50 protein-coding genes (1 of these 50 running past the window's edge) are annotated in these 57,671 nt (G+C 43.7%); 33 read left to right on the forward strand and 17 right to left on the reverse strand.

The annotated features are described in order from the left end of the window. Window positions 1–349 precede the first annotated feature (349 nt). From IE164_RS16255 to IE164_RS16285, 7 genes are all read left to right on the forward strand, one after another. Window positions 350–1,573 (forward strand): hypothetical protein, encoded by a 1,224-nt coding sequence (locus tag IE164_RS16255; protein ID WP_189631307.1) that lies wholly within the window; start codon window positions 350–352, stop codon window positions 1,571–1,573. 214 nt (window positions 1,574–1,787) lie between these two features. After that, on the forward strand, window positions 1,788–2,513 hold the full coding sequence (locus IE164_RS16260; RefSeq protein WP_189631308.1) for a hypothetical protein: 726 nt from the start codon (window positions 1,788–1,790) through the stop codon (window positions 2,511–2,513). A 1-nt stretch (window position 2,514) separates the two neighbouring features. Continuing rightward, complete coding sequence (locus tag IE164_RS16265; protein ID WP_189631309.1) at window positions 2,515–3,165, forward strand: hypothetical protein; 651 nt, start codon at window positions 2,515–2,517, stop codon at window positions 3,163–3,165. 12 nt (window positions 3,166–3,177) lie between these two features. Then, window positions 3,178–3,573, forward strand: a complete 396-nt coding sequence (locus IE164_RS16270) for a hypothetical protein (protein ID WP_189631310.1) — start codon at window positions 3,178–3,180, stop codon at window positions 3,571–3,573. A 126-nt stretch (window positions 3,574–3,699) separates the two neighbouring features. Continuing rightward, a complete protein-coding gene (locus IE164_RS16275; RefSeq protein ID WP_189631311.1) occupies window positions 3,700–4,176 on the forward strand; it encodes a glucosaminidase domain-containing protein in 477 nt (158 codons plus the stop codon). Next, complete coding sequence (locus IE164_RS16280) at window positions 4,115–4,603, forward strand: hypothetical protein (RefSeq protein ID WP_189631312.1); 489 nt, start codon at window positions 4,115–4,117, stop codon at window positions 4,601–4,603. The genes IE164_RS16275 and IE164_RS16280 overlap by 62 nt, the downstream gene beginning before the upstream one ends. A 145-nt stretch (window positions 4,604–4,748) precedes the next feature. Beyond that, a complete protein-coding gene (locus IE164_RS16285; RefSeq protein WP_189631313.1) occupies window positions 4,749–5,591 on the forward strand; it encodes a hypothetical protein in 843 nt (280 codons plus the stop codon). A 216-nt stretch (window positions 5,592–5,807) separates the two neighbouring features. Here IE164_RS16285 and IE164_RS16290 read toward each other — a convergent pair whose 3' ends face one another. The 4 genes from IE164_RS16290 to IE164_RS16305 all read right to left on the reverse strand — a co-directional run bounded on the left by IE164_RS16290 (window position 5,808) and on the right by IE164_RS16305 (window position 11,454). Continuing rightward, window positions 5,808–6,986: a tetratricopeptide repeat protein gene (locus IE164_RS16290; RefSeq protein WP_189631314.1), complete on the reverse strand. Its 1,179-nt coding sequence runs from the start codon at window positions 6,984–6,986 to the stop codon at window positions 5,808–5,810. 29 nt (window positions 6,987–7,015) lie between these two features. After that, window positions 7,016–9,544, reverse strand: coding sequence for a DNA gyrase subunit A (gyrA, locus tag IE164_RS16295; RefSeq protein WP_189631315.1), 2,529 nt, complete (start codon window positions 9,542–9,544; stop codon window positions 7,016–7,018). Between the two features lie 78 nt (window positions 9,545–9,622). Next, a complete protein-coding gene (locus IE164_RS16300; RefSeq protein ID WP_189631316.1) occupies window positions 9,623–10,834 on the reverse strand; it encodes a hypothetical protein in 1,212 nt (403 codons plus the stop codon). Window positions 10,835–11,013: 179 nt separating this feature from the next. Beyond that, a complete protein-coding gene (locus IE164_RS16305; RefSeq protein WP_189631317.1) occupies window positions 11,014–11,454 on the reverse strand; it encodes a hypothetical protein in 441 nt (146 codons plus the stop codon). 187 nt (window positions 11,455–11,641) lie between these two features. Between IE164_RS16305 and IE164_RS16310 the strand changes: the two genes are divergently transcribed. Next, window positions 11,642–11,989 carry an arsenate reductase family protein gene (locus tag IE164_RS16310; RefSeq protein ID WP_189631318.1) on the forward strand — a complete coding sequence of 116 codons (348 nt, stop codon included), beginning with the start codon at window positions 11,642–11,644 and terminating at the stop codon, window positions 11,987–11,989. Window positions 11,990–12,122: 133 nt separating this feature from the next. Here IE164_RS16310 and IE164_RS16315 read toward each other — a convergent pair whose 3' ends face one another. The 5 genes from IE164_RS16315 to IE164_RS16335 form a co-directional block, all read right to left on the reverse strand. After that, window positions 12,123–13,028 carry a hydroxypyruvate isomerase family protein gene (locus IE164_RS16315; RefSeq protein ID WP_189631319.1) on the reverse strand — a complete coding sequence of 302 codons (906 nt, stop codon included), beginning with the start codon at window positions 13,026–13,028 and terminating at the stop codon, window positions 12,123–12,125. Window positions 13,029–13,285: 257 nt separating this feature from the next. Beyond that, window positions 13,286–13,864: a YqaA family protein gene (locus tag IE164_RS16320; RefSeq protein WP_189631320.1), complete on the reverse strand. Its 579-nt coding sequence runs from the start codon at window positions 13,862–13,864 to the stop codon at window positions 13,286–13,288. A gap of 54 nt (window positions 13,865–13,918) precedes the next feature. Continuing rightward, entirely contained in the window at window positions 13,919–14,299 is a 381-nt protein-coding gene (locus IE164_RS16325) for a response regulator transcription factor (RefSeq protein WP_189631321.1), read from the reverse strand. Then, window positions 14,292–16,163 (reverse strand): sensor histidine kinase, encoded by a 1,872-nt coding sequence (locus tag IE164_RS16330; protein WP_229838733.1) that lies wholly within the window; start codon window positions 16,161–16,163, stop codon window positions 14,292–14,294. The genes IE164_RS16325 and IE164_RS16330 overlap by 8 nt, the downstream gene beginning before the upstream one ends. A gap of 9 nt (window positions 16,164–16,172) precedes the next feature. Beyond that, the gene (locus IE164_RS16335; RefSeq protein ID WP_189631323.1) at window positions 16,173–17,501 is read right to left on the reverse strand and encodes a M24 family metallopeptidase; all 1,329 of its coding nucleotides are present in this window, start codon (window positions 17,499–17,501) and stop codon (window positions 16,173–16,175) included. 317 nt (window positions 17,502–17,818) lie between these two features. Between IE164_RS16335 and IE164_RS16340 the strand changes: the two genes are divergently transcribed. From IE164_RS16340 to IE164_RS16360, 5 genes are all read left to right on the forward strand, one after another. Next, complete coding sequence (locus IE164_RS16340; RefSeq protein ID WP_189631324.1) at window positions 17,819–18,724, forward strand: TolB-like translocation protein; 906 nt, start codon at window positions 17,819–17,821, stop codon at window positions 18,722–18,724. Window positions 18,725–18,872: 148 nt separating this feature from the next. Beyond that, entirely contained in the window at window positions 18,873–20,729 is a 1,857-nt protein-coding gene (locus IE164_RS16345) for a glycoside hydrolase family 13 protein (RefSeq protein WP_189631325.1), read from the forward strand. A gap of 6 nt (window positions 20,730–20,735) precedes the next feature. Continuing rightward, on the forward strand, window positions 20,736–21,254 hold the full coding sequence (locus IE164_RS16350) for an RNA polymerase sigma factor (RefSeq protein ID WP_229838734.1): 519 nt from the start codon (window positions 20,736–20,738) through the stop codon (window positions 21,252–21,254). A gap of 53 nt (window positions 21,255–21,307) precedes the next feature. Then, window positions 21,308–22,234: a FecR family protein gene (locus tag IE164_RS16355; protein WP_189631326.1), complete on the forward strand. Its 927-nt coding sequence runs from the start codon at window positions 21,308–21,310 to the stop codon at window positions 22,232–22,234. After that, the gene (locus tag IE164_RS16360) at window positions 22,185–24,824 is read left to right on the forward strand and encodes a TonB-dependent receptor (RefSeq protein ID WP_189631327.1); all 2,640 of its coding nucleotides are present in this window, start codon (window positions 22,185–22,187) and stop codon (window positions 24,822–24,824) included. Before IE164_RS16355 ends, IE164_RS16360 begins: the two co-directional genes overlap by 50 nt. 107 nt (window positions 24,825–24,931) lie before the next feature. Here the strand turns inward: IE164_RS16360 and IE164_RS16365 are convergent, their stop codons facing one another. Continuing rightward, complete coding sequence (locus IE164_RS16365) at window positions 24,932–25,966, reverse strand: PepSY-like domain-containing protein (protein WP_189631328.1); 1,035 nt, start codon at window positions 25,964–25,966, stop codon at window positions 24,932–24,934. A 204-nt stretch (window positions 25,967–26,170) separates the two neighbouring features. Between IE164_RS16365 and IE164_RS16370 the strand changes: the two genes are divergently transcribed. The 15 genes from IE164_RS16370 (at window position 26,171) to IE164_RS16440 (ending at window position 43,532) form a co-directional block, all read left to right on the forward strand. Further along, window positions 26,171–26,566: a response regulator gene (locus IE164_RS16370; protein ID WP_229838735.1), complete on the forward strand. Its 396-nt coding sequence runs from the start codon at window positions 26,171–26,173 to the stop codon at window positions 26,564–26,566. Window positions 26,567–26,656: 90 nt separating this feature from the next. Continuing rightward, window positions 26,657–28,681, forward strand: coding sequence for an LruC domain-containing protein (locus tag IE164_RS16375; protein WP_189631330.1), 2,025 nt, complete (start codon window positions 26,657–26,659; stop codon window positions 28,679–28,681). A gap of 411 nt (window positions 28,682–29,092) precedes the next feature. Beyond that, entirely contained in the window at window positions 29,093–29,851 is a 759-nt protein-coding gene (locus tag IE164_RS16380; protein WP_189631331.1) for a sugar transferase, read from the forward strand. Between the two features lie 2 nt (window positions 29,852–29,853). Further along, window positions 29,854–31,017: an acyltransferase family protein gene (locus IE164_RS16385; RefSeq protein ID WP_189631332.1), complete on the forward strand. Its 1,164-nt coding sequence runs from the start codon at window positions 29,854–29,856 to the stop codon at window positions 31,015–31,017. Window positions 31,018–31,021: 4 nt separating this feature from the next. Further along, window positions 31,022–31,735 carry a TolC family protein gene (locus tag IE164_RS16390; RefSeq protein WP_189631333.1) on the forward strand — a complete coding sequence of 238 codons (714 nt, stop codon included), beginning with the start codon at window positions 31,022–31,024 and terminating at the stop codon, window positions 31,733–31,735. Window positions 31,736–31,738: 3 nt separating this feature from the next. Beyond that, a complete protein-coding gene (locus tag IE164_RS16395; RefSeq protein WP_189631334.1) occupies window positions 31,739–33,802 on the forward strand; it encodes a GumC family protein in 2,064 nt (687 codons plus the stop codon). Continuing rightward, entirely contained in the window at window positions 33,799–34,932 is a 1,134-nt protein-coding gene (locus IE164_RS16400) for a glycosyltransferase (RefSeq protein WP_189631335.1), read from the forward strand. Before IE164_RS16395 ends, IE164_RS16400 begins: the two co-directional genes overlap by 4 nt. An 86-nt stretch (window positions 34,933–35,018) precedes the next feature. Beyond that, window positions 35,019–36,506, forward strand: a complete 1,488-nt coding sequence (locus IE164_RS16405; protein WP_189631336.1) for an O-antigen ligase family protein — start codon at window positions 35,019–35,021, stop codon at window positions 36,504–36,506. Between the two features lie 309 nt (window positions 36,507–36,815). Beyond that, window positions 36,816–37,994, forward strand: coding sequence for a glycosyltransferase family 2 protein (locus IE164_RS16410; RefSeq protein ID WP_189631337.1), 1,179 nt, complete (start codon window positions 36,816–36,818; stop codon window positions 37,992–37,994). After that, window positions 37,991–38,137 carry a hypothetical protein gene (locus IE164_RS16415; protein ID WP_189631338.1) on the forward strand — a complete coding sequence of 49 codons (147 nt, stop codon included), beginning with the start codon at window positions 37,991–37,993 and terminating at the stop codon, window positions 38,135–38,137. The genes IE164_RS16410 and IE164_RS16415 overlap by 4 nt, the downstream gene beginning before the upstream one ends. 1 nt (window position 38,138) lies before the next feature. After that, complete coding sequence (locus IE164_RS16420; RefSeq protein WP_189631339.1) at window positions 38,139–39,299, forward strand: glycosyltransferase family 4 protein; 1,161 nt, start codon at window positions 38,139–38,141, stop codon at window positions 39,297–39,299. Then, on the forward strand, window positions 39,296–40,585 hold the full coding sequence (locus IE164_RS16425) for an oligosaccharide flippase family protein (RefSeq protein WP_189631340.1): 1,290 nt from the start codon (window positions 39,296–39,298) through the stop codon (window positions 40,583–40,585). The genes IE164_RS16420 and IE164_RS16425 overlap by 4 nt, the downstream gene beginning before the upstream one ends. Further along, entirely contained in the window at window positions 40,576–41,391 is an 816-nt protein-coding gene (locus IE164_RS16430) for an SAM-dependent methyltransferase (RefSeq protein ID WP_189631341.1), read from the forward strand. Before IE164_RS16425 ends, IE164_RS16430 begins: the two co-directional genes overlap by 10 nt. Further along, a complete protein-coding gene (locus IE164_RS16435; protein ID WP_189631342.1) occupies window positions 41,379–42,257 on the forward strand; it encodes a glycosyltransferase family 2 protein in 879 nt (292 codons plus the stop codon). Before IE164_RS16430 ends, IE164_RS16435 begins: the two co-directional genes overlap by 13 nt. Window positions 42,258–42,344: 87 nt before the next feature. Next, a complete protein-coding gene (locus IE164_RS16440; protein WP_189631343.1) occupies window positions 42,345–43,532 on the forward strand; it encodes a glycosyltransferase family 2 protein in 1,188 nt (395 codons plus the stop codon). Here the strand turns inward: IE164_RS16440 and IE164_RS16445 are convergent. Beyond that, window positions 43,506–44,234, reverse strand: a complete 729-nt coding sequence (locus tag IE164_RS16445; protein ID WP_189631344.1) for a LytR/AlgR family response regulator transcription factor — start codon at window positions 44,232–44,234, stop codon at window positions 43,506–43,508. The two genes, IE164_RS16440 and IE164_RS16445, sit on opposite strands and share 27 nt — an antisense overlap. A 52-nt stretch (window positions 44,235–44,286) precedes the next feature. Continuing rightward, window positions 44,287–47,496, reverse strand: a complete 3,210-nt coding sequence (locus IE164_RS16450; RefSeq protein WP_189631345.1) for a PAS domain S-box protein — start codon at window positions 47,494–47,496, stop codon at window positions 44,287–44,289. 141 nt (window positions 47,497–47,637) lie between these two features. Here IE164_RS16450 and IE164_RS16455 point away from each other — a divergent pair, with 141 nt between their 5' ends. From IE164_RS16455 to IE164_RS16465, 3 genes are all read left to right on the forward strand, one after another. Then, complete coding sequence (locus IE164_RS16455; protein WP_189631440.1) at window positions 47,638–49,551, forward strand: M14 family metallopeptidase; 1,914 nt, start codon at window positions 47,638–47,640, stop codon at window positions 49,549–49,551. A 161-nt stretch (window positions 49,552–49,712) separates the two neighbouring features. Continuing rightward, window positions 49,713–50,252, forward strand: a complete 540-nt coding sequence (locus tag IE164_RS16460) for an acyl-CoA thioesterase (protein ID WP_189631346.1) — start codon at window positions 49,713–49,715, stop codon at window positions 50,250–50,252. 49 nt (window positions 50,253–50,301) lie between these two features. Beyond that, complete coding sequence (locus IE164_RS16465; RefSeq protein WP_189631347.1) at window positions 50,302–50,844, forward strand: DNA polymerase III subunit psi; 543 nt, start codon at window positions 50,302–50,304, stop codon at window positions 50,842–50,844. Between the two features lie 226 nt (window positions 50,845–51,070). Here IE164_RS16465 and rpe read toward each other — a convergent pair whose 3' ends face one another. From rpe to IE164_RS16480, 3 genes are read right to left on the reverse strand one after another with little or no spacing between them, the layout of a single operon-like run. Further along, complete coding sequence (gene rpe / locus IE164_RS16470; RefSeq protein WP_189631348.1) at window positions 51,071–51,724, reverse strand: ribulose-phosphate 3-epimerase; 654 nt, start codon at window positions 51,722–51,724, stop codon at window positions 51,071–51,073. Between the two features lie 13 nt (window positions 51,725–51,737). Further along, window positions 51,738–53,330, reverse strand: coding sequence for a S8 family peptidase (locus tag IE164_RS16475; protein WP_189631349.1), 1,593 nt, complete (start codon window positions 53,328–53,330; stop codon window positions 51,738–51,740). Then, window positions 53,317–54,042, reverse strand: coding sequence for a hypothetical protein (locus tag IE164_RS16480; protein ID WP_189631350.1), 726 nt, complete (start codon window positions 54,040–54,042; stop codon window positions 53,317–53,319). The genes IE164_RS16475 and IE164_RS16480 overlap by 14 nt, the downstream gene beginning before the upstream one ends. Window positions 54,043–54,267: 225 nt before the next feature. Between IE164_RS16480 and IE164_RS16485 the strand changes: the two genes are divergently transcribed. After that, window positions 54,268–54,870, forward strand: a complete 603-nt coding sequence (locus IE164_RS16485) for a beta/alpha barrel domain-containing protein (RefSeq protein ID WP_189631351.1) — start codon at window positions 54,268–54,270, stop codon at window positions 54,868–54,870. 86 nt (window positions 54,871–54,956) lie between these two features. Then, entirely contained in the window at window positions 54,957–55,457 is a 501-nt protein-coding gene (locus IE164_RS16490; protein WP_189631352.1) for a SixA phosphatase family protein, read from the forward strand. 6 nt (window positions 55,458–55,463) lie between these two features. Here the strand turns inward: IE164_RS16490 and IE164_RS16495 are convergent, their stop codons facing one another. Together IE164_RS16495 and IE164_RS16500 are read right to left on the reverse strand one after the other, a co-directional pair. Then, window positions 55,464–57,323: a tetratricopeptide repeat protein gene (locus IE164_RS16495; RefSeq protein ID WP_189631353.1), complete on the reverse strand. Its 1,860-nt coding sequence runs from the start codon at window positions 57,321–57,323 to the stop codon at window positions 55,464–55,466. Between the two features lie 60 nt (window positions 57,324–57,383). Further along, window positions 57,384–57,671: the final stretch of a lysylphosphatidylglycerol synthase transmembrane domain-containing protein gene (locus IE164_RS16500; protein WP_189631354.1), read on the reverse strand. Its footprint extends 585 nt past the window's final position; 288 of the gene's 873 nt are visible here — the last part of the coding sequence; its start codon lies off the right edge, out of view; the stop codon is at window positions 57,384–57,386.

The raw sequence follows: 57,671 nt of genomic DNA on the forward strand, positions 1-57,671 counted from the left end.
TGCCATTCTCTACGGTCTTAATCAATCTAAAGAAAGGACTGTACAACTCGCATATTTTGACAAAAGACGAATAAACATCTATTGATATGGAAAATACAAGACATTACTGTTCATGCTGTAATAAGAAACAATATGAGAAATACATGTTTCAAATGATGTTTGCATGTATTAAACGCTTTTGGCTGTGTGATAAATGTTATCGAAAACATAGGTACGAGAAGACTATGTTGGTTGATTTCAAATATCCAACTCGTAACTGTTAGTGTCTTCTGCAGTGGACAATTAACCTGGTTAATCGTCCACTGCAGAGGACTTCTCAAATTTTTGCTACCAACAAAATCACATTTAAATGACAATCTTTCAACAAAACCCAGAATTACGTGACTCCGATTTTCACGAGCGCGTTAGGTCTAACGCGCAACAAGTGAAATTTCAACGAAGCCCACAGGGCTTCAAATGCTCAATAGGAATAGACTATTGCATTATGAATTTCACTAGGAGCGAAAACCATATTTTTAGTGAGTCGCCCAAACTCAAATTAACATATGAACCGTTTGGGACTCGTCATTTTAACCAAAGGGCTCAAATTTTTATGCTCAATGGTTCTAATGAGTTTGAGAACATTGGAGTTCTTTTGTATGAACCTAAGAATCCATTTATCCAAGACAAACAATTGGCAAAGGTTCAAATATCAAACCATTGCTTCTATCGTAAAGATTCCTTGAACTATTATATAGTCCTTGAACATCTTATTGAATTTTGGCAACTCATCCCCAAAGGTTTCGAAAGGCTTGATTTTTATATTGATAAAAATTCTCGTGAGGATTTGGAACTTTTCGAATTATGGTATGCTAATCGAATTGAAAAGAAAGGCCGTCCACTCAATGAACCTTCAATGCACCATCAAGACAAAACAGACAACCGAAGGTTGACTGGTTTGGGCATTGGCAAAAGATCATCCAGAAATAAGCATTTGAGGGTTTACGATAAAACGATCGAAAATACTGACAAACCAAAAGCACACATAACGGAGTATCATAAAGCTATTTTTGGTAATGAACGGGTTTATAGAACTGAATTTCAACTACATGATAATTGGCTAAAAACGCTTTCAGTTTCTGACATCAAAGAAACCGACCGTAATTTTTGGATGGCTGTAATTCGTCAAGTTAATATTCAATCAATTATCGAATTTGCTAATAAAAACTTCTACGTCTTTTTGACTCCATCAGGTGAAGAAATAAACAGTCTGGAAGGTCTTAACCCTCTGCCCTACCAGCTTGATCATACTTATGGAGGGCATGACATTGAGCGTATTGGTAGACGCAAAAAGAAGAACACTCTTTACAGTCAAAAAATACACGTTAAGAGGGTTTTCAGATCATATTATGAGGCCGACAACTGCGAAAATTGGGCGTATTGTCTTAGTACTCTTTTGAATGCAAATGAGGTTTTGAAAGAATACTTTTTGATGAAGGTTGAATATTGGCTTAAAGACTTCATTAAAGAGTACGAAAACCCACATTTTAATTTTGAATTCCTTCACTTAGACATTCAGGAATGGACAAAATAACACCTAAATATATCGCATGGAAGTTTGGGTGTTCAGTTCGAACCGCTCAACGAAAGGTTCAACAGTGGCGTGATTCAATGGGTATAAAATACGGTTACCCAACTGAACAAAATTTAAAAGATTTTGGAATAATCTAATAAATGCGCCAAAACGACAATGGTTTAGCCTTAACCCTCCAACCTTTGTAATACAAATTCAAAACAACAAATAAGGCATGGAAGGATACAATGCTACTGGAGCTTTAAAGACGGGTAAGCTCACCGTTAATAGACCGATTGGCGCAGTTGCCATTGGTGTTAGTGATGTGGACGCGTTAACCAATGAAACGCTAACATATTACATCGAAAGTCCAAATGGCTCAGAAAGAGGGGCAACGAAAATTAACCTTTTGTCTGTGGTTGCTCTTAGCGTTCACGGTTTGGGCGGTGGTTTTGTCATGGATGGCTTGACCTATTTCGTTATCCCTGTGGCTATTGGTGGCGCTCTCGACCTCTCAGAAAACGAGGAGTTCGTTCTCGAAATGGAAGGTTTGAAAGCTGCTGAAAGGTACGCGGTTGAGTTCTTGGACGGAAACGAAACAAACGGTTCTCTGCAAATCTTTGATCAGAACGTTTTCATAGCCGAAAAGACTACAATGACATTGAACACTGAGGGTTTCAGATTCATGGCCATACGCGGTGTTTCAAACCTTTCTGAAATCAACTGTCAGTTGGTTAAATCAGGCGGTAACAGGAAATACACGAAAGTAGGTATTCGCGCAATGGAAAGTCAGGGTAATGACTTCACACATGAGCAACAATTGACCGAAGGAACCATAGACGGCATTTATGCTAAAGTGGGTTTCACTCAGGACATTGCAATTCTCAATGTTGCTAACTATCGAGAAGTGGAATTTTTGAAAGCTGCTGGAAATGCCGTTCAATTTGAAATGATAAGATAATATGCGCGGCATCAACTTAAACGAAGGTGCAGTTGAGGTTTATTCAACTCTTAAAGGAGGTGAAGCAAAGGCAGCCCGCAAAGAGTTGCGGGCTGCAAAAAAAGAGGCGTTGGACGAATGTAAAACACTGAAAGGAAAGGCCAAACGAGACTGCAAAAAGAACGTAAGGCGAAATTTCAGGAAATCAAAAAACAATGTCATTCGAGACGGTGAAACGTGGGTAAGTACAGCAGTGAACAAGGTGGCAAATATTGCGACCCCTCTTACTTCTCTTGCTTCTGATCTCGTGCCTGGCGCATCATTCATTCAATCAGGTTTAACAGCTTTAACAGGTCAGAAAATGACAAGAAACGAAAGATCAAATGAACAGATTCAAACAGCGGTTGAGCCACAAGGGGGCGCGCTCGGTACTGCTCAGAAAATTTTGGATTTGTTCAAAGGAACAAAACAAACTCAAACAACTGCCCCAAAAAGTGAAAACTCAAAAACAGTTATGAAAGAACAATTTACAAACTGGATGGCAAAAGCTAAATCCCTCCTATCAGATACCCGGGTTAAAATCGGGCTTGGTTTAGTCGCAGCTTTGGCCATAGGTGTCTGGGCTTGGAAAAAGTTTCGTAAAGGCTCAAGGCCAAAACCAAGAAAACTTTAAACGTGTAAAGTTATGTCAAGAAGAAACAACAATAAAAAATCAGATGATTGGGATGGCGTAAAGCGTTCAGCATTTGAAAAGAAAACCGATAAAAACGGTTCTGATTACTTCAAAGGTTGGGTATTGACAAAGGCAGGAATGATTGATATAACTGTCTTTCCAAACAAGGCTGGCGAAATGAAGAAAACCGAAGGTGGCCGTGACTATATGTATTGTCTGGCAATTTGTAAAAATAGATATGCCTTTCAAGTTTCGAAACTCGATGCATACTACTACCCAGACAAACAACAGGTCGTTATTTCGGAGGTTGATGTTGTTTGTTCGCTGAACACTAGAGGCGGCAAAACGGCTAATGGTGTTAAAGTGACTGGTGCTGTTTCATTCATAGATTACAGTTATAGCAGATGAAAAGGTTTTTTAAAAAACTAGCTGGGGCGGCCTTAAAACAGGCCGTCTTAGTAGCTGTCATTAGTGTATTAGAATATGCTCTTGACGAATTAAAGGAATATAAGTCAGACCCTAAAAAGTATGAAAATGATCAAACTCAAAATCTACCTTCAAATACTTCTGATAAAGAACCTGCTTTATCGACAGTTTAGAAATATATCAACACGTGTTATATATGCACAAGCTGTTCATGAAACGGGAAACTTTACATCGGGTGTATTTCTTAAGGGAAACAACCTGTTCGGCATGCAACCCAATTCACGAAAATGGGATGATGATAGTCCAGAAAGAATAGGGAAAGAGGGGTCAGCAACTTATTCAAGCCGTTACCAAAGCATAAGAGATTATTTTGATAGACAACTGCAGTTTAAAGTTGATTTGAGCAACGATGGAGAATATATGCTTTCAACGCTTCGAACTGGATATGCTACCGACCCAAATTATTTAACTGCTTGGCAGGCTCAATATCTTAAAGTACCACGAATTCAAAACAACATTTTATATGCCCTTGCTATTATCGTTACTGCCTTCATTGTTTGGCGGCTTAAAAAAGGTAAGTCTTAAAAAATATCTTACCCCAACAAATTTTAAAATCTTAGGTTCTATCGTTCTTGCAATCCTTGTTTGGCCTTTCATCAGAAAGGCTTTACAAGGCACTCCAAAGACTTTATTGGAGGAAGTAAAACAGAAATTTGGCGCAATTACACAGCCGACTAGCACAGCAACAGAGGAACAAATAATAGAGTATGCTAATGACTTAGCGCATGCCTTTGGGATTCATAAAAGTATTTCTAAATGGTCACTTAGAGGTTCAACCGAAGATGATCAACGGGCATTTAATATTTTGATGAAATTGGATTTTGAGACATGGAAACAGGTAAGGAAGGTTTACCCACAATTCACTAGGACCACATCAGATTTAAAAAATGATACGGTTGAATTTTTGAATAATAAACTGATGTACAAGCTTCCTAAATACATGTATCAATGACCAAAGGTTTTTCGATTGTTACGGGACTTTTTACGGGGTTGTCTCTCTCCCATTTTGCCCCAGAGGTCGGCCAGATAGTAACTGCCGTTCTCTCCTATTTCCTCATTGATTTTATTGATAAGAAACGAAAGAAAAGAAAACAGAAATGATAGTATTTGGAAGAACGCCAGAAGGTGTGTTTAAGGCTTTTAAAGCGTCTATTAGCGAAAGTGGAGTAATAACCTATTTTGCTGATTATGACCATGCAGTTGTATATGCCGTTAATGATGAGGGTTTAATAATGGTAACCCCAAGCATTGATTTTGTTAATAATAACCTTTCTCCTTTAGAGTTGATGGGAATAAATAACCCTAAATTTTTTGATTATATGGGGAAGGGTTACGATTATAGGGGCAAGGGAACCCACCAAATTTATACCAATGGTAAGTTTTTTAATCCTTTGGGTTCTGGCGGTGGTAATACAGTTGAACCAATAGACCCCGATCAAGCACTTATCGGTACTTATTCTATCCTTACCGCTTTCTTAGGTTTTCAGACATATTCAGGGGATTTGTCGGCCTCTGGTTCTAGTCTCTGGATGAGACATGTGTTTTTAGACAATACCTATATCAAAGTATATAATCGTCAGCCCGACAGTTCATATATATTTAATCGTGACTTGCGCCCCGATGACGCGGAGTATGTTTCTAATGGGCATCATAGGTTTGTTTGGTCTCAAAATCAAATATGGGCTTTAAGGAATTTATCGGATGATTCACCAGTGTTTTTTGAAGATGGTCAGACACAAAAATGTTTTAAGTGGCTGAAAGCCTTTAAAACCCAGTCAAACGGTGGTGATATTTGGAATACAGACAACTACGATTTGAGAAGCGTAGACGACACAAACTTTTTTGATGTACAGGACAATTATGTACGTGTTTATTCTTCAGATGGTGTAGAAAATAACCAATTGGGCTGGCAAATTATAGAAGAACCACAACCAGTATAATATTAGAAAAATTATATTGTGGAATACCAATATTTAGGTATATTAGGGCATGCAAAAAAACGGTATGCCCTTGTTTATATGCCTCAAAATGGAACATATACAGGGTTAGCCTCCTACCCTTTTAACATAATGCAGGCTTAAAGAAGTTCAATTTACATTATGTTAAATAATAAATTCATTTATAAAGGGAGGCTCCTCAACCTCCCTTTATTTTGATTAGTTACCTCCTTCGAGTTTTTCTAATCTATCCAGTATCTCATCACGCTTAGCATCCATTCCTAACTGATCATAGATGGTACTCAACGGTCTTAGTGAGTACACATCGTTCGGATCGGCAGCAACTGCCTTTTCGAACATTGGCATGGCTTCTTTGAATTTAGCCAGAGCCTTGTCCTTTAGCTCCTTATATTTCGCATCATCATCCATTGTGGTATTGGCTTCAGTCATAAAGGCCGCACCTTTATTATAGATTACTGAAGCGGCTACGTATAGAGCTTCTGCGTAGTTAGGGTCTAGCTCTAGCGCTTTTTTAGCGTTCTTCTCGGCATCATCCAGGTTATCGTTGTTCCATTGCAGGTAAGCCAACATGTAGTAGATATTTTTTTCAGCATTACCACCTTCGATAAGCTTCTTGAGGTTTTCAATGGCCTCGTCCATTTTCTTAGTCTGAATAAGTACATCTACCTCCCACTGTCTGTAAATATCATCTTCAGGGAAAGCCTTCTGAGCTGCTCTGATTGAAGCCAAGGCTGCATCGAACATCTCGTTCTCCATTTGGTGCTGAATAACCATGTTGTAGGCGTAGTTCTTATTCTCGTACTCCTCATCGTAAGCAATTACTTTCTTGTAGTACTCATAAGCCACATCATCGGCTTCTGCATTCTGTGCAGCATAACCTACGAAGAAATCTTTGGCAATTTCAGTTCTAATCATGGTGGCTACGCGCAGCAACTGGTAGGCTGTTTCGTAATCTTCCTCTTCCAGCGCTTTATTACCTCTGTCGAGCAAGAAAGCTTCTAACTGGCCAAGACCACCACCACCAAGGGTTTTGGTCGGATCCTGAGGGTTTACCACCGCTTCTTTCATCAGGTCTTCTTTCACTTTATCGCCACCCTTTTCTATAGCTTTTTGGTACCACTCATAGCTGGTTTTGGCCAGCTCGGCATCGGTTTTCCCATCTTGTACATATTTCTCTTTATAAATATCGCCCAGCAATAAGTATACATCCGCTTCTGCACCGGTTTCAGCATCTTGAGTAGCCTGAGTAGCCAGCTCAATAGCCGACTCCATTTCGCCCTTTCTAAAGGCTTTCTGAGCGTCTTTAAGTACTTTCTTTTGTGCAAACGCTCCCATTACCAGAAATGAAAGCGCAAATGTGAAAAACAGTTTTTTCATGAGTATTAGTCTAATTTTAGTTTCAATAATTATTCAGTAGTTTCTGAGGTGGTCTCTTCTCCGCCCTCATTGTTTTCATCGGTAAGCTCATTGTCAAGCTCCGCATCTTCTTCCATTTGTTCAATTTTCTCTACAGAAGAAATCTCATCGCCTTCCTGCAGTCTGATTAGTTTAACGCCCTGGGTAGCTCTACCCATTACACGCAAATCAGCTACAGAAATTCTAATGGTAATTCCCGATTTATTGATAATCATCAAGTCATCAGAGTCGATTACCTCTTTGATAGACACTAAGTTACCTGTTTTTTCAGTAATGTTAATGGTCTTTACGCCTTTACCACCTCGCTTGGTAATTCGGTAATCATCTATTGGAGAGCGCTTTCCGTAGCCTTTTTCAGAAACGACTAACAGATTAGCATCATCTCTAGAAACACATACCATGCCAATTACCTTATCATCGTCACCTTCAAGGGTTACTCCCCTCACTCCTGCAGCCGTACGACCCATGGCTCGTACATCGCTCTCGTGGAAGTGAACTACCTTGCCACTACGCTTACCAATAATGATGTGGTTATCGCCATTGGTAAGTTTTACTTCCAGCAGACGATCGCCTTCGTGGATAGTAATGGCATTGATTCCGTTAGTTCTCGGACGCGAATAAGCTTCAAGCGAAGTTTTCTTAATAGTACCAGACTCTGTACACATCACCACATAGTGGTTGTTTATGTAATCTTCGTCTTTCAGGTCTTCGGCATTAATTACAGCCCGTATTTTATCACCGGGTTCAATATTGAGCAGGTTCTGAACGGGACGTCCTTTAGAAACCTTGCTTCCTTCCGGAAGTTCCCATACTTTTTTCCAGAACACTTTACCAAACTCTGTGAAAATGAGCAGGTAATTGTGAGTCCATCCGGTGAATAGATACTCGGTAAAGTCATCGTCTTTGGTAGCGGCACCTCTGGCGCCCACACCTCCGCGGCCTTGTCTTCTATATTCTGATAATAGGGTACGCTTAATATATCCCTGATGCGAGATGGTGATAATCATCTCTTCGTTCGGGATCATATCTTCGGTGGTGAAGTCTTCGGCCGAATGGACTATGTCTGTTCTTCGCTCATCACCATAGCGATCGCGAAGTTCAATCAGCTCGTCTTTAATAATACCCATTCGAAGCTCCTCTTTCTCAAGAATCTCCTTCAAGCGGGCAATGAGCTCCATAATCTCTTCGTACTCTTTCTTAATCTTATCGCGTTCAAGGCCTGTCAAACGCTGAAGTCGCATTTCCAGAATAGCTTTGGCCTGAATCTCTGACAGACCAAACTTATCTATTAGCCCATTTTTGGCTATTTCCGGATCTCTGGACGAACGAATGAGGTTGATGACTTCATCGAGGTTATCAAGTGCAATGAGGTATCCTTCCAAAATATGAGCACGCTTTTCAGCTTCGTTAAGCTCATACTGCGTTCTACGGATAACCACCTCGTGCCGGTGATCTACATAATTCTTGATGAGGTCTTTGAGGTTGAGGGTGTATGGTCGGCCTTTCACCAAAGCCACATTGTTCACCCCAAACGAAGATTGCAACTGGGTATACTTAAACAAATTGTTTAAGACCACGTTTCCAATTGCATCTTTTTTAAGCTCATACACAATGCGTAATCCACTCCGGTCAGACTCATCGCGTATATCGGAAATACCCTCAATCTTCTTTTCATTGACCAAAGCCGCAGTCTTTTCAATCATGCTGGCTTTGTTGACCATGTAAGGAATTTCCGTAACTATAATTTGCTCTCTTCCACTCTTGGTGGTCTCAATGTCGGCCTTAGCCCGCAGCACAATTCTTCCTCTTCCGGTTTCGAAAGCCGACTTTACCCCGGTATAGCCATAAATGGTACCTCCCGTTGGGAAGTCGGGAGCGGTTATGTGCTCCATCAATTCGGCTATGGTAATGTCATTGTTTTCTATGTAGGCAATGGTACCGTTTACTACCTCCGTAAGGTTATGAGGTGCCATGTTGGTGGCCATACCCACTGCAATACCGGAAGAACCATTGACCAACAAGCAGGGCAATTTACCCGGCAGTACGGTAGGCTCTTTGAGGGAGTCATCGAAGTTGAGCTGAAAATCGACCGTATCTTTGTTGATATCGGCCAGCATTTCTTCTGCTATGCGCTTTAGCCTGGCCTCGGTATAACGCATGGCCGCGGGCGAATCGCCATCGATAGAACCAAAGTTACCCTGCCCATCGACCAGCGGATAGCGCAACGACCACTCCTGGGCCATACGCACCATGGTATCGTATACTGAAGAGTCACCGTGTGGGTGATACTTACCCAACACCTCTCCTACAATTCTAGCTGATTTTTTATATGGTTTATTCCAGTTGACCCCAAGGTCGAGCATTCCGTAAAGTACCCTTCTGTGTACAGGTTTTAGGCCATCTCGAACATCTGGTAATGCCCTTGAGATAATCACCGACATGGAGTAGTCGATGTAGGCACCCCGCATCTCATCTTCTATGTTTATCGGGATGATTGTTTCCTTGTCTCCTTCTGCCATAAATTGGTTAAAAAGTCCGTTTGATTAAGGCGGCAAGATACCAAAAAATATCCGATCGACAGGGCAAAAACCAAGGGTTTAATTGCCTTTTCCGCTGCCTTTTTTCGACTTCTTTTGTTTGATGATTGGAAAGAATGAGCCTCCGGGTTTTCGCCTTACCCGGTTTTGACCGTAGCGTGGGTTTTGCTTTTTATAAAATGGCCTTCCCCGATACATTTTTCCGTTGAAAACATGCTCCATTTGCACCTGATTGGCCACGTACCGGTTGCGCGGATAGGTAGGGTATTTGAGCAAAAGCCCCAGGTCTATGCTAAACATGGTGAACTTGTGCGGCATACTGATGGCGTCATCGGCCAAGGTATAGGACCGCATTTCAAACGAAGGTCTTATGTAGCCTTTAAAGTATTTGGAAAAGGTGGTTTGAAACATGAGCCCCACATTGAAGAAGGGATCGTAAGTTACCTGTTCCTTATTTACCTGTGAAGCTTTTATCTTCCACACTCCGCCATACACATCGGCCAACATGGAAAAATCGCCCAGCGAGTAAAAGTTATAGCTTACAGAACCAAAAAGCTTGGTGGTGGAGAGTTTGGTTTCAGGAAGGCTGTAGCGCCTGAGTATTGGGTCTACATCTTGCTCTGAAGAGGGATGCCTGAATTTCATTGCCCCAAAGCCAATACCTCCCCCTACTCGGATCAGGTCATCGTCCAGATAGCGCTTCTCTCCTGTTCGTTCAAAATGTCCTCTGTCTAATTTTTTAAGACTAAGAGAAACGCGCAACGTGAGTGGATTGTATCGGCCTGAGTTGCTGTATGCAAAGCTTGCCGTATCGGTGCGTACAATCTGACTGTCATCGTCTATATAGTCAATGGTTGTGGTTTCCAAACGATTGAACCAGTTAGTATATCCTGTTGCGGGTAGATTGGTGCCGGTTTCTTCTCCAAGAGGCACCAGGTATAAAAGGTCATTTCTGGGGTTTCGGATTACTGAAACTCCCTCCAGCGGATTTTGATAGGCAAAGTAGCCGTAGCTCTTTTCTATCTGAAAATTGAATCGGTTGAGCATTTTGCGCACCGGACTCACTAACTGACGTTCCAGAGCTTTTTGGCGCTCTTCCGGAGTCACTCCCTCTTCCAGCACAAAGCCTTGAATTTCGCTCTTCTTCTTTTTGTTCTTTTTCTTGAAAAGTTGCGCATGGCCACTTACGGGAGCCAAAAGGCATAGGCATAGAAAAATGATTTGCCAGTGTTTAATCTTCAAGCGAATGGTATTTTCTTCTAATAAAGACAAACCTATTCAATTATTATGGAATGCGTAAAAAAAGACCACGAATTGAAGCGGTTTATGGTTTAAAAATGAAACGTACTGCCTGTATGGAATAAAGCCCAAATGGGTTCCAAGTAAGGACTGGACACAAAAAAAGACTGCCTTGGGGCAGTCTCTTTTCGTTTTTAGTATGTTAAGGTTGATTAAGGCTTTTCTACTAAATCGGCCATGAAAGCATCTACTTTGGCCTTAGCATCGCCACCTTGTGCGTAAGCTTTTTTAACAGCGTTATATTTTGAAGCACCTAAGCTATGTTTAGCCAATGTAGTTACTACACTAGTGGCAGCCTGTTGCTTTTCTTTAATTTCTTTGTTCACCAGGTTTAAGAATTGCTTTTCCCAATCTTTGGCCGGCTCGCCTTGTTTAGACCTCAACTCTTGAAATCGTTGGCCGGTCATACCCTCTTGTCTTGCAATAAGATCGTTCACCATTGGGCTAATTTTGTCAGTGATTGCTTTTTGAGCTAGAAGAATCACTGCATAATCTTTGTAATCCTGATCGGTCAATTCATCTTGTGCCATAGAGGCAACAGATACGAAGGCAAAGCAAACAGCGGCTAAAACAACTCTAGATAGTCTTTTCATGGTCTTTTTTGATTTTTAGTTTAAGAAAGGCTAGCAACCTCTCTCCCTCAGTTTAGTAGTTTAGTTATTTTTTACAGCGTCACAAGAAAGATGATTTGTTCAAAACATACAAGTGAAAGTTTTCCAAAATTGATTCGGAACGGATAATTTTGGCCGTTTTATTGGAAAAGGACAAATAAAATTAAAGATGAGAAAAGTTTACTACCTCTCTACCTGCAATACCTGTAAGCGCATTATGGATGGTTTCGATTTGTCAGATTTTGAAACACAAGACATTAAAAACGAACCAATTACACCCGACCAGCTCAGTGAAATGAGAGCTCTTGCCGGAAGCTACGAAAGCCTTTTTAGTAAGGTGGCCAGAAAATACAGATTGCTTGGGCTTCATGAAAAAGAACTTTCTGAAGATGAAATGAAGCAGCATATCTTAAATGAGTACACCTTTCTGAAGCGTCCGGTGTTTCTGATTGATGGCGAAATATTTATAGGTAACAGTAAGAAAACCATTGAAGCCATTGCCAAAAAACTGAACTGAGCCGATAAATACGCTGCTCACTGATGGTTTTTAAATACTGAGGGTGAAAGGGTGATTTGGAATTCCCCCTCTCCCTTTGGTATACTCTCATTCCAAGCATTTGCAAAACCACACTTACAATCGCTCCGGGTCATCAGAATGAATCACTTTTACGGTATGCCTCAATAACGGCCATTTCTCCATCAGCTCCGGGCCGACTGTTACCATGCTCCATCCCTATGATTCCATTGAATCCTTTGGCATGAATGTGTTTGAACACATTGAGATAATTGATTTCTCCTGTAGTTGGCTCTCTCCTTCCCGGATTATCGCCTACCTGAAAGTATGCAATCTCCTCCCATGAGGCCTCTATGTTAGGAATGAGGTTGCCCTCGGTTATCTGCTGGTGATATATATCGAACAGAATTTTACAGGAAGGACTATCTACGGCTTTACAAATCTCATAGGCTTGTGCCGCTTTGGTCAAAAATAAACCGGGGTGATCGCGCTTATTTAGAGGCTCCAGTACCATTACGAGTCCATGGGGTTCAAGAATTTCAGCGGCCCGCTTGAGGCTTTCTACCACATGGGCGGTCTGGTAACCCATGTCTTTTCTTAGGTCTACATGCCCGGGTACCACGGTCATCCACTTAGCATTTACACGCTTGGCTACCTCTACCGATTCTTGAATTTCTTTTAGAAAGAGCTCTCTGCCCTCGGCTTTTCCACCGGCCAGGTTAGGCTCAGTCCAAAAAATAGTATGGGCCACAAAAACACCCATTTGCATGTTATGCTTTTCCATTCGCGCTGCAATCTGCCGTTGCTGCTCTAAGGGGCGCTTTTTCATGTCGTTGTCTTCCAACGACCGAAAGCCTTGTTCGGCCATAAAATCGAGTTCATTTAAAACGCCTCCCGGGGCCGAATGTCTGAACATACCAAAGTGAGGCGCGTAGTTTAGCTGAAAAGTCTCTGCCCTTGTCGAAGAACGGCTCCACTGGTGGGGGAAAACTGAAAGTGCACTGGCCAGAAGACTGCTACCCAAAAATTTTCTACGGTCCATGAATGAATATTTTGGGGAAGATAAAGATTAAAGCCCTATTGCATCAACTATACACGGCCTTAATTGAATTGATGGGTACTCTACAACTCGCTGCTCCTCATTAGATAATTGGGTTACTTACTTAAGCCGCAAGAAGTATATTCCTGAACCGTGCCTCCATTTGTATCTACACAAATGGCTGTTAAAAGACGCTGTGAGGACACAGCTTGTGGCTAGTATACTGGATCTAACAAATGCAAGCTAAATGAGTAACCCTATTAGATAACTCCCTCTAAATGCCAAATAATGATTCCGTATACCACAAAGCGGAGTATTCTGAAGGAAGAATAAATCAGGTATTTTTTGAGCGGGTAGTCCATTGAGCCGGTGACCAGAGAAATCAGTGAGTATGGCAAGGGTGTAAGTGCAGCCACAATGATAAAACCACCTCCATATTGATCGTACCTCATTTGGTACTTTTTTAGTCGCTTATCGAACCAGCGATGAAAAAAATCTTTGGTGCTAATTACTTTTCCCACTGCAAAGTTTAGCCATCCGGCACCAATAGAAAGCAAGGCCATCACAATTACAATGATGGTATAAACCATTATGGGGTCGTCCTTAGACCAAATCATAAATAGCTCCGGAGGCAGAATACCTACCAATATTTCCGACACCACAAAAATGACAAGCATCAGCAGGTAATCGTCAGATACCCAATGCTCAATGGTATCATACTGGGTCTGAAAATAGTTTTTAAAGAGAATGAGCAGTACAACAAGTATAACCAGATAAAGAATGCCTTTTATCAGGTTTTTCGAGAAGTAGTTGTAGAAGTCTTTCTTGCTGCTTTCCATCGGTTGAAGGCACCAAAATAAGACAAATCTTCTGCATTTTGGGGTGTATATAGGCTATTTAGTTTGCGCTGCTTTATACTCATCAATAATCTGCTTGAAGAACATGGGATTAGTGAATTTATCGATGATATGAACCTCCCCGTAATTTTTTAATTCTACTGAAAGTTCGTCTTTCAGCTGGCCACTGTATATGTATATCCAGGTTTTATATTCACTAAGTGTTTCTATTACTTCGGCAATAAACTCAGACCCCTTCATATCGGGCATCATTTGGTCAGAAATGAGTATGTCTATCTTGTGCTTTTTAACCTCTTCTATAGCATCCCGGCCATTCATTGCCTGGTGAATAACCAAATCATCGTAAAAGAATTCGAGAAAGTCTTTTAGGGTATCTCTAACCGAAAAATTATCGTCTACCAGCAGTAAATTAATCATGGCGTTCTATTTCAATTCTAACGGAAGTTCCTACACCGGTTTTCGACTCCACATTTATGCTGTGACCGAGAAGTTGTGTCAACTCCTTGGCAAGGTAAAAACCAACACCTGAAACTTCAGATTTTTCATTCAGTTCAATCTTGGGATTTCCAAGCTCGGTGAGTTCTTGTTTTGTCATTCCCTCACCATAATCTCTTACTTCAATGACCAACCGCTTTTCTACACTAGCCATATATATTTCGGGCTGTCTGTCGCTGTTCATGGAGTATTTACGGGCATTACTCAGCAGAGTGCTCAACACATATTCCAGCGTGGTAATGTCTGTCTTGTATTTTCCCTTGGTTAGCGTAGGCCGTCTTACTTCCATCGAAAACCGATGACTGATGCGATCGGCAATCTCATCAAAAGTATATACCCCTGTAGACTCTCCTCCCCGACTCATAAAGTAAACAAAGTCGTTGACCATTTCCTTGATGTCTTCTACCGCTTCGGAAGCCCCCTGAAGTATTTTAGACATCAGCTCGGGTGGCATTTGTCGGGCTCCCTGGCTGGCACGAAGCATTTCCATATTCATTTGCAGGGTAGCCACCGGTGTCTTAATCTCATGAGAAATGAGTGAAAGCATGGTCTGTTTGCTGCGATTGATCTGCTGCACCGAATCTTCCTTATCAATGGCTTTAATCTTTTGAACAAAGGTTCTGAACAGGGCCAGGTTGCAAAACACGATAATTAGCGAAACCAAGGCTACATTGAGGTAATAGGGTATTTCTCGAATACTCAAAAAGTTAATTACCTGAAAGAGGGTCCAAACCAACACCACCACAAGTGCGAAGAGCAGATAGCCTGAGGTTATTTCCTTTTCGGCTTTGGCCTTTATAATAATGTTTATGAAAACCGCCACATAAAATAGTACAAAGAAAAGGAAGTACTGCAGCAGACCGGTGAACACTATGGGCTCCAGAAACACCACGCAGCCCAGGCTTATAGCCACTCCGGAGAGGAAGATATACTTGAGATACTTGTTGGTTTGTCTGGGATACAAATAAAATATGAACAATCCGCCAAAGAGTGCTGCTGTGTGTATGGTTCCATATTCCATGTGAATAGACCAATCGAAAGGCAACTGATTGATAAGGGTATGCAAAGGATACGGATCTGCTCCAAGCATTCGATACATAAGGCTTATGGAGAATAATGCGTAAAAGGGTATTTGCCACTCCAACTGCTGATAAGCAAAAGAAAAAGCCAGTAACACAAAGCCGGTGATAAAGAGGCCTCCGGCCAGAAACAAATTCACATCTTGTTGCAAATTTAGCTCATAACGCAAGTCGGCATAATTGCCTAACTCCAGTGCGTAAATCATTCCAGAGTTTATATGGTCATAATTGGCCACCTGAATGATAATTTCATAGGTTCCGGAAGCGGTAGGTGCCAATGAAAATACCTGCGGTTCTCTATAGGGCACATAGCTTTCTTTAGTTGTACCAACCCTACCACTCTCATAAACTAATCCCCTGTTTATGAATAGTTTATAAGAGCTAAAAATATGCGGAATGTTCAACCCCAGTGGCTCCTTCTGGCCAGGGTTTATCCGCACCAATGTGCGGTAAGTGCCATAACCCGTTTTTGCAAAACCCAATTCTGCGTTGTCATACCAATCAGAAGGGACCTCCAGAACTACAGGTGTCAGCTTGTCCAGGCCATCTATCTCCAGAGTATTCCAATAAAACTCCCAATTTCCTTCCAGTCGTACGGGCTGCTCAAAAGCCTGGTCAGTCAAATCGAAAACCGATAGACTACCTGAGCTTTGCGCTAACATAGCGCAGTTTATTAGCCATAGACTTATGAGCAGTGATATTCGCATAAAAGCCGCTTAACGTACGATGATTATCTCTTCCTGGCGGCCATCAATGTAGCGCACTCCGCTGGCATCAAAGTATGCTTCTTCCTCCAGCATTATACGGATTTCCTTCCCCCACTCCTCAATGTAGGTGGCCGCATTCAGTTCGATGGAATAGGCCGTATTCAAATGCAGTGGATAGTCGCCCGTAACGGGTACCCCGCCCTGCGAGTCCCACATACCGAGTGTTGTGCCTGCAGCATGGCCGTGGTAGCCAATAGGGTGTGTATATATGGAGGGCTTAATTCCCTCGGCAATGGCTTTTTCACGACTCATTTTGAGCACTTCGTTGCCCGTGCGCCCTTCTTTAAAATGACCGGTGAATATATCTTGTAGTCTATTTCCGTTTTTAAAAGCCTTCTTCAGGTAATCGGGAACATCGGTTTCTCCGGGTCTCAGTACATAAGCGTGCTGCTGCTGATCGGTATTCAACCTTAGGTAAGTGATACCGAAATCGCAGTGCAACAGATCGCCCGGCATAATGACGTTCTTTTCTGGTCGTTTAGAAAAGGTTCGCAGATGATCGAAACTCTCAGGGTCTGCCCGCTGCACATCAATAGTTGGATGAAACCAGGTTTCGAGCTTCAACTCTTTCACCTTTTCGCGCATCCACCACACCACATCTTCAGTAGTCGTTACTCCCGGAGTAATCACCTTGCTGGAAAATGCCTCCTTAATAATATTATGCGACAGCCTCACAATGTGCGGATATATGGCCATCTCTGCTTCTGTTCTGGTTTCGAGCCAGCCAATGGCCACCTTTTCGGCCGAAACAACACGAGAGGCCCAATTGCCTAAAGAAGCTTTTAGCTCTTCATAATCGGTGGCTACAATACCATCGGCCAAGCCAAAGTACTCCGACTTATTCACTCCAATCTTCTTAGGGTTTCTCTCCTTGACCAACTCCGCAAAGCGTACCCATTGGTTAGGCTGTTGCTCCTTGTCCCAGGCACTTTTAAAAATAGACCCCACATCGTAGCGGGCTACAGCCAGGGTTTCAATGCCCTTTTCCGGCCCACGATCATAAAAAATAAGAATGGTTCTTCTTCGGGCAGCCAGCCATTCGGCAGGCAAAAGTGTTTTAATTACCGGGTCTTCGTTGTACTCACGAGAAACTACCACCCACATGTCTATACCCTCTCGCCTCATGATTTCCGGCAGGTAGTTTTGAACTTTATCTTCCAGCAGGCGGTTAATGGTGGCTGCACGATCTTTCATGGATAAAATATGGCCGTAATCGTGCTGGGCATTCAGTGAAAAACTGAGCAGGGACAAAGAAATGAGGAGTGTTAGTTTGTTCATGCATTTAAGGTTTACTGCCTAAAACTATAATAAGTATGGGAAAGAAAAGTGCAGAAGGACAAACAAAGTTGAACATCTTCCGAAAAACACATCAATTTTTTGATCAGTATAAGCAATACGCTTTCCTAATCAAACACACTGTTCATTTAAATAAAGGACTTTACTTAACTCCCCTTGCCTGACTCTGACCAGCCATAAGGGAATCGCCTATGGGCATTTTTGCCCTGACTGTCGTTCAAACAGTTTTTTTAACGTTAATCAAAAACCCAAGTCACTTTTTCTCAATCTGTCGTTATTCGCCAAACAATTAAATACCAATGCAAGGACTAAAGCTCACCACACTACTTGTCTTTTTAACAACCGGCTATTTCAGCTTCAATAATAACCCACCTAAATCAGAGGATAACGGCCAGAACAATGAACCTCAAATTCTGCACCCTGGCACACTCTCCAACGATTTACCACAATGGAATAACTACTTTAATCGCAAACTGAGCATTGGCCTTTGCACCCAGCTCATAGATGGCAAATCTCGCATTATTCAATACCCCTATGCAGACAGTGCCTTCTCTCAGGGCAGCATCATTCCTTTCAAAGAACAGTTTGAGTATGCTTCTCCTTGGGTGAACCTGGAGGGAGATTATATGTTGCTTCAAGCTAATATTGGCCCCTTAGGCGAAGTAAGTCGCGACTTTGGTATTTGCGAATCAAGGTTGGTAAACGGCCAATGGACACAACCCAAACCTCTAAATCACATAAATAACATGCCGGGCAATGAAGGTTCTCCGGCTCTTGCCGAAAATGGAAATCTCTATTTCAACGCTCAGAATGGCAACAGAGGCTACGATATTTTTGTACTGAAAAAAGGGGCTACCAAACCCGTTGCGTTACCCGAAGCAATTAATTCTACTTACTACGAAGGAGACTTTTATATTGATAAAGATGAGAAGTTTATTGTGTTTTCTTCGGCCGATAGGCCCGATGGACAAGGCTCGACAGACTTGTACATTTCTTTCAACGAAAACGGCCGATGGACAAAAGCCGTTTCTTTAGGCAACCGCATTAACACAGCCGCAGAAGAGTTCAGTCCCTATGTATCTATGGACAGGCGTTTTCTGGTGTTTACCAGCAATCGCAATTACCCCGATGGCCTCATTCCTTCCTATAACCACTTTATTGTAGAAATTGATCTGGACAGAATAAAGCAGCACTTTGGTGACTGACCCTCTCTATGACGGTATATGTGGCAGCAGGCCATAAAAAAGTGTGGTGCATTGCAAACGTTTGATTGGGTGAATTAGATCCACTCAGCTTCATATCTTTTCTCAAATCTTGAGAATTGATTAGTTTACCCTACACAAACCGAAAACTATGACCCGATACCTGATTAGCCCGCTTGCTCTGTTATTCCTCCTTGTTTCGTCTCTTAGTGCGCAAACCGATTTACGGGTAGAACCTCCTTTTTGGTATACCCAAATGCAGAGCAACCAATTGCAGCTCATGATTCACGGGGCCAACATTGGCCGGTTTCAGGCTTCGGTAGATCATCCGGGAATAAAAATCACCAAACAGATTACAGGCGACTCACCCAACTATCGGTTTGTTTATCTCCAAATTGACCCTGACGTAAAACCCGGCAGTTTTAGCCTAAGCCTTAAAAACGGAGATCAGACCAAAACCATTACTTACAGCCTGAAAGAACGCGCCAAAAGCATCAACAGAAATCAGGGTTTTAGCAGTGAAGATGTAATATACCTACTCATGCCCGACCGTTTTGCCAACGGTAACCCGGCCAATGACACGGTAGAAGGAATGCTGGAACCCGCCCGGAGAAACGACCCCAGCGGAAGGCACGGAGGAGACATTAAGGGCGTTCAAGATCATCTGGATTATATAAAGAATCTGGGCATGACGGCTGTTTGGCTTACCCCCGTTTTTGAAAACGATCAGACTCCCGAATACAAGGCTTACCATGGCTATGCCGCTACCGATATGTATAAAATAGACAGGCGTTTTGGCAGCAATGAGGAGTTTGTAGCCTTTGTAAAGGCTTGCCACGATAAAGGACTTAAAGTGATCATGGATATGATTCACAACCACATTGGCGATCAGCATTGGTGGATGAAGGACCTACCCTTCAACGATTGGGTGCACGATCAGTCCGTCTATGGCAACACAAACTATCGTGGCACAGTAGCTTCCGATCCCTATGCCTCTCAGCACGACACTGACCGACTGGTAAAGGGCTGGTTTGTGAACGAAATGCCCGACCTGAACCAGCGCAACCAGCAATTAGCCGACTACCTTATTCAAAACACCTTATGGTGGATAGAATATTCAGGTATAGATGGTATTCGAATGGATACCTACCTCTACCCCTATCAGGACTATATGGCTCGCTGGGCCAAAGAGGTATTGGAGGCTTATCCTTCATTCAATATTGTTGGTGAATCATGGGTAGAAAGTGTAGCCCATGAATCATACTGGCAAAAAGATCGCGATGGCGAAAATGATGGCTATAACTCTCACCTGCCATCGGTTACGGACTTCCAGATTCATTTTGCAGTTCGTGATGCCTTTAACTCTCCCTTCGGATGGGAATCGGGCATCATGCGTCTCTATTACACCCTTTCGCAAGATCGGTTGTACTCAGACCCCATGCAAAATGTGATCTTCCTCGATAACCATGACATTAACCGCATTTACAGCACTCTTGGCGAAAACCTGAATAACCTTAAAATGGCCTACGCCTTCTTAATGACCACCCGAGGAATTCCGCAAGTCTATTACGGAACGGAATTGGCCTTTAAAGCAGGGCCTGGTTCTTGGGGAGATGGTGCCAAACGGGCCGATATGCCGGGCGGTTGGCCGGGAGACGCTCGCTCGGTTTTTACGGCCGAAGGGAGAACACCGGAAGAAAATGCCATGCATAGCTATGTGACCAAGCTAACCAACTGGAGAAAAACCAGCGATGCAGTTAAAAATGGCAAGCTGATACACTTTGTACCCGAAGAGAATGTGTATGTTTATTTTCGATATACCAATCGCGAGCGCGTAATGGTTATTATGAATATGAACGATACGGAGGCCACCATTTCACGAAAAAAACACCTCGAAATGTTAAGGGGCTATACCTTTGGCCTGGATGTAATCACCGGCAAAAGCACCAATGTGGGACAAGATTTTAAAGTTCCGGCCAGAACAACCACAATACTTACTCTAAAATAAACCGTATTGGATTTTTCACAAGCCAAGCATAGTTGCGATGAATTCATCTACAATGCCCTCTTTAGAAGCATAGCCCCACTCTTGCGTAATTTTCTCTATGCCCGCTACAAGGATGTAGAAAAAGCTAATGACATGGTGCAGGAAGCCTTTCTTGCCTTATGGAAAAACTGCAGTAATGTGCTACCTGCCATGGCCAAAGCCTATGTCTTCAGAGTAGCACAAAACCAAATGCTTAAAAGCATTGATAAGGAGAAGACCAAAGACAAGCATATTCACTTTATTCAAAAAAGTACCAATTATGAAACTCCTCACTATCAACTCGAATTCAGTGAATTTGACCGAAAAGTGCAGGCGGCTATTACCAGTTTACCGGAGGGCCAGCGCGAAGTGTTTCTGATGAACCGGATTGAAAAACTTACCTATACTGAAATAGCAGAACTACTGGAGGTGAGTGTAAAGGCGGTTGAAAAACGCATGCATAAGGCCCTCCAAAAACTAAGAGCAGACATTCATGAAAATATATAAACGTTAGGTAGGGTAAAATCCATCTGACCGGATGTAAGGGTAGAACAACACCAATGAGCGACAACCACCATAGCGAAGAAACCATTAATCGCTGGCTGCAAGGCAAGCTTTCGGAAGCCGAGCGTATAGCTTTTGAGCAATCGCCTGAGGGACAGGACTACCTGCAAATTTTGCAAGCCACCGACAAACTGGGCTTTCCTGACTACGATGTAGAGGCCGAACTACAAAAGCTACACGCGCTCAAAAAAGAGCAAGGACCCAGCACTTTCTCGTTCTGGAAAATAGCCGTTGCAGCCCTGCTTATCGTTGGTGTAAGCTTGGTATACTACCTCACCCAAACCGGGTATACCACTCACAACACCGGCTTTGGTGAGACCTTAGCCATTACATTGCCAGATGCCTCTGTGGTTACCTTAAATGCCAACAGTGAACTGCAATACAAAACCTCTGATTTTGCGGAAGATCGAAAACTGAAGCTCAGGGGAGAAGCTTTTTTTGAAGTAACCAGGGGGATAGATTTTGAAGTCCAAACCTCTGAAGGCAGCATAAAAGTACTGGGCACCAGTTTCAATGTGAAACAACTTAGAAACGTGCTGGAAGTACAGGTATATTCAGGGCTAGTGGCTGTTGAAGGGAGTAGCACCCGACAGCAGCTTCAAAAAGGCGAAGGCTTGCGGTTAGAAAATGGTGTATTACACAAAAGCTGGACAAAACCGGTGGAAAACAAACCTTTATGGATTAGTGAGCACCTGGTGGAATTAGAAGATGCTCCCCTTCAGGAAGCACTTGTGCAACTAGAAAATAGCTATGGCATAACCATCCGTTCTAATATTTCAACGGACTCGATTAGATTTACAGGAGCTTTCCCAACCGATGATGTAGAGAGTGCTCTGCGCATCGTCTTGTCGGCTGCAGAACTAGACTATACCTATGACCCGCAAAATAAAGTACTTACGATCAGCGGCCGTCAAAATCCTTAGTTTTTGGCTGTTCTCAACCTGTTGTGCTGCGGTCTTTGGGCAGGCAGAAAGTAGCTCTAATGAACAGCAGCCTTTAAAACAGGTGTTGGCCCAACTGGAAAGTACTTATGGTGTCTATTTTTCCTACAATCCGGCAGAAATTAAAGGATTAACAACTTCTTTACCGGACTCAACACTTTCTACGGAAAAGGCTCTCCGCCAATTGCTGCAGAATTTACCCTTAAGCTTTGAAAAGGTTAAGGATAAGTTTTATGTCATAAAAAAAGCAAACTCTCGATTTGTAGAACTGCAGATTGAAGATGGTGAAACAGGAGTACCACTACCCTTTTCAACCGTTCGGCTAAAAGGAACCTCCAAAGGGCAAATAGCCAACAATGAAGGGGTTGCCCGTTTAATTATTCCGGCCGGAAAAGAACAGTGGCTAGAGGTGTTTTTTCTGGGCTACCAAACCAAAAGCATTTGGATAGATACCTTGTCTGCGGTAAGTAGCCTCAAACTCAACCTTTATCCGGAACCACTGGAATTGAATGACTATGAGATAAAAGAATACCTGAATCCGGGCATAGTAGCTGACCCCAAAGCCAATAGCTTTCGCATTTTACCACAAGAGATGGAAATTTTGCCCGGTCTTTCGGAGCGTGATGTGCTTCTTTCAGCACAAATTATTGCAGGCGTCAGCTCCAACGATGAGTCGGCCTCCGGCATCAATATAAGGGGCAGTTCCAGAGACAATACGTTGCTTTATTGGAACAATGTGCCCATTTATCATACTGCCCATTATTTTGGCAATATTTCTAGTTTCATTCCCTCTTCGGTGGGGGCACTCGATATCTACAAAAACTACATTCCGGTGCGCTACGGAGGAGCTTCTGCCGGCCTAATAGCCATACAACCCCGAAATTCTGTTGAGGACAAAATCAGCGGAGAAATAAGTACTAATATGACCCATGCCGATGGTTTCCTCAAGTTGCCTGTGTTGGATAAAAAAGGCTCTCTGATGCTGGCCGCCAGACGTTCGTATAACGATGCCATACCTACCTGGACCTTCAACTCATATGGCCGCAAGCTTTTTGAAAGCGAGACTAGAGATAGACAAGGGCTATTGCGTGTAGCCGACTTTAGCAACAATCTGAATTTTAGCGACTTAAACCTACAATGGAACTATGAAGCGTCCAGTCGATCCAACTTTAGTATTGGCTACATTTCGGCACATAGCCAGTTTGGCTATAAGGAAACGAATCCTCAGCAAAGGATCAACATTGAGCAGGCGCATGAGGTGAATAGCTACGGAGCCGATCTGGCCTGGAACTACCGGGTGGCCGATAGAACTTCCTTGGCTGTTAGCATGGCTTATTCCGACTATGCCATGGCCTACTCTTTCACCAACCTGCGTAACCCCTCCGACACCAGCGATGACGATACGGAAAGCAGAAGCAACACAGTTAAAAACTGGGAAGCCCGGGTGGCACTCACCCAAAGATTTGGAAAGGGTCATTTGCTTAGTTATGGCTATCAGTTCAATAATTTAGACATTGTCAATCTCATCAATACCCAAAACTTCTTTGAACAAAACAATGCTGAGCTAATCGACTCAAAGGCCAATGTGCACGCCTTTTTTAGCGATATGAATTTAACAATGAACCAAGACTTTGAGTTGGTGCTCAGTGGCCGACTCACCCTGCTCGAGTCGCTGCAAAAAACAGTTTTCAGTCCTCAAATTAAGCTCAATTACAACCTGGGCTCTCACCTGCTGTTCAAATCATCGTACGGTCTTTACCATCAGTATCTAAGTACGATCAAAGAATCTCAGTTCACCCTTTCTAATGCCGTGGAACAGCACTGGTTACTAGCTGATAGTGAAGAACTTGTACCTTTAGTAGAAAACCAACAGTTGAGCATAGGGTTGATCTACAATTATGCAGACTGGTTATGGGATGTGGACATTTACACAAAAGCTATCGATGGGCTATTGGCGCGTAATCTGGGCTTTGGCTTTACTCGCGAAGATGGCTTCAACCAGGGCAGCGAACGCATTTGGGGAGTAGACCTTACCCTGCGCAAACGCTGGAAATATTTTCGCACGTGGGTAAATTACAACTTTCAAGACTCTGAGGTTAGCTTCAGCAACCTTTTTCCCAATTCCTTTCCTTCAAGTCTGAATATTCGACATCAGGTTGGTTGGTCGGGCAGCTACAGCAAAGGAGCATGGGAATTTTCGCTGGGTTACACCTTTAAAACCGGGGCTCCTTATACCAGTATTGACAATGTGAGGCTTGATGACAGACGACCTCCGCCACCTCCGGGGCAGGGTAACCCGGGAGACAGACAATATAAACTGCGTTTTAGCGCACCTAATAGTATCAGACTGCCAAATTACCACCGGGTAGATGCTTCTATTTGGCACAGGTTTAAAGGACATAACTGGAAAGGTGAAGTAGGCCTTAGCTTCATCAACCTGTTGAATAGAACCAATACCTATGCTGTAAGCTATTTGGTAGATTTTAATAGGAATGGCGATGTAGATGTGCTTGAACGAACCAAATTCTTCTTACGCTTCACTCCTAATGTGAGTTTACGCATACTTTTTTAGCCCTGTAGGACTAAAAAAAGCGCCAATAAGTTCTGTAGATTCCAAACTTATTGACGCCAAGGCCGGGTTGATCAGGAGATCATTTGCCCCGTTGACCCATAAATAGTTTACCCTTCATTTTCACAATTATCACCTCCATGATGACCATAACGTTGACTCTCAATAAAGGAGCCATCGGCTGCAAAAAGCAGTGCCAGGGTTGGTTCATTTAATATTACTCCATACTCACCAGCCGCGTTGGTTCCGGCCCGCATTATAGTGGCATCGGGATAATTTGTGGCTATATAATCCAGCACGTTTTGGGGCAAACTCTCAGAATCTATGGCCGTCCACTCTCTGCTGTGATGACTGCCGAGTTCTCTGGCCGCAATAAAATGACCATCGGCATCGAACAAGAGCGCAATGGCCGAGTCCAGAACAACTCCATACTGCCCTTCCCTGTTTGTTCCGGCACGGACCAATTCGTTGTCTGGGTAGTGCTCGGCAATGTAGCGTAAAACAGATGTGGGCAAAGAGTCGGTCGGTATGGCCTCCCAGCCTTCATCATTTGCTCTGCGCTTTCTTCTTCGTTTTTTGTCTTGCGCGCTTCTTTCTTCTATAAAATTGCCCTGCGCATCGAATATTACGAGTGGTCCCTCGGCCAGCTTCACATAATATTGGCCTTCGGCATCTGTTCCTGCCCTTTCTATCGCAAAATCGGCATAATTATCGGCCAGATAGAGGCTAATGGCTTCCGGCAGATTTTCAGTGGCTATGGCGGTAAGCTCCGGTCTTCTTTTTCTTCTACCGGCTTCCTCTATGGTTTCAGTATGATTCCCGGCATTGTCAAAACGCAGGGCTGTCCTGTTTTGCAGCAATACCACATAACCACCATTTTCGTCTAGCCAGGCTTTGGTAATGGTTTCTGAAGGATAATTTTCGGAAACATAGTCGACAACAGCTGGGGGCAGGTCATCGGCAGCAAGCACCGTCCACTCTTCCATTTGACTACTGCCAAAGGCTGCAGAATCCAGTTCGGTAGCCTCAGCTTCGGCTGCTACTTCATTCAAAATGTCTGGGTTGGCATCTTCATTATCACAGGCTGTACACAGCCCTACCAATAGCACGAGTGCCGCTAACATCAGGTTTTTTAGGTTTTTCATTCCTTTGAAATTTAGTTGTACATGCATTTTTGAGTTCATTTCACTTGAACTTTGACCTTAAATACTGTTGGTAGCCATTTACCCCACCCCCATAGACAGAGAGTAATCTGTAATAGCTTACCAGTTATCGAAGAATCACTACCATTGATCGATTCTGCCTGAAAAATGCCTGTAAACGAGGCAGATTTGAAGAAAAACAATCGCATGGAAACCATACTTATCGTTGAACACAGCTACATGATGAGACTCTTCCTCATCAATTACCTGAGCAAGAATTTTGATGTGAATGCCGTAGAAACCCCTACTGAGGCATTAGAATATCTGGAAAAGAATTTGAGACCGGCAGCCATACTGTCCAACTTTCATTCGAATGCCAGCCGTGAGCGTGAAGGCTTTCAGCAAATGATAGCCACGCTGGAGCAAAACAACATTCCACTTATTGTATTGACCGATCAGGACAAGAGTGATCAACGCATTGAGGCCCTAAAACTTGGAGCCAAAGATACCATGAGTAAACCCTTTAATCCCGTAGAAATGCAGCTTAGACTTATGACAGCCATGGGCTTTAAGCAAAAAGATAAGATGAAACGAGTGGCTTAGATTCTGCCAATAACCGCTCGTTAACCAAACACTAATGCAACAACACCAAAAGCCACTATTCAAATTAAATTTTCACCAGAGCAAACAACAATGAAAAAACTATTGCCATTGATTACTTTGCTTCTCCTGGTACAAAGTTGCCTCGAAAAGCCAGTTGTTGAATTAGAAGAAACGGTTAACGAAACTACTAATTTCGACTTTGCCACTACCCAGGAGGTTGCCATAGATATAAGTTTGGCTGACGCCTCAGGGAACGCCTTTAAGGGCGTAAAATTCTCCATTTTTGAAGTTGACGGAGATACACTTGGTAAGCAGTTGTTTACTGCAGTTACCAATGCCAGCGGAGCTTTCCGCGACAATCTTAGCCTTCCGGCATATTATGAATCTGTTTATGTTCAATCTGCATTTGTAGGTATTCCAGGACAAATTCAGGTACCCATTCAAAACAACCTCATAGAAGTTGTTTATGCTCAAGGAGAACTGAAGTCGGCCATTATAGAGAAAGAGGAACAATCTCAGGGAGGCACTGCTGCCAACCAAAGCTATTCAGTAAACGGAATTACTTTCAGCTACATGGATAACTATAGCTTTTGGTGGGGTGTGCCCAAAAACCTGGAGAAGAAAAGAGATAAGATTAGTACCGATTTATTGGACATCATAAATTCTTCATTGCCTGAAGGACAACCCGTTCCCGATTATCATCCTACCTACCTGGCCGATGGCCGTAAAACTACTCTGGATATAGTAGAAACTGCCGATGTATGGCTAACCTTTGTACATGAGGGTGCAGGATGGAGAAATGCGATTGGTTTTTATACCTACCCTACGAGCAACCCTCCCAGTACACTAGACGATATTGATGTAATTAATGTGGCCTTCCCGAACCTGTCTTATTTTGGGTCGGGCGGTAAATTACGATCAGGCGATAAAATTAATCTTGGACGCTTTGAACCCGGCACCTCCATTGGGCTTGTACTTTTGGCTGACGGATGGAATGGCTGGAATTCTGAAAGCTATGATTATCTGGTATTTGCCGATAAAGACCTGAATCCTGAGAGCGATCCTGCGCTTAGACAACACAATGTGCTTCTTTGGGACGAAGAAAACGAGCTCTTTTTACTGGGCTTTGAAGATGTGAATCGGGAATACCTGTGGTGCGATCAGGATTTTAACGATGCCATTATGTTTGTAACTTCTAACCCTCCCACCGCTATTAGCACCACTAATGTGAGCCCGGTAGATAAGCCAGGAACATTAGACTCTGACGGTGACGGAATCAACGATGTGTTGGACGAATTCCCTAATGATGCTAATAAAGCTTACTCCAGCTATTACCCTTCATCTTCTACCTTTGGCAGTTTTGCCTTTGAAGACAATTGGCCAAACTATGGAGACTACGACTTTAACGACCTGGTGATTGACTATCAGTTCAAGCACATTCTGAATGCGGATAATAAGGTTGTAGAAATGGAGTCTAAATTTAAGGTGAGAGCCATTGGAGCTGGTTACCGAAACGGCTTTGGCTTTGCCACCAAGCTGCTGCCTGGAGACGTTAGTTCCAGCACCGGACAGTTGATTAACAATGCCAACATAAAGCTGAATGGAAACGGCACTGAACAAGGACAAGACAATGCGGTGTTTATAGTAACCAGCAGTGTACACGACCTCTTTTCTACTTCAGGGTTTGTAAATACTGAAGACGGAGCACAAGAGTTGGAACCTCAAGTTTTGACCATACAAACTCAGCTGACCAACCCAAAGGCTTATTCAGAGATTGGCACAGCTCCTTACAATCCATTCCTTATTATTGGACAAGACCGTGGACGTGAAGTACACCTGCCCGGCTATGAACCAACCAACCTGGTGAACTCAGAATACTTTGGAACCTTAGACGATAATTCCGATCCGGATGCCGGAGTCTATTACCGTTCCAAAACAGATTTGCCGTGGGCTATTCACCTGCCTGAAAGCTTCGATTATCCTACGGAGAAAATAGATATTAGAGAAGGCCACCTTCGGTTTAGAGACTGGGCCCAAAGCTATGGCTATAGCTATATGGACTGGTACAAAGAGCGAGATGGCTACAGAAACAGAAGAAAACTATTCAAAAAGTAAGTGTCGGTTTAGTTTGTGTTTTTTGGGGCTGCTCAGTTGAGCGGCCCTTTTTTTATGCTATGCCTCCTGGTTTGGGTCGAACAAGGTTCTCCACGCAGTGCCAGTATGTCTCAGCTTCATGGTATGCAACGGCTTCCCTGCTAATCGGACAGCCGAAGACAGCTACAAGAAGTGGTACCAGAGAAAGATTTGACACAGCCCGAAATGGCGCTAGTGTAGTTCTCCCGAAAGGTCTAAAGCCAGCAATCTCATCCCAAAGTGACCAATTGCACAGCACCGCCTCCAATCACCCTCATTTTTCATTTACCGACAGAGAAGGGCATTCATCTGCCATTACCGGTCAGTCATCTAATAAAACCGTCATGGCCTCAGGCTTAAATTATTTTTGATTAAACGAAAAACACAAAAACCGTGAACAAAAGAGCCACATTTATCGTCAAACGAATCTTCGATATCCTCTTTGCGGGAACGCTGATTCTACTTATTAGCCCCATCCTGATAATCGTGTCACTGGCCATAAGGCTCGACTCGAAAGGGCCCATTTTCTACTATTCATACCGGGTAGGTCGAAACTACAAGATCTTCAAGTTCTACAAGTTCCGTTCTATGAGAACTGATGCCGACCGATTGGTTGAGAAAATGAAGCACCTTAACCAGTACGGAGTTGCAGAAGACAACCAGTTGGAAGAGCGTGCCTTGAACAGACATGCTATTGCATGGCATGCCGATGACCCGATTGTAATTGCTGATGAAAAATATAGCGAAAAGGATCGCTTTGAAGATCTCAAATCTCAAGACAACAGCAATTCATTCGTAAAATTTAAGAACGACCCACGCATTACAAGAATAGGTCGGTTTATCCGAAACACCAGCATCGATGAACTACCTCAGCTTTTCAACATTCTTAAGGGCGATATGTCGGTAGTTGGCAACAGACCTCTACCGCTTTATGAAGCAGAAAAACTTACCACTGACGAACGAGTGGGCAGATTCCTCGGTCCTGCTGGCCTTACCGGCTTATGGCAGGTAACTGAACGCGGCAAAGAAAATGTAGACCCGGAAAACCGAGTGAAGCTGGACATAGAGTACGCCATGAATTACAATTTATGGATGGACCTTAAAATATTAATAAAGACGCCTCTGGCGGCCTTCCAAACCGAAAATGTGTAATCATGCAATGGCTTCTCAAAAATCTGAAAAGACCCAATTCGGGCAGAGCTTATCTTCCATTTGTTGACGGAATACGATTTGTAGCCATACTGCCTGTTGTAATTCTCCATGCCAACGAACGATTTCTCAGGTATGTATATGGCGAACACAATCTGGAAGGTGCTACCGAACAAGTGAGTTACCTGATTAGCCGAGGAGCCATTGGTGTTATGATTTTCTTCGCCCTGAGCGGTTTTGTACTGGCCTTGCCTTTTGCCAAAGGTAGCAGCAATGGCCCTTTTAGTTATAAAAAATACTTTACCCGAAGGTTGGAGAGGCTCGAACCTCCCTACATCTTCTGGATGAGTTTGTTTGCCCTCGTACTCTTCCTTAAAAGCAATATCCCCTTTGAACAACTCGCTGGCCATTACTTCAGCAGTATTTTCTACGTGCACAATATAGTATATGCCGATTTCCCCATCATTAACCCTGTCGCCTGGTCGCTGGAGGTAGAAATACAATATTATCTACTCGCTCCATTTCTAGCCATCGGTTACTTCAGTATAAAAGCGGTGGTTAAAAGACGCCTAATGCTGATTGGCTTCACAGCCCTGTTCATTGTGGCACAGCATCTTTTAGGCTGGCAGTTCCAACCCTTCCGAGCGAGCCTGCTGGGCCAATTACAACACTTTCTCATTGGCCTTTTTGCAGCCGACTTGTTTGTGCACTCCAAAAACTGGTTGGCAGCCAAGCACAGAGCTTATGATCTACTTGGGGTTATTTCCTTTGCCATTATGATGTTTACCTGGACAGACGATATGGAAAAAGCACTGCTCTTTTCGGTTGCCCTCTGTGGGTTCTTCCTTAGTACACTCAAAGGGCGCTCTATTCCACAAATTCTTTCTTTCAAGTGGATTCCTGTCATCGGTGGCATGTGCTATACCATCTATCTTACCCATTTACCCCTTTTGGAGTTGTTTTATTCATTCATCGCCAAAATCGGTTATTCAACGACATATTTCTTAGGTCTAACGATAAGCCTGAGCATTGCGCTCGCTATGGTCTTACTTAGTAGTATCATTTTTTACCGGGTCATTGAGCGGCCATTCATGAAGAAAGACGGAATGAGCCAGGTGATCGACAAAGTGAAATCACTCTTCGGTAAGAAAATGGCAAAAACAGAATAAGACCATGAAAAAGACACTTAGCATACTCGCCCTTCTTATCGGCCTTCAGTGGGTGGCCATGGCTCAGAGCCCCACCCAGCTCAAGGTAGAAAACCTTAGACCCGTAGAAGAACTTATTGCTGTGGCCATGCAACAGTCATCGGCTATCAAAGCTCTTGGAGTGGCTCAGCTACAGGCCGATCAGGAAATACAGATCAACAAAAAGAAGTGGTTGCAGCACATCACGGTGGCAGCAGGTGTCAATTATGGTAACGGCATTGTGGCCGATCAGCTTACGGGCGATCAAAGCGGTACAAGACTTACTTACCTGAGCCGTCAGAATGTAACCTACAACCTTGGTCTTAACATTAGACTACCCTTTACCGAGGTGAGCTCAAGAAAAAACGAAATCAAGCTTCAGGCGCTTGAAAAGGAAAAGCTGGATCATCTGAAGGGCAAAGAAGAAGAACTCATTAAAAAAGAAATCATAAAAATTTATTCTAACCTGAAGCACTTCATCAAGGCGGTTGAAATTCAGGTAGAAGTAGTACAATCGAACGAAATGGCCCTGGAAGTGGCTGAAGGCTACTTCAAAGCCGGTAAGCTTCCCCTTGAGCAGTACCGAATGGCCATGGAATCGCTTTACTCCTCAAAAATGGAGTTTGAAAAAGCCAAAAACGAAGCGTGGTTGGCTTACACTACCCTTAAGACTATTGTTGGAGAAGATATACTCAAGTAAGTCATGACCATTGTAGAAATCGTACGACTTATAGTAAGGTACTTCCACTTTATAGCCGGAACCGCCATACTCCTCGCCTTCCTGGTCTTCTACAGTACCAAAGACGGTAAGAAAGAGTACTCCACTCATACGCTACTCAATACGGGTCTCATCTCAGGTTACAGTATCGAAAGCAATGCCAGCGGCAGAGTGGATTATGCCAAAACCAACAACGAGTTAGAAAACCTCATCAACCTGGCTACCTCTTACGAAACCAACAAGGAACTCTCGGCCCGACTAATGGCACACCTTCTGTTGGCCCGCAAAAAAGGAGTACTAAGACTTTTGCCAGAAAATTTAGATCACTTTGAGCAAACCCTGAAAAACCTGGAAATCAATATTACTGATCAGGATACAGAAATCTCAATTTATCAGAAACTGGTAAATATGAGAGAAGCCGATCAGTTCAACGAAGTATACCTGATTGCTAATTCCAAGAACGATTTCTTTGGCATTGAGCAATTGGAAAACCTGGTGGTAACCCGCGAAGGTAACAGCGACATGATTCGCATGGAATACACCTCAATAGATCCGTATATAAGCCAGAAAACACTCGAACTCCTCACCGGCATTTTCATGTCGAAGCAAAAAGGAATTAAAGAAGGCCAAAGCGATTCTGTAATTGGCTTCTTCGAGCAAGCTGTAAACAAATCTTCTGCAAAATTAAAAGGGGCTGAGGATGCTCTACTACAGTTTCGTGTAAACAACAAAATCATTAACTATTACGAGCAAACCCGCTTTATCTCGGGCAACAAAGAAGAACTAGACAAGCAGTACCAGGACGAGTTGAAAATATTAGCCGGAGCCAAATCAGCCCTTGCAAAAATTGAAATTGAAATCTCCGACCGCGACATCCTTGCCAGCCTGCAAACCAAACTTGCCAATAATCGAGGCAACATTTCTAAGTACAGTGCCGAGCTTGCTTCACTTGAGCTAACCGCAGACACCGTACCTAATCAGGCCATGGTAATTCGCAAATCTGAGCTCAACCTGCAGATTGACTCGCTCAAAAGCCAAATGACCAATATTGCCAACGATTTGCTGTTTACCAGCCAAACTCCTGATGGGCTTGAAACTCGCGAAATGCTTACCCAGTGGCTCAACTTCACCATTATGAAAGAAGAGTCTGCCGCCAAGCTATCCGTAATGGAGGCACGCCAGCAGGAGTATGAAAGAATTTATGACCGCTTTGCCCCCTTAGGTTCTACCCTAAAGAGACTTGAGCGCGAAATTGATGTGGCCGAAAGAGAATATCTGGAAAACCTACATAGCTACAACCAGGCTCGACTGCACAAGTACAGCATGATGATGTCGAGCAATATTAAGGTAATAGATGCGCCTTACTACCCCATTAAGCCGCTAAAGTCTAAGCGAATGATGATGGTGATTCTGGCCTTCTTAGTAGGAGCCATTTTGCCTACAGCCATCATTATTGCCTCAGAGTTGATGGATAATTCTTTGAAGAAGCCGGAAACAGCCAAGGTGCAAACCGGATTGTATGTAGGCGGCATATTAGCCAAAAACACTAAAAAGCTTCAAAAGAGCATAGACATGGACTCGTTGGATCGATTGGCCCTTAACCTCTTTGTCCAGGAATTAAGAGCCAATGCACAAGGGGTAAAAGAACCAAAGACCGTAATTTTCTTTAGTACCGAAGCGGCAGAGGGTAAAAGCTACATTATTGAGCAATTAGAGAAGCACTTCCCCTATCTCAATTCGGGTGAAAATCCTGAGTTCATTTTCAAAGAACTTCCTTCTATTCTGCATAACCCATACTCGGAAGAAGAAGTAGCCAGCGGCAATGTGCATGTACTCGTAGCCCGTGCCAACAGAAGATGGATGGCCTCAGACAAACATGTATTGAAGATATACCGCAAGCTTGCCAATAAAAAACCCCTACTATTTATCAACGCGGTGACTGCCGAGGTAATGGAAGAAGTAATTGGCGAAATACCTAAGAAAAGAAGCTGGCTGAGAGCCAGAGTAAAACAAGTGTTAACCACAGGTTTTAAAACTAACTCCATATGAAAAAAGTGATCGTTTGTCATAGTTTTCCGGCTTGGGACACCCCCTATATTAAGTCTACCATTGAGTTGCTCAAGCAATTAAGCGCAGACCATCGTGTAATAATGATAGACTATCACTACACACTTAAGGATCTGTTTTTCAATAAATTTGCTCCTGTTAAACAAATTTTAGGTTTAAGCAGAAGAACACGTACTTTCACCACAAATCAGGGAGCCATTGAGGTAATCTCAACTCCCCCTATACTGCCCATCAACTGGATTAAGCACAAAGGTTTGTTTAAGGCAATGGCCCGGCTAAACGCCTGGGTCATTGGCAGGAGCATCAAAAAACAGCTACAGCGATCAGCAGTAGATTCTTATACTTTGGTGAACGCCTTTAATCCCGTCTATGGCTACTACTGCCGTTCATACTTCGCTCCGCTTAAAACAGTCTATTACTGCTACGATGAAATTGCCGCTACCGAATGGTCGGGAGTGCATGGAGCAGCCTATGAAGAACGTTTTATGCCATTGGCCGATGAGGTGATTTGCACCAGTAGTGTATTAAAAAGAAACAAGTCAGAGCTGGCCAAACAGATTCAGTTTATACCCAACGGGGTAAATCTGGAGCTCTTTCTAGCCCCACACAAAGAGAAAAGCAACGGCTCTACGATTGGCTACATCGGAGCCATTGATAGCCGGATTGACTTCGATCTGGTTGCACATTGCGCTCAGGCCCTGCCCGAGTTTGAATTTCAGTTCTACGGACCGGTGAAAACCACTTTGCCAAAACTACCGGCCAATGTGAAAATGCTGGGCGCAGTGGCTCAGGAACTATTGCCCGAAAAAGTTCAGGCCTTTGATGTTTGCCTCATTCCATTTGTAAAGAGTAAACTCACCGAAGCCATTTACCCACTCAAAATCAATGAATACCTGGCCATGGGAAAAGCCGTAGTTTGCACCGATTTCTCAGACCTTTCCGACTTTGAAAAAGTGGCCGAAATAGCCACAGACAAAGATGGTTTTGTAAAGGCCATTCGGAAAGCCCTGCGGTACAACACCAGACTAAAAACCCAAAAACGAATTGAGTTTGCCAAACAAAACTCCTGGGAACATAGAGCCCGGCAGTTTGCCGAAGCACTTTCCGCTTAACGCTCTTTTCGGTTATTCACCGAAGCATACCATCCATTGAACGAGTACAGACCAAATTGGCCTAAAGCCTTTGCACTTTTGTATTCATGGATAATCCACAAAACGTTTATACTCCAAAGGGTGCAGCCATTTTTGGCACTCCATTAGGATGGCTCATTATTCTGGCCATTCTGGGGCTTAGTTTTGTACTTATTCACTTTATAGGCCTCATTGGTGGCATGCTACTGCTAGGGCTACCCGTAGGCCTGGTAGTAGTTTCCTACATATGGAACCGACCCAAGATTGGCGTATGGGGAACACTCATTATGGCTTTCTTTTCGGCCGGAATTACCCGATATGTTCCCGGCCCCTGGGGACTCACGGTAGACATACTGCTTGCCCTTTCATGGCTAAGTATAATTCTCAATAAATCCATTAAACCTAACTGGAAACACGCCAAAAACCCGATTGTGGCCCTCACCAGCTTTTGGATGCTTTTTCTGACTCTGGAAATCGTAAACCCCAGTGGCAACGGGCTCATTGCCTGGTTTTATGCCATGCGCGGAATTGGCTTTTATCAGGCACTTACGGTACCCCTGGTCTTTCTCTTTTTCAGAAAGCAGAAAGACATGAATCAATTCTTTAACGCCCTTATACTATTCTCTCTAATTGGTACGGTTTGGGGCTTTAAGCAGCAAATACTGGGAGTAGATGCAGCGGAACATCACTGGCTTTATGCCGAAAACCATCATGAAGAGCATGTATTGCATGGGGTATTGAGGGTCTTCTCCTTCTACTCCGATGCGGGGAGTTTTGGCTCATCGCAGGCCATGATGGCCCTTATGTGCGGTATTCTGTTTATGGGTCCCTACCCCACAGCCAAGAAAATAAAATACCTTGTTCTTGCCATTGTATTCTTGCTGGGCTTTGCCATTTCAGGAACCAGAGGGGCTTTGGCCGTGCCATTGGCAGGAGGTATTGCATACCTCATACTCATAAAGAATTTTAAAATACTTATAGCCGGCTTTAGTGCCATGATCATTGTGTTTGTCATACTCAAATACACCTTTCTTTTTCAGGGTGTTGAACAGGTAAGGCGAATGCGAACGGCATTAGACCCTAATAACAAGTCGCTTAGTGTACGGCTGGAAAACCAGAAAACCTTTGCCCGCTATCTGGCCACACGACCTTTTGGTGGAGGCATAGGCACAGCTGGTTTTTGGGGCGCACGATTTAACCCTGATTCTCTGATGGCCAATACGGCCACCGACAGTTGGTTTGTGAAAATCTGGGCAGAAACGGGGCCCATTGGCTTAATGGTTCACCTCGTTGTGTTGGGATTTATACTAGGCTATGGTGGTTTAAAGATTATGCGGATGCGCTGTCTCAAAAACCGCACACAAGCTTCTGCCTTATATGCCATGCTGGCAGGAGCCATTTTTGCGAGTTATGGCAACCAGGTACTCATTCAAATGCCCACCGGTATCATACTCAATTTTGCCATTCCGTTCATCTTCTTAATTGCTGAACGAGACACCAAAACCTGGCTCAAAGGCATTAAAAAGCCATCTAAACTCAGAGAGCTATTACAGTAATCTAACCTGGATTCGATTTAAGTAAGTAGTAAAATATCCCCTCTTAGGAGGTCACTGCGGAATTTTCCTCTGAAAACTTCACATACGCAAAGGAAAATATCCGCAATCTCATTTAGGCTCTGTTGAGATACCGGAGAAAACAGCCCTTTTTGATAGTTTAAGGCCTGTTTTTCCGACATGACGTTCTTTTCGTACATCGAACTCAGGTTAATCTAAGCACTCATTTCATTCATCGTTGATTTCCTGCCATTCACCTTATAATTCCGGAAGGGAGCTTTGGTGGAGGTAGATTTGAATAAACATCGAAACATGAAAACTCTAGCCCAAATCATCATCGCGTTTCCAGTAGCTTACCTGGTGGTAGCTAGCCTTTACCAACTAATTCTGGCCATTGCCAGCACATTTAAGACTGCAAGAGTGGTGGTTAAAGAAGAGGGCCTGAGCAAGTTTCTGATTCTGGTACCTGCTTATAAAGAAGATCAGGTAATTCAGCAGACTGTTAAATTGAACCTCCAACACAGATACGAGTATCCCAAAGAGCACTTCGATCTGGTAGTAATTGCCGATCAGCTGCAACAGGAAACTCATACGGCCCTGGAACAAATGGGCGCTAAGGTTCACGCAGTATCATTCGATAAAAGCACGAAAGTAAAGTCGCTACAGAGCGCCATGAACCACTACAAAAACGGTTATGATGCCGTGGTAGTGCTCGATGCGGACAATGTGATGGAAAGAGGCTTCTTATTCAAAGCCAATCGCCTGATGAAGTCCGGTTTGAGAGCTGTTCAGGGATTGCGCAAAGCAGCCAACAGCAATACTTCTACTGCATTGATGGACGGCTTGTCTGAAACGGCCAACACGGCTATGCTATGCCAGGGAGCTAATAATTTAGGGCTTTCCTCTAAGCTATCCGGTTCGGCTATGGTATTCGACTATAGCTTGTTCGACACAGTAATAGCTCAGTGCAAGGCCATTGGTGGCTTTGATAAAGAAATGGAGCTTATCCTTACCAAAGGTGGTGAGTTCATCCATTACTCTGAGCAGATTTCGGTTTTAGACCAGAAAGTTTCATCTACTGAAGCCTTTACTCGTCAGAGAGGGCGATGGCTCGAGGCTCAGTACACCTATTTCAAGAGATCGATTAGGGAGAGCATGGTGCAACTGGCAAAGGGCAACTTCGACTTTTTCCATAAAGTTATGCAGTTGGCGCTACCCCCGCGTGCGGTAGCTCCCTTTGCCATCACTTTGTTTGCACTTACCGGACTGCTATTAAAAAGCCAGGTGCTTTTTGTAGCCAGCACCGGAGCACTGCTAGCCCTTATTATAGCTTACCTGTTGGTGCTTCCTACTCAAGCACTTCTCAGAGAGTCTTTTCGCATCGCGTTCAGCCTTCCCAAAATTGGCTGGGCAGCTTTCAAGGCTCTTTTACTTATGCAGAAATCCAAAAAGGAATTCATTCACACTGAACACCAAATTTTAGAACTATGATTTTTCAAGGAATGCCCTGGCCGGCCGTATTGCCAATTGCAATTCTAGCCATGATTTACGCCATTAACCTAGCTAAAAAACACGAGAAGACAGTTGTGAAAGACAAACTGGACGGTCTCAAAGACAAGAAAAACAACCATTAAGATGAAAGCACATTCCACCCTTCATATACTACTCATCTGCAAGACACTTCCCTGGCAGTTTAAAGGGGGTATTCAAACCCACACCTGGGAGCTGGCCAGAAGCCTTGCAAGCAAAGGACACCAGGTGTCTATTCTGAACGGTGGAAGCTTTCGGAAGAGAACCAAGGTTGCGGAAAAAGAAGGCATCCGGATTATTGAGGTGCCTTACTTTCCCGGCCGATACATAAAACCAATTTCGTTGATAGCCGAAGAGCTGTCATTCAACTGGTCGGTTCTTCATTGGGTTAGAAAAAACCACATGAAGTTCGATATCATTCACGCTCAGGGCCGAAGCGGCTACCTGCTAAGTTTCTATTCTAAGATTCATCATAGGCTCGTGAACACTGTACATGGCCTCATCGATATAGAAAACAAAGGCAAGAAGTGGTATCACATCAACCACCAGTTACACCATACCTTCACCCGAAGAATGGAAAAAAGGCTTTACAACAGTGCAGCAGGATTGGTAGCTGTTAGCGAGGCCTTAAAGCAAGAAATCTATGAACGCAGACCTACGGGAAAATCAATCAACGTGATTACCAATGGCGTGAGCAGTCAGTGGTCAGACTCCAAGAGCGAACTGGCCGGAGTGGCTAAGTTTCTTTTTGTGGGCAGACTACATCCTGTAAAAGGCATTAGCAAAATTGTGGAAGTGATGGACCAGGCCGCAGACCATGTGCAACTGGACATTATTGGCAATGGCAGCGAGCGTGTGCGCATAGAGCAAATTATTAAATCCAAGAAGTTAGAAAGTAGAGTCAGACTGCTCGGGGAGTACAGCAATGATAAAATTCATGAAGTACTCCCCTATTACACCGCGCTGATTTTACCTAGTCAATATGAAACACAGGGCATTGTATTGCTTGAGGCCAACTCGGAGTCTATACCCGTAATAGCCTCAGATCTGCCGGCCATTCGTGAAACCATAGAAAATGGAGAAAACGGCATACTCTGTCCTGATCATAACCCTAAAGCCTTTATTGAGGCCATGAATTATATGGCCGAAAACCGGGAGCTTGCCAAAGCCATGGGCATTAAAGGACGCACAAGGGTTAAAGCCCGCTTTACCTGGGAAAAAATTGCCGAAAGAACAGAAACCCTCTACCGAAGCATTGCCCAATGAAATCGTTAAAACAAGATTTGGGCAGAACTTTCTATTCCTTTGCAGGACAAATCTCCTTTCTGCTTAGCAACTTTATTCTGTTTCTCTACCTGGCCAAACGCTACGACCAGGCGTCTTTTGGCCACTGGGCTATATTTATTACCACAGTGTCCATACTAGATGGCTTAAGGCAGGGATTTACCCAAAACGGACTGGCTCGGCTTATCATCCGGCAGCCCGACAATCGGGAGATTAGAAGTACAAGCCTCTTGCTCAACTATGCCATAGTAGCTCTCACCAGCCTTTTTCTGGTGGTTTTCTCTCTGTGGTCGGTTCCTGAGCTTAGCATACTGTATATCAATGGGTTTAAAGCCTTGTTGGTACTAGCTACTATACAATTTCTAAATTCAGTAAATCAGGCACAGCAAAAGTTTAAGAAGTACTTTATCACCAACTTCATCTACCTTATTTCCTTTATAGCGGTACTGTCTGCTCAGCTGATAGTAGCCGGACAACCCAGCCTCACCCGACTGATAGACATAATGTTTCTTTCGGTGTTGCCGGTAACCATACTGGCTGTTGTTCAAGGCGAGTTTAGGCTGGTAAGGCCACTAAAGAGTACGGCCATGGAGCTTATTCACTTCGGCAAATACTCCTCTGGTACTAATCTGCTCTCACTGCTTTTTCAGCGGGTAGACTTACTCATGATTAACTACTTCATGGATCCTACAGCCGTAGCAATTTTCCATTTTGCCAACAAAATAATCGGTTATGCCGAACTCCCCCTGCAGGCCATTTCACAAGTCATTTATCCTAAAATTGCAGCCAGTTATCTTCAGTCGGGAGGCATTCATCTTAAAAAAACCTACGGCAACTCTATTCTGTGGTTATTAGCCTTTATACTACCGACTACGCTTATTGTGCTACTCTTTAATAAAACCATAATAACCATCATAGGATCAGAAAGTTATCTTTCAGCCTCCGGTATAATAATCATTCTGGCAACCGCTACACTATTTAAACCGTGGGGCCGCGTTTTTGGCCTTACCCTGGATGCCGTTGGTAAACCAAGAGTAAATTTTCTGATGCTGGTTTTTAGCCTGGCGGTCAACGTAGTAATGAATTGGTTGCTGATTCCTGCTTTTGGTGTACAGGGAGCAGCTACGGCCACCGCTTCCAGTGTTATTATAACCATCATTATAGGTCAGTTAAACATTAAAAGAACGCTTGCCATACACCCTATCAAAGAGTTTGTTGTGGCAGCCAAATCATTAACACATCTAAATGCTTTGAAGAAATGGAGCTAACCTTTGGCACATCGCAGATATTCACCAGCGAACGCATGAAAAGCAAACCCAAACTAGCCAGGCTGTTTAAATCGGTCTTTGGCTATACCAACGTGGGCAACTATGCGCGGTTTACCATTTTCAAGAAACTAATGAAACACATAGACCTGCCTCAAAATGCTAAAATACTAGATTTGGGTGCCGGCTATGGTGAGTATAGCTTTAGTCTGGCCAAAGCTCTTCCCAAGGCTAAAATTCATAGCCTCGATGTAGACAAGGAGCGCATTGCCACACTCAACGAAGCCATAAAAGCTAGTGGAACAAACAACATTACCACACATTGTACCTACACGGAACAATTGGAAGAAAGAGAGTTCGACTTCATATTTTCTATCGATGTTTTCGAGCATATCACTCCGAAAGAAATGCCTTTTAAAGCAGCTTATGACAGGCTAAAGCCCGGAGGCTACTTCATGGTGAAAATTCCTAATAAACACCAACGAACCCTATTGCCCGAGCGATACTTTGAAGAGCACCATGAGTGGCTCGAAGAAGAGCACGTTGGTCAGGTATATAATCTGGAAGACCTCTGGAAACGATTCATTGGTGAGGGTTTTCGTGTGGTACACGGCTCGTACTCTGACGGTTGGTTCTCTCGCCTGGGTTGGGAAGCAGCCTATCTGGGCAAGAAAGCAGGCCTGCTCGGTCAGATTTTGAGCTTGCCATTTGCTAAACTATGTATCAAAATAGATCGCCTGGTACACGGCAATTCCTGGGGAAATGCCATTCAGGTAATCGGAATAAAAGAACCATCATGTCAGCCTTAGTCTCTATAATCACCGTAAACTACAAGCAGGCGCAGGTAACCTGTGAACTGCTCGAATCCATTGGCAAATTGGCCTACAATGCGCTAGAAGTTATTGTGGTAGACAATGGTCAGTCGGGAGACGATACATCTTTATATCAATCGGTATTACCCAATGTGAGGGTCATCAACTCATCGGAAAATATTGGTTTTGCCGGAGGTAATAATTTGGGTATTCAAGCAGCAACAGGCGAGTTTCTATTTTTGGTGAACAACGATACGGAACTAGACAATGGCCTCATAGAATCTCTGCTAACCCATTTTGAAGACGATCATGTGGGGGCTGTCTCTCCTATTTTAAAATATTACGATCACCCCGACCAGATTCAGTTTGCGGGCTTCACAGAGATTAATCCTATTACCGGCCGCAATGAGCTGGTGAGAAAAGCTAAGTCGAGCTACCCCTACTGTACCCCATACTTCCATGGAGCGGCTGTTATGCTCCGAAGATCTGTGGTAGACCAATGCGGGCTTATGCCCGAAGAATTCTTTCTGTACTATGAAGAGTTGGAGTGGTCTCGAATTATACGTTCTCATGGTTTTGAGCTACTGGTTGACCCTACGGTGCATGTGCTACACAAAGAGTCGATAAGCACGGGTAAAAACAGTCCGTTAAAACTCTATTACCAAACCCGAAACAGGTTGCATTTTATGCGAAGAAACGGTTTTAAGAACTGGACGCTCTTCATGCTTTTCTTCATGTTTCTTTCTACCCCAAAGCAACTTGTCCGCTCGCTTCTCTCCAGAGAATGGGCTCACCTGAGCGCCTTTTCCAAAGCCTGGACCGATGGGCTATTGCACAAGCGCTTTGGTTTCAGACCGCTCTAAGCAACTCATCGAAGGATTCCGTTCATTCATCGAAATCTCCCCTTTCAATTCACTGAAATTGAGCTAATTCAAAGAAAAACCACGACCATGGAAATTCTTTTTTGGATCAGCATTTTCATCATCTTCTATGTCTTTATTGGCTATGGCATAGTAATTAGTGTACTGGCCAAGTTTAAAGCAAGCGACACACCGGTTGCTTTGGAAGATGAAGACCTTCCGCATGTTACCCTATTGGTTGCAGCTTTTAACGAAGAGGATATTATTGATGAAAAGATCAGCAACTGTCTGGCACTAGACTACCCAAAGGAGAAGTTACACATTGCCATGGTTACGGATGGTTCTACAGACAATACCAATCACTTAATTGAACAACACCCTTCTATTACCCTGCATTATACACCACAACGAGCCGGCAAAATTGCAGCTGTTAATCGTGTAATGCCTACAATTGACACCCCTATTACCATTTTCTCTGACGCCAACGTGATGATTAATGCACAAGGACTAAGGGAATTGGTAAAGCATTTCCAGAACAACAGGGTAGCGGCTGTTTCAGGAGAAAAAACAGTATTGAGCCAAAAAGCCGATGGGGCAAGTAGCTCCGGTGAAGGTTTCTATTGGAAATATGAGTCTTACCTAAAAAAGAAGGATGCTGAATGGAATTCGCTGGTTGGTTCGGCCGGAGAGTTATTTGCCATTAGAACGCACCTCTACGAGCCTATAGATACCAATACGTTGATCGAAGATTTTGTACTTACCATGACTTTGGCTGCTAAAGGATATAAGGTTGCCTATGAACCAAAAGCACTGGCCCTGGAAACGGGCTCGGCCAATATGGAAGAAGAAACAAAAAGGAAGGTAAGAATTTCTGCTGGTGGCATTCAGGCGGTCATCAAACTACTGCCACTACTTAATCTGATGAGATACGGAAAGTTGAGCTTTCAGTACATATCGCACCGGGTTTTGCGTTGGACACTCATGCCTTTAGCCCTATTGGGAGCTACTCTGGCTGTACCTTTTTTGGCCATTGCCAATGGCATCTACCTAATTCCGGCCATTGCCTGTTTGCTGATTTATGCACTGGCGGCCATGGGCTATCTCATGCGTAATAACCCCACGCGTATCAAAGCCCTGTATATTCCCTACTATTTTCTCTACATGCACTACTGTGTGGTGCTGGGCTGGAAAAAATATTTTACCGGACAGCAAAAAGTAACCTGGGAGAAGGCCAAAAGAGCCAACCTGCCTTTACAACAGGTTGAGTCTCTTAATTAAAGCTTCTTTGTTAGAGCGTGAAATAGGAATTACCTTATTGTCAATTAGCAAATTAGACTCTTCAATGTCTATTATTTTGCTGAGGTTAATGACATAGGAACGGTGCACTTTGGCAAAGTTATGTGGAGTTAGACGGTCTTCTACCCGCTTCATTGTAGTGTGTACAATGTGCCCCTTCTCTTTGGTCTTAAACAAGGCATAGTCGCCCTTAGCCTCTACATAAAGAATATCGTCAATCTTTACCTTAATGAGTTTAGAGTCCACTTTCAGGTATATACTATCTTGAATTACCTTAGACATAGTGGAAGCAGATTCGGCCTTTTTTAACCGATCGAAAGCGGCCATAGCCACTTCAATAGCGGCATTGATGTCTTTTACACCATAGGGTTTAACTAAATAGCCGAAGGGACCTTTTTCTTTAGCCCTGGTAATGGTTTCATTGTCTGCAAAAGCGGTGGTAAAGATGAAAGGGATTTCGAAGTTCTGATTCAGCAGCTCTGCCAACTGCACACCGTCTATATCGCCTCCAATCTGAATATCGAGCAAGGCCAGGTCGGGCACAGTCTCATTGCATATAGCAATGGCGGTCTCTGCGCTTTCTGCAACTCCAAGAACTTCATGATTAAGTACGGCTATAATATCCTGAACGCTCTCCGCGATCATGGGATCGTCTTCTACAATTAGAATTTTCAACTGACTCATTAACTTTTTTTGAACAATTTAATAATTCAGATGAGCAAATTCATGAATTCACCTAAGATAAAGGTAATTCAACTGTAAATTCTGAGCCCTTATTCTCTTCGCTATCCACGGTAATGGTTCCTCCGTGCAGCTCAGTGAACTCTTTTACAATGGATAGGCCCAGGCCGGTACCTTGAATATTTTTAACATTGGTAGCTCTGTAAAAAGAACCGAATAGTCCTTTTAGATCTTTTTGTGGAATGCCTATGCCGTAGTCTTTTATTGAAACCTTTACGCTCTTAAGCTCATTAAAAGCCACCTGAACCTCAGGAGCCTCACTATTTGGAGAGTACTTAAGGGCATTGGAAAGCAGATTAGAAAACACATGCTCCATCAGTGAGGAGTCTATAGATACCTCTCTTGGCACACCTACTACTTCCATCTTAATCTTTCTTCCTTTACTATCGGCTTCGGAATGCTTATTCACCAGGCGCTCAACAAATTGCACCAGGTCGGTAGACGATTTCTTCATATTAATGCGGCCTGCCTCAATTTTGCCCAGCATAAGAATGTCGTTCATTAGAGAGGTAACCCTGTTCAAATCGCCATCTATACGATCCAGAAATTTCTTGTATCTTGGGAAATCGTCAGGGTGCTGGCCTTCTAACTGAAAGCTGATCAGGTCTGCATTCTGTTTTATGGTAGTAAGGGGTGTTCTAAACTCGTGGGAGGTCATGGATACAAATCTGGACTTTAGTTCATTGAGCTCACGCTCTTTTTCCAGCGCTTTTTGCATCTCTTCCTGCACCTGCTTTTGTATGGTTATATCACTCAGGAAGGCCGTAAAGGTAAAGTAGCCTTTATTTTCAACCGGAATAATAGCCATGGCCACCGGAAACTCCTCTCCATTTTTTCTGAGAGCAGTAATCTCAATTTTCTGATTTAAAACCGGACCTTCTCCCGTTTTAAAGAAATGTTGCATGCCCCGCTTATGCGCCTCTCGGTGTATTGGAGGAATAATAGTTTCCAAAAGGGTTTTTCCTAAAGCCTCATCGGCCGAAAAACCAAAGATAGACTCTGCCTGCCTGTTCCATTCGGTAATAACTCCTTCTCTATCTATAGTAATTACCGCATCAATGGCGTTGTGTAATATTTTTCTGAGCTTTTGTTCGCTCTCAATAAGTTCTTTTTCTGCCTTTTCCTGCTTCTTCTTAGCAATGGCATTTTTTAGTCGGTTAGAAGCCAGGTTAGCAATGGTGGTTAGGGTATGCAAATGCTCCTGATTGAAGAAGTTACGCTGCCGGTGCTCGGAATCAATAACTCCAATTACCTCTCCATCGGCAATAATAGGTACCGTAATTTCAGAGAAGCGCACCGCATCGTCTACAATGTAGCGACCGTCTTTGCTGGTATCGTTCACAATCTCTGCGATTCCCGTTTGAGCAACAGCACCTACAATTCCTTCACCAATTTCTATGGATATGGGGTCTAGAACTTTTCTGGTTTTGGATTGCTTGGCGCCATAAGCGGCCACCTGATCCAGTTTACCCGATTCATCATTTTTCAAGTAAATGACACAATCTTCATAACCGAATTTCTCAATCACATTCTCCGCGATCTCCCAGGAAATTTCCTGAATGGAGTCATCTGATAACAAGCTGGTTACAAACCCATTAATAGCACTCAGGTGCTTTTGATTACGCTCTAATTCTTTATTCTTTCTGGCCAAAGCGCGTTGCTCTGCCTCTAGTTTTTCCTGATTTTCAATGAGCGTGAGCGTATAACCCATCCACTTAGAAAAAAGCTCAACAAACTCAAGATCGTAGGTATCGAACTCTTCTTTGCGGGCCTTGGTAGAGGTAAAATTGATAGTCCCTCTTTTTTCTCCGTTTACCCGATAGGCAATGCCAATGTAAGACTCTACACCAAAAAGTTCGTGGCAGGGATGATCGTAGTACTTAGACTCGCTCACATCTTTCATAAAGAGGATGTCATCTTTTTTGATGACTATATCGCAGAAAGTATCGCCCAGCTTAAACTTATCGCCAATGTTGAGCCCGGTATCGTCTGTGTTGGAGTAGAACTGTTTAATCTCATAAGAGGCGCCATTTATTTCACTAATTATGGCAAGGTCTAGACCCAGGTACTCGGTGGCTATTTTAAGCCCCTGATCGATTTGCGAAACGGAAGAAAGGCTCAGGTTTGACGTTACCGAGTTAATGGCCTCCAGTCCGTTTTTGTATTTGCTTAGCTTCGCTTTGGTTTCTTTAAGTTCCTCTTCGGCCAGCTTACGATTGGTAATATCCATGTGAATACCAATGGATCCGCGGATGGAACCATCTACATTGTAAATGGGAGCTCCGCTAATCATTGCCCACCTGTATGAGCCATCTTTGTGTTTTAGCGGTATCTCATAGACACTGGCACTACCTTTGGATCGCTTATGCTGTTGAGAGGCTATAATCTTTCGTGCCTCTTCGTCTACCAGAAACTCCGTAGCCACTTTGCCTATCAATTCTTCAGGAGTATAACCTGTTATTTCTGTCATTACCGGATTGGCAAAAACAATTTTCTGGTTCAGGTCAACTTCCATGAGGCCATACTGAAGGTTCTGTATTATGCCCCTATATTTTTCTTCCGATTGCTTAAGAGCCAATCGGTTATAATAACTCTCCGTGATATCGCGCCCCACTCCCAGAAAACCCATAATCTGAAAGGCGTTTTCCAACAACTGCACATTGAGCCCAATCCAAAACTGTTCTCCGTTTTTAGTAATAATGGGCAGTTCCTTATAAGTAGATTTTTCGCGGGTGCCGGCCTGCTTGCGGTAGAATTGCTGAGCCTCTTCGCGGTATTCGGGATGAATAAGCTCCAGGTATGATTTACCAATTATTTCATTGCGTTCGTAGCCTGTTACTTTTAAGGTCTTGGGGTTAACATAAGTAAAGTCTCCGGCCGCATCGGTCTCATATATAATCTCATTGGCTGCTTCTACAATGAGTTTGTATTTTTCACCATCTTGGGGGCCTTGGCTCATGGGGTTTTCCTCAATCAAAAATTGTAGTGTGTAGGACTGATCGGAAATTAAAACGCGATAATCGATATCGCAACCAAAAACCTTTAAACTTGCTATACGCTCCTGCTGGCCGTTAGTCAAAAAACCGGACACCAGTTTGGCTCGTTCAGAGGCCTTTTTTCGTTCAAAAAAACCGTAAAGCTCTTTTGAAACAAGGGAAGCTTTGAGAATTTCCCCCTTCTTATTTATGGTTATACTAGGTTTCATGAGGTTAAATGCTCTGTAAGCAACAACTATTTCATGAATTTTCCGGAGCTCATTCGATGAGTCGACATCAACCATCGATGAATGACAATATTCTTCGATCAGTTGAATATTCTTATCTTCCCCTTTCAACCAAATGATCTTATGAAATCAATTACTACGCTATTTCTAAGTTTGCTGATTATGGCTCCCTTACAGGCCTTTCAGGTAAGATCTCTGAACCCTGAGACCTGGCCGGAATCTGACAATGACACCACCTACTACACTGTGAAAGGTGAAAGGCACGGAGTGAGTTTTTTCAGACAACACCGCCACCCCGAGGTGCAGTATGAACCGCTCAAACAGCTCGACTTTGAGAGTTATCATACGGTAGATGTGATGTACTACTGGTACAAGCTGTGGGCAGAAAAGTATCCGGACATTGTAGACCTCTACGAGGTGGGCAAAAGTTTTGAGGGCCGCCCGATTCTGCAAATGACCATTACCAACAAAAAAACCGGCAAAGACACCGATAAACCGGCAGCCTTTTTTGAAGGCGGACGTCATAGCGGTGAGATTACCAGCAGCGAGTCCATTCTCTGGCTCACCCGGCACCTTCTGGAAAATTACGGGGTGGATAAGGCCATTACCCACCTTATTGACACCAAAGCCATTTACCTGAGACCACAAAACAACCCCGATGGCAGCAACCTCTACTTGCATACGGCTCAAAGAAACCGAAGCAGCGTAAGGCCGCATGATAATGACCGGGATGGCTTGTTAGATGAAGACGATGAAGAAGACCTGGACGGTGATGGTATCATTTATCAAATTAGGGTAAAAGCCAAAGAAGGCGAAGAGGGTACACATATAATTGACCCCAGAGACCCTAAGGGCCGTTTGATGAAGCGGGTACAAGAAGGTGGAGACTACTTTGTTTATTCGGAAGGCATTGATAATGATGGAGATGGCCGGTTCAATGAAGATGGAATAGGTGGATTGGATTTGCACAGAAACTACCCGGAAAACTGGAGACCTGATGTGGGTGGCGATGCCACAGGAAGAGGTTATACTCAGTATGGAGCCGGGGCCTACCCTACTTCAGAACCTGAGTCTCGTTACACCGTGCTTTGGGCCCTTTCACACCCCAATATTTCCGTTGTGAATTCTATGGACACCCGCGTACCTATGCACCTGAGACCTCCCAGTACTTCGAAAAGCGAAGAACGCATGTATCTTGAAGATCTGGAACTCTATAAAAAGTACGACAGCCTTGGCCTTACCATTACCAATTACCCCTGGGCAGGCGATGTGTACGAAACCTACGCCACCCGCTACAAAGTGAATCGCACTACCGGAGACCCTCTAAAACCCAGCCCACTGTTTGGCCATGGCCCAGACTTCGGCTATTTCTACTACGGTTCTATTTGGTATGGCGATGAACTGTGGAATAACGGAGCCATGAAAGACTATGACAACGATGGTGTTTATGATGATTATGATGCCTTGCGGTGGGACGATGAGGAAAATGGTGGCAGAGGATTCAGAGAATGGGAGCCATTTGTTCACCCCACTCTTGGCGAGGTAGAAATAGGCGGTTTTCATCCTAAGTTCTTTAGCCAAAACGGCCCACCCTGGCAACTGGAGCGATGGGCTAAAAAGCAGGCACTCTTTAACCTGGCAATGGCCATGGAACTGCCGCTTATAGAGCTAAATGATGTGACGGTTGAAAAGAAAAACAGAAACACCTACAGAGTAACAGTTAAGTTTACCAATGTGGGCCAGCTACCAACCGCCCTAAAGCAAGCCCAGTTGGTTAAGATAGTGAGAGAAGACCGGGTACAACTTCAGTTTAACGGAGAACTGTTAAAAGGTGGAGATGAGGCCAAACTTAAGATAGTATCTCCCACCCTGGCCGATAAAACCATTTATCTCGATCGTACCCTTCCCGGAGAAACCAAAGAAGCCGTTTTCGAAATTGAGCTAAACGGTATAGAGGGTGCAAAAGGCAAAGTAAAAGTACTTTCAACCCGCGGAGGCTTCATAGAGAGAGACTTACAGATTGGAAAATCGAATTGAACGAACTTCCACAGACAATAACCAGACAATAGATGTCTGGTTATTGTTAATTTATATTAACATATGTTAATTATTACATGCATATTATATTCTAAATAATCCCATTCAATCTCTGCACACTTACCCTTTCTTTTCTATTTTTGCACCTCACAAAATAAACTATGGCCAAGAAAGCAAAAAAATCGAGTGAGTCGTGCGTAACCATGACAGAGTTGGTGCTACCCAACGACACCAACACCCTCAATAACCTGATGGGAGGCAAACTCATGCACTGGATGGATGTAGTTTCTGCCATTGCTGCTCAAAAACATTCTAACCGAATAGTGGTAACTGCTTCGGCCGATAATATTTCTTTTAAACACCCTATTCAGCTGGGCGATGTAGTAACACTAAAAGCTAAAGTAACCAGGGCTTTTAGTAGCTCTATGGAAGTATATGTAGAGGTATTCGCTGAAAACATTCCTTCAGGCACCAAGTTTAAAAGCCACAGTGCCTTCTTCACCTTTGTGGCTGTAGACCAAGGCGGTCGTCCGATCGATGTGCCTGAGCTTATGCCTGAAACAGATGAGGAGAAAGAGTTGTACGAGGGAGCCTTGAGAAGACGCCAGTTGCGTCTGGTTTTGGCCAAACGAATGAAGCCTGAAGAAGCTACCGAGCTAAAGAGCATATTCTTTGATAAAACCATTGGCAAAGCTGAATAATTGAAGTCTCTCCATTGGTAGCCATGGCCTGAAATTGTAACTTTGGCTTATGTCTGATGCTGCTTTTCTCAAGGAACTTATTCAGGAACCTGTTTATCTGGTAAAGAGTGCCGAAGCCAATAGGGTTTCGATTGCCCCTACCCCAAGCCCTGCTGTTTATGCCGAGGAACAACCTGTTTCAGTAGCCGAAGAGCCTAAAGCAGAAATAAAACTAAAGGCATTGAGCACCTCTGGCAATAACCTAAAAGCCTGTATCATTCTGGTAAATTGGGCAAATGAGGCGCTCACAGAAGAAAAAGAACTGCTACTTAAAATATTGGGTTCGGTTAAACGATCGGAAGACGATGTGCTATTGGTGCACGCCAAAAATGCCACTGGAGAGCAAATTGAGGCAATTCTTGCTGAGCACAAACACAAGCAACTGATTGATTTTGGGACAAACACCTGTGCTCCATTGCAATCACTTGCCCTCTATTCTCCTCAATCTGAGGGTCCGAGAAAAATGCTACGTGCCGATGCGCTTAGTGAAATTGCCAGTGATGTAGAAAAGAAAAAGAGCCTTTGGAAGGCTCTTCAACAAATGTTTCTTTAAAGCCACCTGAGTTCGATGTAAGTAAGTAGAAAAATATCCCCTCTTAGGACGTCATTGCGGAATTTTCCTGTGAAAACTTCACATACGCAAAGGAAAATATCCGCAATCTCATTTAGGCTCTGTTGAGATACCGGATAAAACAGCCCTTTTTGAGAGTTTAAGACCTGTTTTTCCGGCATGACGTTCTTTTCGTACATCGAACTCAGGTTAAAAACAGAGTTACTTCTTACTGATTCTTCAACTCTTCAATGGTCAGCAGCGGATCTACCGATTTAAAAACGAAGCTCCCGGCCACCAGCACATCGGCTCCGGCAGCAACCAAAGGCCCGGCATTCTGTCCATTCACTCCTCCATCAATTTCAATAAGCGTTTGTGCATTGTTTTCGGCAATTATCTCTTTCAATTGCCTCACTTTTTTGTAGGTATTCTCTATAAACTTCTGTCCACCAAACCCAGGATTAACACTCATCATACACACCACATCGATGTCTTTAATAGTGTCTTCCAGCAATTGCACATTGGTGTGAGGGTTTATAGCCACACCGGCCTTACAGTCCAGACTTTTTATTTCTTCCAGCACACGGTGCAAGTGGTTGCAGGCTTCGTAATGCACGGTAATAGTAGCCGCACCGGCATCTCTAAATGCCTTCAGGTATTTCTCAGGCTGTACAATCATCAGATGTACATCCAGTGGCTTTTTCGCATATTGATTAATGGCTTCCATCACCGGAAGACCAAAAGAAATGTTCGGTACAAAGACGCCATCCATAATATCAATATGAATCCAGTCGGCCTGGCTCTCATTGAGCATTTCAATGTCGCGCTGAAGATTGGCAAAGTCTGCCGCGAGTACAGAAGGGGCAATAATGGGTGAGCTCATGCACAAATATATATCAATATTTAATGATCTTACGAGAGCTTGCTCCCCTATTGGTAATTACCCGAACAAAGTAAACACCGTTTTCCTGCAAGCTAATGGTCAACGGATTTCTGTGACCGAATGGAATGAATTCTACCTGCCTGGTAAGCTGGCCCTTGGCCGAAATTATCTCTATTTGAATACGCTCTCCATAGAAAGCTTCATCTACTTCTATTTGCAGGTCGGCCTGAGTGGGGTTTGGATAGGCGTTAAAAATTGAAGCCGATCCCTCAGTGTTTTGTTTTAGCAGTTGCACTACTCTCAAAAAATTAGGCACGCCAAAGCCAAATTGCTGGTGCGGTTCAGAGGCCCTATCTCCGGAGTTACGAATTATCTCTCGCATTTCCGCAGCAGTTTTGCCGGAATAGGCCTGCCATATACCTGCCGCAAAACCTGAGATGATGGGGCCTGAAAAAGACGTACCATTCTGTCGTAAATAGGTGCCTTCTACCGAAATGAGTAAGGTACTTTGCCCTTGAGCTACTACATCGGGTTTAAAGACATCGGGTGTATATGTACCCCGGCTACTAAAGCCTGCCAATAGCCCATCTTCATTAATGGCACCAACCGCCAGTACATAAGGACTATCGGCCGGAGCCGAAACAACGGTCCCGCTATTGCCTGCAGAAACGATTAACAGAATGCCCTTAGATGCCGCTATGTTGGCTGCGCGGGTTACCACTGTAGTGGCACCGTTCAACTGCTCGGGCCTGTAGTTCATAGATGGGTCCGAATAGCCATGGGAGTATCCCAGAGAAGTATTTACAATATCTACACCGGCACTATCGGCCTTTTCTGCTGCAAACAGCCAGTTGTACTCTTCTATTCTGTATTCTCCCGGAGCTTCGGTAGCGCACAATATATATTTTGCATTGGGGGCCGTTCCCGTATAGTATTCGTCATTGGCGGCCATAAGCGAAAGTACCCTGGTTCCATGATGTCGGCCGTTATTTACACTCTCAGTATTTCTGGTAAAGTCAAAAGAATAGAGCAGTTGATTGCCCTGTGTCAAACCATTGAAGGCAGGAATCGACCCCAGGTTTTGAAAACCATCGTCAAACACCCCAATAATTATCCCCTCTCCTTTTAGTCCAAAATCATGCATCTCATCTATACCATGCATAGTAAACTGAGGCAATGAGGTCACATCTTCATTCCAAATGTTGCCGGCATTGTCCTGCACGGTAAGCGATGAGCTTTTGGAAAGTGGGGCATCCGGGCCCACATACTCAGTAGCTCTCACAAATTCAAGGTTATCTACCAGGCTCTTCTGTCCGTTATCCATCTGAACCAGAACCCCATTCATCCATTTGGTGGTATAAAATACCTGCACCCCCATTTGCTCCAACAGAGCTGTATATACCGGACTAACCGGTAAGTCTTCTTCTGTGACAGGAATATTTTGTTTTGCCCGCCTCTGAATGGCTCTCTCCGAAAGAAACTGTTGGGGCGAACTTGTGCTGTAAGGGGTCCCGTTCTTATCCTTAAAAAAGACCATGTACCGATCTTGGGCAGCCGATTGAAGGCTTATCAAAACCAGTATGATGATGCTACTAATCTTCTTCATTGAGGGTACCATGGGCTATCAACTCTTCCCTGTATAGTCTACCGGACTCCACCTTGTTTTGACCAAGACATTCCGGGCGAGAGCATAGTTTCACCTGGTTATAGAATTTGTAAATGAGTCCAATGCTATCGCGATAAACTTCTCTGCGAATATCCCGAAAAGTGATTCCGTCATCTTGGTTGCTAATCTCTATCTCAGCCGCCTCCAGGAAGGTATTGAGGCCTACGGTGAAGGGCTTATTGAAAGTTTTGAAGCGTTGGATAACCGGCTGCCTGCTATTCATGAGGTTGCCGTCCCATCTGCGCGAAGTATCGGCAGGAAAGACCATTTTAATAAGGGGAACATTGTTTTCTACCGATATGGCCTTATCTCCCTCAATTCGGGCGGTCCATACGGAGTCTAACTCCCAGGCCTGGGCAGAAGTTGGTCGTGTATACCGTCTGATAAAGTGAGAAACCTGCCCTTTAGGGCTTTCGAATGCCTCGCCTACTTCTTCTCGCAACTGATAGCGCAGGGTATCGCTGATATCGACCGCCTGATATCGGATTTCATATACATTGTACTCCCGGTATTTGCCTTGCTCCAGAAAGAAGTACGACTTCCCCAAATTAGGGTCAGTCGGAGCCTCAGGCTCTTCATCGGATCCCTGGCCACAGGCCCAAACTGTTGCCAACACAACACAGAGAAACAGAAACCAGTTTTTGAGTTTCATATAGCGAATTAAGACCTTAATTAATCGTTTAGCAAACATTTAGACCTGCTGTCTCATAATATTCTAAAATGAGAACTGGGTAATGCTCCTGATGACTAACGTAGAATTCTGATTTATATACATATCGAACCGTCTTTACCCTAAGTTTTGTCCTCATTTCCCTTCTACATTTTAGATTAAGTTTTTGGAATGACTTAGTTTTGCCCAGCTAAAAACACTTGAGTAATGGCCCTAAAGACTTTTGTTATTGTAAGCGGAATCAACAATTTAAGCGATGCCCGATATTGTGCAGGCATGTTAGTTAATCAGCTTGGATTTAACATTGAAAAGCAACACAATAACTATACTGATCCACAGTCGTTTAAAGAGCTTTCAGAATGGGTTTCAGGGGTTGAATTTGTAGGCGAATTTGAATTGGAATCTTCTGCAGGTTCACTCAAAGAGCAAATCGCTGAATATGATCTTCAGGCCATTATGGTTAGCTCCGTTTCATTGATTAACGAAGCTCTTTCAACAGGAAAAAGCGTGATCTATCGAACTGATCGTCTGGCCGATGCTCGGGAGGCATGGGAAAAGTGGGGTAAACAATTAGACTATATTATTCTTGAAGATGAGTCGGCCGGCACTAACGATCTGGCCCAACTGGCCACCACCTCTCCCATTGTATTGGGCAGCGGTGTATCTGTAGACACGGTAGAGGCTATTTTGGATAATATTCAACCCAAAGGAATTGCCCTTAAGGGTGGGAACGAAATTCGCCCCGGATATAAAGAGTTCGATGAAATGGCCGATATTCTGGAAGCCCTTGAAGATGATGAGTGGGCCTGATTGCCAATATTGCTTTTTCAACCCATAGCTTTACCACTCCTCCTGTTTGCTTCATCTGCCAAAGAAATTTTGTGTAGTTTTCGGTTATGAGAAAGCTAATAATCTGCCTGATGCTGGTTTCAGGCTTTGGAGTGAGTCCCATTCTGGCACAATCTGATTTAACTACCTTTATATTAGTACGCCATGCAGAAAAGGGTGATGATGACCCCAGAGACCCTAGTTTATCGCCAGAAGGAAAAGCCAGGGCTGAACGACTGGCTGTTTTACTGAAAGACCAGCCTATTTCGGCTGTCTACTCTACTCCCTTTAAACGAACTCGCTCCACGGCTGCTCCGGTAGCACAATTGCATCAGCTACAGGTAATGGATTACGATTTCCGAAGCCCCACTTACCTGGCCGAAATGCTAAAAAAACACCAGGGCGGAACCGTATTCATAGCGGGTCATTCAAATACCACGCCTATGGTAGCAAACTTACTCCTTGGAGAGCAACGGTTTGAACAGCTCGATGAGAAGGAATATGGTAAACTTTTTATTGTGACTGTTTCCGCACTGGGCAAAGGAACTGTAACGGTTATTAATTATTGATCACACTTAAAGCTTGCAATGTTCGCTCAGTGCTTGCTTGCCATCCTCATTCCCTAGTTCTGCAGCCTTCTTAAAATCTGTGCAGGCATCGAACTTATTGCTGATGTTTATTTTTGCAAGCCCTCTGCGATAATAGATATTGGCATCTTGTTCCAGATTGAGTGAAGACGTATAATCTTCAATAGCTCCGGTATAGTCGCCTGCCTCTTCTTTAATATAAGCCCTATAATCATAGTAGACAGCAGACTCAGGACTCATGCTAATGGCTTTATCAATATCGGCTCTAGCGGCTTTCATCAATGAAAGTTCCCAATAGGCCAAGGCTCTGGCGGCATATACCCGGTGTAAAGTGCTATCGCGCCTGAGTAGGTGGTTATACTGCTCAACCGCTTTGTTGTACTCTTCGTTTACCTCATATATCTCGGCCAGATTGTAATAGTATTGATTGTTAGTGCTGTCACGCTCAATAGCTGCCTGAACAGCCTCTCCGGCCTCACTATAGCGCTCTAGCCGGTATAAGGTCACTGCTTTGTAGTTGTGATATTCCGCCAAATCTACACCTAGTTCTCCGGCTTTCACATAGTCGGCATACGCCTCTTCATATTTCCCCAGCTCGGCTCTGCCAATAGCCCGGTGATAATATGACTTACCAACAGTACTGTCTATGGCTATGGCTCTGGAATAGTACTTGTCTACCCCTTCGTAATCATCGAACCTGAACATAAGAAGCCCCATGTTCTGGTTATAATTTATGTTGAAAGAATCGGCCGCCAAAGCCTTTTCGTAGTCCGCTCTGGCTCCCTTGTAGTCGCCCAGGTAGTATTTGGCCAGCCCCAGATTATTGTAGAGGGTTGGATACTCGGTGGAATCGGCCAGTTCCATGGCCCGTCCAAAGTCGGCAATAGCTCCATAGGTATCGCCTGAATATAACTTGGCCAAACCTCTTCTGTTCAGTACAATGTTGTCGTTAGCATTAATTTCCAGCGCCTTGTTGAATTTCTTTATGGCGTCATCGTATTTCTTTTCACCCAAAAGACTCACACCTTCTTCGAACAAAACCTGAATTGGAGATGGCTCTGAAGTCTTACTCTTTTCGGCCTGTAAATGAGCCGAATAAGCCTCACGAACTTCCTGCGTCATCTCAAAAAGCGCAGCATCGATGGAGGTTTCAAAATCGTATTCCGATATATCCATTCGCATAACGCCATCCTCTTCGCTAATGGATAAATAAACTGTAGGAAGAAGAATGTTATCTATCACATCATAGTTTAGGCTCAGACTGTAGACGTCATCGTGACTTACCCCAATCATGAAGTAGGTATCTTTCTCAAAATAAAAGCTATAGGTCAGATCGCTCTCAATGTCGTTTAAATCAGAAGCTTTGGTTTTTATCATAAGCTCATATACCTCAAGAGAGTCCAGAACCGTTTCTTTAACTTCTAAGGGTTCCCAGCCGGCTAGCTCTATCAGTTCTTTTAGGTCATAGGCCTTTGTTTCATCAAAGCCCAGAGCATCCACATCTCCATCTTCTTTCTCAAAGGTGTAGCCTTTCGCAAAGGGGTCTTTGGTCCAGGAAATAGAATCGTTGGATACCTGAATCATTTTAGCCCCCATAAACTCCATTTCCATTCTTGCGTGGCTTTTCCAGTAGGTTATGGTCAGAGGTATATTTTTAATTTCTCCCACGGCCATGGTTCCTCTCATTATGAACTGCTCCATGGATTCATCCTCAATGTCCAGGGTTTTGTATTTCTCGATAGCCTTGAAATGGTTATTGATAAGCTTTTTTGTTGAAATTTCCTGAGCCAATGCTGGCTGTGTAAGGCCCAAAAAGAGCATTAGGGCTAATAATGAAAGGTTTTTCATAAGAGCTAGTAGTATTGCCCACTAATGTAAATTATGGACAATAAATTGACTAATCTTTTCCTAATCTTTTGGTTGCGAAAGCCTGAGAAAAGGTAGCCCTCCCAACGCACTGAAAAGACTAATGATAAAAAACAATGTAGCCAAAGCGGTGGCACTGGTCTGGTCTATAAGCAAATAGCCGGCACCTTTCACCATGACCAACTCACGCACCCCAATGCCTCCTGGTAAAGATATGGGCAGAGTGGCGGCTACCGAAGTGATCAGAAAGAGAGTGAGGTAGTCTATATTGGCATTTTCTACTCCAAGCGATTTGAGTATAAGAAAAGCACTAATCACCTGAAGTCCCTG

Origin of the sequence: Roseivirga thermotolerans, from assembly GCF_014653175.1 — a bacterium.
GTDB classification, from domain to species: domain Bacteria; phylum Bacteroidota; class Bacteroidia; order Cytophagales; family Cyclobacteriaceae; genus Roseivirga; species Roseivirga thermotolerans.

What these genes read in the sequence shown, in the direction of transcription:
- IE164_RS16475 (WP_189631349.1), bottom strand. Translation starts at nt 53,330, where the DNA reads ATGAAGAAGATTAGTAGCATCATCATACTGGTTTTGATAAGCCTTCAA.
- IE164_RS16360 (WP_189631327.1), top strand. Translation starts at nt 22,185, where the DNA reads ATGACCCGCAAAATAAAGTACTTACGATCAGCGGCCGTCAAAATCCTT.
- IE164_RS16280 (WP_189631312.1), top strand. Translation starts at nt 4,115, where the DNA reads ATGCCCTTGCTATTATCGTTACTGCCTTCATTGTTTGGCGGCTTAAAA.
- IE164_RS16355 (WP_189631326.1), top strand. Translation starts at nt 21,308, where the DNA reads ATGAGCGACAACCACCATAGCGAAGAAACCATTAATCGCTGGCTGCAA.
- IE164_RS16325 (WP_189631321.1), bottom strand. Translation starts at nt 14,299, where the DNA reads ATGATTAATTTACTGCTGGTAGACGATAATTTTTCGGTTAGAGATACC.
- IE164_RS16340 (WP_189631324.1), top strand. Translation starts at nt 17,819, where the DNA reads ATGCAAGGACTAAAGCTCACCACACTACTTGTCTTTTTAACAACCGGC.
- rpe (WP_189631348.1), bottom strand. Translation starts at nt 51,724, where the DNA reads ATGAGCTCACCCATTATTGCCCCTTCTGTACTCGCGGCAGACTTTGCC.
- IE164_RS16270 (WP_189631310.1), top strand. Translation starts at nt 3,178, where the DNA reads ATGTCAAGAAGAAACAACAATAAAAAATCAGATGATTGGGATGGCGTA.
- IE164_RS16310 (WP_189631318.1), top strand. Translation starts at nt 11,642, where the DNA reads ATGAGAAAAGTTTACTACCTCTCTACCTGCAATACCTGTAAGCGCATT.
- IE164_RS16400 (WP_189631335.1), top strand. Translation starts at nt 33,799, where the DNA reads ATGAAAAAAGTGATCGTTTGTCATAGTTTTCCGGCTTGGGACACCCCC.
- IE164_RS16335 (WP_189631323.1), bottom strand. Translation starts at nt 17,501, where the DNA reads ATGAACAAACTAACACTCCTCATTTCTTTGTCCCTGCTCAGTTTTTCA.
- IE164_RS16365 (WP_189631328.1), bottom strand. Translation starts at nt 25,966, where the DNA reads ATGAAAAACCTAAAAAACCTGATGTTAGCGGCACTCGTGCTATTGGTA.
- IE164_RS16425 (WP_189631340.1), top strand. Translation starts at nt 39,296, where the DNA reads ATGAAATCGTTAAAACAAGATTTGGGCAGAACTTTCTATTCCTTTGCA.
- IE164_RS16405 (WP_189631336.1), top strand. Translation starts at nt 35,019, where the DNA reads ATGGATAATCCACAAAACGTTTATACTCCAAAGGGTGCAGCCATTTTT.
- IE164_RS16320 (WP_189631320.1), bottom strand. Translation starts at nt 13,864, where the DNA reads ATGGAAAGCAGCAAGAAAGACTTCTACAACTACTTCTCGAAAAACCTG.
- IE164_RS16485 (WP_189631351.1), top strand. Translation starts at nt 54,268, where the DNA reads ATGGCCCTAAAGACTTTTGTTATTGTAAGCGGAATCAACAATTTAAGC.
- IE164_RS16385 (WP_189631332.1), top strand. Translation starts at nt 29,854, where the DNA reads ATGCAATGGCTTCTCAAAAATCTGAAAAGACCCAATTCGGGCAGAGCT.
- IE164_RS16490 (WP_189631352.1), top strand. Translation starts at nt 54,957, where the DNA reads ATGAGAAAGCTAATAATCTGCCTGATGCTGGTTTCAGGCTTTGGAGTG.
- IE164_RS16370 (WP_229838735.1), top strand. Translation starts at nt 26,171, where the DNA reads ATGGAAACCATACTTATCGTTGAACACAGCTACATGATGAGACTCTTC.
- IE164_RS16420 (WP_189631339.1), top strand. Translation starts at nt 38,139, where the DNA reads ATGAAAGCACATTCCACCCTTCATATACTACTCATCTGCAAGACACTT.
- IE164_RS16410 (WP_189631337.1), top strand. Translation starts at nt 36,816, where the DNA reads ATGAAAACTCTAGCCCAAATCATCATCGCGTTTCCAGTAGCTTACCTG.
- IE164_RS16375 (WP_189631330.1), top strand. Translation starts at nt 26,657, where the DNA reads ATGAAAAAACTATTGCCATTGATTACTTTGCTTCTCCTGGTACAAAGT.
- IE164_RS16440 (WP_189631343.1), top strand. Translation starts at nt 42,345, where the DNA reads ATGGAAATTCTTTTTTGGATCAGCATTTTCATCATCTTCTATGTCTTT.
- IE164_RS16265 (WP_189631309.1), top strand. Translation starts at nt 2,515, where the DNA reads ATGCGCGGCATCAACTTAAACGAAGGTGCAGTTGAGGTTTATTCAACT.
- IE164_RS16290 (WP_189631314.1), bottom strand. Translation starts at nt 6,986, where the DNA reads ATGAAAAAACTGTTTTTCACATTTGCGCTTTCATTTCTGGTAATGGGA.
- gyrA (WP_189631315.1), bottom strand. Translation starts at nt 9,544, where the DNA reads ATGGCAGAAGGAGACAAGGAAACAATCATCCCGATAAACATAGAAGAT.
- IE164_RS16460 (WP_189631346.1), top strand. Translation starts at nt 49,713, where the DNA reads ATGGCCAAGAAAGCAAAAAAATCGAGTGAGTCGTGCGTAACCATGACA.
- IE164_RS16430 (WP_189631341.1), top strand. Translation starts at nt 40,576, where the DNA reads ATGGAGCTAACCTTTGGCACATCGCAGATATTCACCAGCGAACGCATG.
- IE164_RS16305 (WP_189631317.1), bottom strand. Translation starts at nt 11,454, where the DNA reads ATGAAAAGACTATCTAGAGTTGTTTTAGCCGCTGTTTGCTTTGCCTTC.
- IE164_RS16455 (WP_189631440.1), top strand. Translation starts at nt 47,638, where the DNA reads ATGAAATCAATTACTACGCTATTTCTAAGTTTGCTGATTATGGCTCCC.
- IE164_RS16330 (WP_229838733.1), bottom strand. Translation starts at nt 16,163, where the DNA reads ATGCGAATATCACTGCTCATAAGTCTATGGCTAATAAACTGCGCTATG.
- IE164_RS16435 (WP_189631342.1), top strand. Translation starts at nt 41,379, where the DNA reads ATGTCAGCCTTAGTCTCTATAATCACCGTAAACTACAAGCAGGCGCAG.
- IE164_RS16285 (WP_189631313.1), top strand. Translation starts at nt 4,749, where the DNA reads ATGATAGTATTTGGAAGAACGCCAGAAGGTGTGTTTAAGGCTTTTAAA.
- IE164_RS16390 (WP_189631333.1), top strand. Translation starts at nt 31,022, where the DNA reads ATGAAAAAGACACTTAGCATACTCGCCCTTCTTATCGGCCTTCAGTGG.
- IE164_RS16260 (WP_189631308.1), top strand. Translation starts at nt 1,788, where the DNA reads ATGGAAGGATACAATGCTACTGGAGCTTTAAAGACGGGTAAGCTCACC.
- IE164_RS16450 (WP_189631345.1), bottom strand. Translation starts at nt 47,496, where the DNA reads ATGAAACCTAGTATAACCATAAATAAGAAGGGGGAAATTCTCAAAGCT.
- IE164_RS16495 (WP_189631353.1), bottom strand. Translation starts at nt 57,323, where the DNA reads ATGAAAAACCTTTCATTATTAGCCCTAATGCTCTTTTTGGGCCTTACA.
- IE164_RS16445 (WP_189631344.1), bottom strand. Translation starts at nt 44,234, where the DNA reads ATGAGTCAGTTGAAAATTCTAATTGTAGAAGACGATCCCATGATCGCG.
- IE164_RS16315 (WP_189631319.1), bottom strand. Translation starts at nt 13,028, where the DNA reads ATGGACCGTAGAAAATTTTTGGGTAGCAGTCTTCTGGCCAGTGCACTT.
- IE164_RS16415 (WP_189631338.1), top strand. Translation starts at nt 37,991, where the DNA reads ATGATTTTTCAAGGAATGCCCTGGCCGGCCGTATTGCCAATTGCAATT.
- IE164_RS16465 (WP_189631347.1), top strand. Translation starts at nt 50,302, where the DNA reads ATGTCTGATGCTGCTTTTCTCAAGGAACTTATTCAGGAACCTGTTTAT.
- IE164_RS16275 (WP_189631311.1), top strand. Translation starts at nt 3,700, where the DNA reads ATGATCAAACTCAAAATCTACCTTCAAATACTTCTGATAAAGAACCTG.
- IE164_RS16345 (WP_189631325.1), top strand. Translation starts at nt 18,873, where the DNA reads ATGACCCGATACCTGATTAGCCCGCTTGCTCTGTTATTCCTCCTTGTT.
- IE164_RS16255 (WP_189631307.1), top strand. Translation starts at nt 350, where the DNA reads ATGACAATCTTTCAACAAAACCCAGAATTACGTGACTCCGATTTTCAC.
- IE164_RS16480 (WP_189631350.1), bottom strand. Translation starts at nt 54,042, where the DNA reads ATGAAACTCAAAAACTGGTTTCTGTTTCTCTGTGTTGTGTTGGCAACA.
- IE164_RS16395 (WP_189631334.1), top strand. Translation starts at nt 31,739, where the DNA reads ATGACCATTGTAGAAATCGTACGACTTATAGTAAGGTACTTCCACTTT.